At 50.9% G+C, this 46,999-nt stretch carries 31 protein-coding genes and 1 pseudogene (1 of these 32 only partly in view); 5 read left to right on the forward strand and 27 right to left on the reverse strand.

Features of this window, described 5'->3' with window-relative positions; translation table 11 throughout:
• The 23 genes from AC3WT9_RS13175 to AC3WT9_RS13285 form a co-directional block, all read right to left on the reverse strand.
• On the reverse strand, nt 1–864 hold the 5' portion of the coding sequence (locus AC3WT9_RS13175) for a YfcC family protein (RefSeq protein ID WP_492407705.1). The gene continues 534 nt to the left of window position 1, outside the view; the window shows 864 of its 1,398 coding nt (coding positions 1–864); the start codon lies at nt 862–864; the stop codon falls past the left edge of the window.
• A 34-nt stretch (nt 865–898) separates the two neighbouring features.
• The gene (locus tag AC3WT9_RS13180) at nt 899–2,482 is read right to left on the reverse strand and encodes an amidohydrolase (protein ID WP_341379320.1); all 1,584 of its coding nucleotides are present in this window, start codon (nt 2,480–2,482) and stop codon (nt 899–901) included.
• A 124-nt stretch (nt 2,483–2,606) separates the two neighbouring features.
• Entirely contained in the window at nt 2,607–3,320 is a 714-nt protein-coding gene (locus AC3WT9_RS13185) for a GntR family transcriptional regulator (RefSeq protein WP_341095098.1), read from the reverse strand.
• 92 nt (nt 3,321–3,412) lie between these two features.
• Entirely contained in the window at nt 3,413–4,225 is an 813-nt protein-coding gene (locus AC3WT9_RS13190) for a fructoselysine 6-kinase (RefSeq protein WP_341379321.1), read from the reverse strand.
• A 15-nt stretch (nt 4,226–4,240) separates the two neighbouring features.
• On the reverse strand, nt 4,241–5,209 hold the full coding sequence (locus AC3WT9_RS13195; protein ID WP_341379322.1) for an SIS domain-containing protein: 969 nt from the start codon (nt 5,207–5,209) through the stop codon (nt 4,241–4,243).
• A 157-nt stretch (nt 5,210–5,366) separates the two neighbouring features.
• The gene (locus AC3WT9_RS13200; RefSeq protein WP_341095103.1) at nt 5,367–5,861 is read right to left on the reverse strand and encodes a DedA family protein; all 495 of its coding nucleotides are present in this window, start codon (nt 5,859–5,861) and stop codon (nt 5,367–5,369) included.
• A gap of 7 nt (nt 5,862–5,868) precedes the next feature.
• On the reverse strand, nt 5,869–6,393 hold the full coding sequence (pssA, locus tag AC3WT9_RS13205) for a CDP-diacylglycerol--serine O-phosphatidyltransferase (protein WP_341095104.1): 525 nt from the start codon (nt 6,391–6,393) through the stop codon (nt 5,869–5,871).
• Nucleotides 6,394–6,434: 41 nt separating this feature from the next.
• The gene (locus AC3WT9_RS13210; protein ID WP_341095106.1) at nt 6,435–8,192 is read right to left on the reverse strand and encodes a sensor histidine kinase; all 1,758 of its coding nucleotides are present in this window, start codon (nt 8,190–8,192) and stop codon (nt 6,435–6,437) included.
• Nucleotides 8,189–8,869, reverse strand: a complete 681-nt coding sequence (locus tag AC3WT9_RS13215; RefSeq protein ID WP_076114419.1) for a response regulator transcription factor — start codon at nt 8,867–8,869, stop codon at nt 8,189–8,191. Before AC3WT9_RS13215 ends, AC3WT9_RS13210 begins: the two co-directional genes overlap by 4 nt.
• Before the next feature lie 534 nt (nt 8,870–9,403).
• Nucleotides 9,404–12,148, reverse strand: coding sequence for an alpha-mannosidase (locus tag AC3WT9_RS13220; RefSeq protein ID WP_492407632.1), 2,745 nt, complete (start codon nt 12,146–12,148; stop codon nt 9,404–9,406).
• A 5-nt stretch (nt 12,149–12,153) separates the two neighbouring features.
• Nucleotides 12,154–13,152, reverse strand: coding sequence for a glycoside hydrolase family 130 protein (locus tag AC3WT9_RS13225; protein WP_341095111.1), 999 nt, complete (start codon nt 13,150–13,152; stop codon nt 12,154–12,156).
• A 19-nt stretch (nt 13,153–13,171) separates the two neighbouring features.
• Nucleotides 13,172–14,491, reverse strand: a complete 1,320-nt coding sequence (locus AC3WT9_RS13230) for a glycoside hydrolase family 125 protein (protein WP_341095113.1) — start codon at nt 14,489–14,491, stop codon at nt 13,172–13,174.
• Nucleotides 14,492–14,515: 24 nt separating this feature from the next.
• Nucleotides 14,516–17,626, reverse strand: coding sequence for an alpha-mannosidase (locus tag AC3WT9_RS13235; protein WP_492407633.1), 3,111 nt, complete (start codon nt 17,624–17,626; stop codon nt 14,516–14,518).
• 2 nt (nt 17,627–17,628) lie between these two features.
• Nucleotides 17,629–19,923 (reverse strand): glycoside hydrolase family 3 N-terminal domain-containing protein, encoded by a 2,295-nt coding sequence (locus tag AC3WT9_RS13240; RefSeq protein ID WP_492407634.1) that lies wholly within the window; start codon nt 19,921–19,923, stop codon nt 17,629–17,631.
• 31 nt (nt 19,924–19,954) lie between these two features.
• Nucleotides 19,955–20,872 (reverse strand): carbohydrate ABC transporter permease, encoded by a 918-nt coding sequence (locus AC3WT9_RS13245; protein ID WP_341095118.1) that lies wholly within the window; start codon nt 20,870–20,872, stop codon nt 19,955–19,957.
• 38 nt (nt 20,873–20,910) lie between these two features.
• Nucleotides 20,911–21,837: an ABC transporter permease gene (locus AC3WT9_RS13250; RefSeq protein ID WP_341095121.1), complete on the reverse strand. Its 927-nt coding sequence runs from the start codon at nt 21,835–21,837 to the stop codon at nt 20,911–20,913.
• 92 nt (nt 21,838–21,929) lie between these two features.
• Nucleotides 21,930–23,447, reverse strand: coding sequence for an ABC transporter substrate-binding protein (locus AC3WT9_RS13255; protein WP_492407635.1), 1,518 nt, complete (start codon nt 23,445–23,447; stop codon nt 21,930–21,932).
• A 165-nt stretch (nt 23,448–23,612) separates the two neighbouring features.
• On the reverse strand, nt 23,613–25,130 hold the full coding sequence (locus AC3WT9_RS13260) for a response regulator (RefSeq protein ID WP_492407636.1): 1,518 nt from the start codon (nt 25,128–25,130) through the stop codon (nt 23,613–23,615).
• Entirely contained in the window at nt 25,123–26,952 is a 1,830-nt protein-coding gene (locus AC3WT9_RS13265) for a sensor histidine kinase (protein ID WP_492407637.1), read from the reverse strand. Before AC3WT9_RS13265 ends, AC3WT9_RS13260 begins: the two co-directional genes overlap by 8 nt.
• A gap of 182 nt (nt 26,953–27,134) precedes the next feature.
• Nucleotides 27,135–29,927, reverse strand: coding sequence for an endo-beta-N-acetylglucosaminidase (locus tag AC3WT9_RS13270; protein ID WP_492407638.1), 2,793 nt, complete (start codon nt 29,925–29,927; stop codon nt 27,135–27,137).
• Between the two features lie 375 nt (nt 29,928–30,302).
• Nucleotides 30,303–31,430 (reverse strand): glycoside hydrolase family 88/105 protein, encoded by a 1,128-nt coding sequence (locus tag AC3WT9_RS13275; RefSeq protein ID WP_341095130.1) that lies wholly within the window; start codon nt 31,428–31,430, stop codon nt 30,303–30,305.
• A 285-nt stretch (nt 31,431–31,715) separates the two neighbouring features.
• A complete protein-coding gene (locus AC3WT9_RS13280; RefSeq protein WP_341095132.1) occupies nt 31,716–32,756 on the reverse strand; it encodes an alpha/beta hydrolase family protein in 1,041 nt (346 codons plus the stop codon).
• A gap of 42 nt (nt 32,757–32,798) precedes the next feature.
• Nucleotides 32,799–33,689, reverse strand: a complete 891-nt coding sequence (locus AC3WT9_RS13285; protein ID WP_341095134.1) for a pectinesterase family protein — start codon at nt 33,687–33,689, stop codon at nt 32,799–32,801.
• 73 nt (nt 33,690–33,762) lie between these two features.
• Here AC3WT9_RS13285 and AC3WT9_RS13290 point away from each other — a divergent pair, with 73 nt between their 5' ends.
• The gene (locus tag AC3WT9_RS13290) at nt 33,763–34,632 is read left to right on the forward strand and encodes a helix-turn-helix domain-containing protein (RefSeq protein WP_341095135.1); all 870 of its coding nucleotides are present in this window, start codon (nt 33,763–33,765) and stop codon (nt 34,630–34,632) included.
• A gap of 3 nt (nt 34,633–34,635) precedes the next feature.
• Here the strand turns inward: AC3WT9_RS13290 and AC3WT9_RS13295 are convergent, their stop codons facing one another.
• Nucleotides 34,636–36,087: a glycoside hydrolase family 28 protein gene (locus tag AC3WT9_RS13295; RefSeq protein WP_341095136.1), complete on the reverse strand. Its 1,452-nt coding sequence runs from the start codon at nt 36,085–36,087 to the stop codon at nt 34,636–34,638.
• 18 nt (nt 36,088–36,105) lie between these two features.
• Entirely contained in the window at nt 36,106–37,671 is a 1,566-nt protein-coding gene (locus AC3WT9_RS13300) for a glycoside hydrolase family 43 protein (RefSeq protein ID WP_341097743.1), read from the reverse strand.
• Between the two features lie 201 nt (nt 37,672–37,872).
• Between AC3WT9_RS13300 and AC3WT9_RS13305 the strand changes: the two genes are divergently transcribed.
• From AC3WT9_RS13305 to AC3WT9_RS13320, 4 genes are all read left to right on the forward strand, one after another.
• Entirely contained in the window at nt 37,873–40,098 is a 2,226-nt protein-coding gene (locus AC3WT9_RS13305) for a helix-turn-helix domain-containing protein (RefSeq protein ID WP_341095137.1), read from the forward strand.
• A 306-nt stretch (nt 40,099–40,404) separates the two neighbouring features.
• Nucleotides 40,405–41,385, forward strand: a complete 981-nt coding sequence (locus tag AC3WT9_RS13310) for an ABC transporter permease (RefSeq protein WP_341095138.1) — start codon at nt 40,405–40,407, stop codon at nt 41,383–41,385.
• A gap of 11 nt (nt 41,386–41,396) precedes the next feature.
• Entirely contained in the window at nt 41,397–42,281 is an 885-nt protein-coding gene (locus AC3WT9_RS13315; RefSeq protein ID WP_076114482.1) for a carbohydrate ABC transporter permease, read from the forward strand.
• 142 nt (nt 42,282–42,423) lie between these two features.
• On the forward strand, nt 42,424–43,956 hold the full coding sequence (locus tag AC3WT9_RS13320) for a DUF3502 domain-containing protein (RefSeq protein ID WP_341095140.1): 1,533 nt from the start codon (nt 42,424–42,426) through the stop codon (nt 43,954–43,956).
• Nucleotides 43,957–44,119: 163 nt separating this feature from the next.
• Here the strand turns inward: AC3WT9_RS13320 and AC3WT9_RS13325 are convergent, their stop codons facing one another.
• The gene (locus tag AC3WT9_RS13325) at nt 44,120–45,688 is read right to left on the reverse strand and encodes a fibronectin type III domain-containing protein (RefSeq protein WP_492407706.1); all 1,569 of its coding nucleotides are present in this window, start codon (nt 45,686–45,688) and stop codon (nt 44,120–44,122) included.
• A 3-nt stretch (nt 45,689–45,691) separates the two neighbouring features.
• A pseudogene (locus AC3WT9_RS13330) lies at nt 45,692–46,999 on the reverse strand (glycoside hydrolase family 5 protein); the annotation flags it as partial.

Below are 46,999 nucleotides of genomic sequence, written 5' to 3' on the forward strand. Positions count from 1 at the left end.
AAGGGCGCCGATCTCGGTCATATACCAGCCCTTGGTCATAATTCCCCACACAATCAACCCCAAGGTAGCGATAAAGCCGCCAATGATGAGTTTATCCCGATGGGTGAAGCTCATCTTTATGTCTGAGTTCTCTTTAATAAAGTGCTGACGATTTAAAATGTCATTCTGGAATACAGGAGATTTCTCCGGATTTTTCTTCACCCGCTGCGCATACCACATGGTAAAACCGATTGATATCGCAGTGAAAACAATCCATTCAATAAATCTCAGCCATAGCTGTGGATTGCCCTGCACTCCCGCTACGCCTTGCGCAATCAATACTGAAAACGGATTAACGGTGGAGCCGATATAACCGATCTGTGTTCCAAGATAAAGGATGAGGATGGCCGTAATGGAGTCAAAACCGAGTGCAAACATCAAAGGAATAAAAATGGCGTAAAGAGGTATTATTTCTTCACTCATTCCGAACGTGGAACCTCCAAGGCTGAAAATAACCATCGCTATCGGAATCAGCAATATCCCTTTTTGTTTGAGCCGTCCGGCCAAGGCCATCAGCGCCCGGTCAATCGCACCGGTCTGCAAAATAATCCCAAAGGCTCCGCCTACAATAAGTACGAAGGCAACCACATCAACAGCATTGATAATGCCTTCCATTGGTGCACTGGCGATTTGCGCAAGTCCCTGCCGCAAATCGCCCTCTTCACTGACTTTCGGTACGGAATGATAGGTTCCCGGGATAATCGTTGTCTTGGCTGAACCATCTACAATGATTTCCTGCCGGTCAAATTGACCGCTCGGGACAACCCAAGTCAAACCGGCAATCGCTATTATAATCAAGAAAATCAATGTATAACTATGAGGCAGAGACTATTTTATTTTACGTTTAGAGGTTTCCATTTTATCCCTCATTCCTAGTAGCGTCGTAGGTGATTTTCCCGGCAGCAATAGTTAATACGACTTGTGCGTCTCTGATATCGGCAGCTGTTGTATCCAGAAGATTGCGGTCAAATACAGCAATGTCGGCATATTTCCCCGCTTCTAAGGTTCCCGTGCTCTCTTCCATACCACAGTGCCTGGCCCCGTTAAGGGTCCATGCCTTTAAGACTTCAGATGCTGGCATTCCCTGCTCAACATTCCAGCCTTCAGGTGGTGACCCGTCAGGAAACAACCGGAAAGTGGCCGCGTAGATCGAATCAGGAACACTAGTGAGGAACAACGGTAAATCAGTGCCAATGGTAATGGGGATGTTCGCATCCAGCATGGACCGGTAATCATAGAACCGGCTTTCATTCGCTTTTCCAGCCACAGCCGCCATATACGCATCTTCATAGGAGGGATTTAACAGCAGGATCTGGGCATATACCTCGGCGAAAATCCCGTTTTCCCCCATCCGTTTTAAATCATCGGGGTGAGGGTATTCCAAATCACTGATAGAATGTTTAATTGGATGATCCCCCTGCTGTTGACGGCAGGTTTCGAGCATATCTACAGCTCTGCGAATTGCTGCATCCCCTTCAGCCGTAAGACAGCACTTGATTCCATGCCTGTCTGCTTCAAATACTGCAGCTTCAATTACGTCATAGTCAACCGGCTGCAAAGTAGTTACTCCCGGCAGATCTGCGTAAGGCTCCAGCATATCCCCTGTATGATCAGCCACAACACCGTCTATCATCAGCTTGAATCCCTGAAAGCGGAGAACCTCCCCTTGATAGCGTTCTTTATATTGAATTCCGGCGGGAATATCAATCGGCTGCAGCACAGGTTCCAGCGCAAAATGAAACCGCAGCGGCAGTTCCCCGGCAGCTTCCAGTTCTTCAAGAACCGGCAATAAACCGCTGTGCTGGTCAAAGCCTATATCTTTGATGGAGGTTACACCCCGCTTGGCAAGCATCCGGGTGAAATCCAAAAACTCTTTTTTGACTAATTCCCGATCCTGCATCATTTCATACAGTAAGCTGGCACGCGCCTCGGCACTGCAATGATCAGGGGTGAACCGATATTTATCCTGGGCGATTTGGTTCATCCAGCAATAATTTTTCGTCCGATTCATGGCAATGACGGCCCTTTGAGGAAAAGCTATATCTAATATACTTTGCTCTGGGAGCTTTCCCCATAACTCCCGGCTCCAGCCGTAAGCGTATACATTTTGATCTTCAGGTTGTTGTTCCGCTTCTTCTATAAGCAATTGCAAGGCATCTTCTATAGAGGCTGCATTTGTCAGATCCACGCCACGGTGCAAGGACATATATCCGGTAAAAAACACATGATTATCATGCACACCAGGCATAATCAACGCATCCCTCAGATGATGGACAATCGTCTTCGGTCCGATCCAGGCTTCTGCCTCTGCCGGATCGCCGACCGCGGCAATCCGTTCCCCTTGCAGGGCGATGAATCCAGGCGAGGCATCCTCCTCTTTTCCTGTAAACACGGCACTAGACATTAGTACTCTTTCTGCAAAACCATGTTTAACTGCTCCCATGATCTCTCCGCCTTAGTTCAAATTTATAATACGACTTATAACGTTATACTATAGCTACTGCTTCTCCATCATCGGAAGAAACAGTAGCTTTTACGTATTTAAAATTCCAGCTGACTCTAATGAATTACAAAGTAAATTGGTAACGGTCACCAATAATGAACTGCTTCCCTACATGAACCGGCTTACTATACTGGTCGTAAATAATGGTGTTCATGTAAAACAAAGGCTGGCCGATCGGAACTTCAAGTAATTTCGACTGAGGTTCGTCAGCCAAGACAATTTGTAATATCGTCTCTCCCGGCTGGTTCGGATCAATATTGTATTCGCTGCGCAGCAGCTCATATATCGAGCCTTCAAGATTGGCCTCCATTAAGAAAGCGAAACGGTCAAACGGGTAATAGTTATTTTCCAGCATCAGCGGTTGTTCGCCGGCATATCTCTGGCGCTGAATATACAGCACAGACTCACCTGGCTGGATTTGCAGCCGCTCTGCGGTATCTGAATCGGCTTTCACCTTTTTTCTTTCCGTGACTACGCTATGCGATGAAACTCCATTCGCTTTGCAGGCAGCCGTAAAACTGATGATATGCTCAATCTTCCGGCCGATCTTGGGCCTATTCACAAACGTGCCCTTGCCCTGCCGCTTCGTCAAATACCCTTCTCTCACCAATTCCTCTATCGCTTTGCGAACAGTAATCCGGCTCACATTATAGGTCTCGGCCAGCTCAATTTCAGTTGGTATTTTATCCCCTTGATTAAAGCTGCCGTTGGCGATTGCGGATTGAACCGCATTTTTCAATTGAATGTATAATGGCTCAGCGTTTTCTGCATTTAACATGGTTTACCCTCACTTGTTATATAACGTTATATTACTCTTTCTTTAGAGTAACAAACGATTCTCTTTTTCACAAGCAAAGATAAGTGTTCCCATTAATATTGGGCTCCGAATCCAAATGAACCCTCTACCAGACAGCTCTTGGCAGCTAATCTCGAACCTTCCTTCATTGCGGCTTGAATATCCCCGTCCTTAATCATGCTTAGTAAAAAGGCTGTAATATAGGAATCCCCTGCTCCCATCGTATCCACAGCATGGATGAACTCCGGCGATTGATAATAAAAGGCTGTTCCATCATAGGCGATAGACCGGTCTCCGCCTCGTGTTGCAACTAATACCTGACCCTCTCTCTTGCGTTTGGAACGAATATAACTTTGCGTCGCTTCATCCGTCATATGGCTGCAGGAAAAGAAGGCAAAATCGGCATTTCCTATATAACGTTCTACTTGCTCTTCCTCAAAGTCATCGGAAAAATCAAATGAAAGTGGAATCTTCAGATCATTCAGCTCAGTAAGCAGGTGCCCGGTGTGGCTGTAAAGACCCGTATGGACAATATCGAATCCGCGGATGTATTCCTTATCGTCTTCACTAAGTTCTATGGGATGAAGTCGGGTAACCCCGCCTTCGTTGCTGCCGAGAAAGACTCTTTCCCCGTTCTCCAGCGTTACGCGTGCACATCCATTTTCACCGCTGTGATGTCTGCAGTGCGAGGTATCTATCCCCAGCTGTTGCAATGTATTCTCTACCAGCCTTGCCTCATCATCATCACCGAACACGCCGAGGAAGGCCGCATCCGCACCCTCTCCTTTGGCGAAAACACTGAAATTGAGTGCGTTGCCACCGGGGTACATCATACGCAGATGAACATACTTGTCGACCACATTATCGCCAATCCCTAATACTCTCATGGTTTACACTCCCGTTCAGTAGGCTACTTTCCCCATATAACGGCGGGTTTCCAGCGGATGACTTCTTACTTCGGCCAATGCCTCGCGGTAGACGCAGATAATACTGTAGAACAATACCGGATTAAAGAATTCCACGACTTCGTCGGCAATAACACCTAAGCCAAGCTCCTTAGCATCAATCACTTCGACTTTTTCAGCATATTGATTCAGGAAGGTGCGTGCGCGTTCATCCAGCTCACGGGTGCGGCCTTCATTAATCATTAAGATGAATGGAGTTTCTTTATCGGTTACTTCGAACGGACCATGGAAAAATTCGCCGGAGTGGATAGCCGCTGCATGAAGCCACTGCATTTCCATCAGAGAGCAGATCGCAAATCCATAAGCATGACCATAAGAAGCTCCGCTTGTCAGGATATAATATAACTCCTCGTTGCGGTACTTTTCGGCAAATACACGGGCTCGTGGAGCGACCTGCTTTTTGCCCTGATTAATAATACCGTTAATGGTTTGCAAGCCTTTTTGAAAAGCGTCAATATGTGCATAACCTTCAGCCACATGCAACAGTTCTGCAGCGAGCTCCAGAATGATAGCCATCGGATTATTTTTGACGTCACTGTCATCTCCCCATTCATACAGGAAAGAATAATCAGAAAATTTAAGCAACGCGGCCTCCTGATTATGGGTTAAGCCAATGGTGTGTGCGCCCTTCTCTTTGGCAGCTTGTGCAGCAGCCACCGATTCCGGCGTATTTCCGCCATGAGAACAAACAATGACTACCGATTGTTTGCCCAGACGTTTAGGCAAAGCATGAACAAACTCGTTAGCCGTATATAGACCCGTTACCAGCTTTTTCGCTTCGCTTTCCAGAAAATACTTTGAGGGATACATATCAACCAGCGAACCTCCGCAGGCTACAAAATAAACCTCTGAAATCCCCTTGGCCACTTTTCCATGAATAGCTTCAACAACCTGATGTACATTCATTTGATTCTCTCCTTTGTATAACGTTATATAACGTATTGTTTACGAGATAAATATAACCGCTTTCAAAACAGCTGTCAAGCCCCCCTTCGGCTGAATTCCAAAAAAACTCCTCTCCAGAACTTGTGATTAGGCAAGCCCTGAAAAGGAGTATTATGGTTTAGGAGAAAGAAGCCTTGGCACCTATAAAGTAGCCAATTGAAACAAAAAGGAGTGACCAGGTCAGCGCACATGCAACGGATATCCATACATATTTTTTGAAGGGCATGGCACTGATGCCGGAAATATAACTGGCAACATGCCTGACCCCCGGAATAAAATAGGCAAAAGCAACCGTCCAAATTCCAAAGCGTATATACCATCCCTTGACTCTGATAAACCGCTTCGGGGTAAGCCCAATCCACTTACCGTATTTATTCACAACCGGTTGTCCCAGCCGCAGACCAATGGTGTAGCTGATCATCATTCCTGTTATGGACCCTATGCAGCCGATCAGTACCGAAAGTGTGAAATTCAGAACCATAATGGACGACAAATACCCTACAAACAACATCAACACTTCGTCAGGTACGGGAAGTCCAAGAATTCCAAGCGCCAAAAGAGCAAAAATTGCTAAATAACCGTAATGTGAAATTAACTCCATCATCCAAGGCATCAATATTTCACTTCCTGTTGAAGTTTTTTTTGAAAGAAGGGAAGGGAAGCCGGCTGATCATCATTATAGACAGCATCAACATTAATACGACTATGTATTCCGGTTTCATCCGTCCATCCAGCAAAGAGATCATCGAAAGGATCACCCCTGCAGCAGTAATCGGCATCCCAACGAAACCCTTCGAAGAAGCTGATATATTAAATCTGGCCAACCGCAGTGCGCCGCAAATCAGGAAAGCAACTGCAGCCAGGGTCCCCAGCCACTGAACATTTTCCAGCTTGTACAACAAAATCAGAAACGCAGGAGCCAATCCAAAGGATATGATATCTGCCAGTGAGTCCAATTGCTTGCCGAAATCGCTGGTACAATGCAGCCACCGGGCCAGCAAACCATCCATTACATCACACAAAGCCGCTAACAATATCATGGTTAATGCCAAACTATATCGTTCTTGAATTGTGAAGAGCAAAGAGAATGCTCCAATTCCCAAATTTGCCAAAGTAAACATTGAAGGCAGCCAATTCCATTTCATGCTGTCTTACTCCTTTCGCTACAGTACATGTATTGGTGGGATTAGCCTTCAAATCTAATCATAGATTTGACGCCTTCCTCGATATTTTCCACTGCATAACTACAGCCATGCATATCCAGTATCCGCTTTGCAATGGAAAGCCCCAGTCCCGTTCCACCTGTCAGTCGGCTCCGGGAAGGCTCAACCCTGTAGAACCGCTCCCAGATTTGCCCCAGCTGATCTTCGGGTATCGACTCACCTTTATTATGAATAGAGAATACAGTAGACTTCTCATCGCTCTGAACATTCACGGTTATGGTACTTCCATCTTCAGCATGCCTGATTGCATTGGTTAGAAAATTAAGAATAACCTGTTCGATCCAGCCCGCATCCGCGTATACCGGCAATTCATTAGCAGGAATTATCATCACTTGCAGCTGCTTTTCCTGCAGAAAGTGAATCAGCCTGTCCGCTACCTTTTCCGTCAGTTCCGTCAGCATGAAGGAGGTCTTCCGGAGTTTAGTTGTCCCCGACTCCAATCTGAACAAATCTAGCATATCATTCACAAGAAATCCCATTTTTTCAGATTCCTCAATAATGACCTTAATGTAGTAATCCTGTTTAGCCGCACTTACTCCGTCTTCTAATCCTTCGGCAAATCCTTTAATAATACTTAGAGGCGTCTTCAGTTCATGAGAGGCATTGGCAAAAAAGTCCTGCTGCATGGTCTCCATTTTTTGTTTGCGCTCCATATCTTCGACCAGCTGCTGATTGGCCTCCCTCAACTCACTCAAGGCAGAATCCAAACTTTGTGATAAGGTGAACATGCTATTGGACAAGCTCCCCAGTTCATCCTTCTGCCGGATGGAGGGATGTCCTGTAAAGTCCAGGGAAACCATACGTTTGGCAATTTTGTTCAGCTTGATCAGTGGACGGGCTACCATTTTAGAATAGAAGTAGGACAGTATTAGAATAAATACAAAGCCTCCGATTCCGAGATATAAAAAGAACCAGCGCAGCGCATCATTCGAATCCTTAACCTCCTGTAAGGAGGTGACAGTGAATAACAGATCAATATCTCCGTTGCGTTGCTGCACAGGCAGAATCATCACAGAGTTGCGGATCCCACCCCAAGGAGCTGTCCAATCCGCTTTCTGCATTTGTAGCCCTTTGAATTGTTCCACCCGGGCCTCAGACAACGGAAACCACTCGTCCAAGGCCTCAAACAGGATGCCCTGACGCGGGTTCCATATTTTCAGATTCGGTAAAACGATCTCCGTGACAATACCGGAAAATTGAGTGTCTCCTCCCTCTGATTCATCCCCAATGGCTGCGGACCCTTGCTTTTTTATGCTAGTGGGGAATATGAGCTCCGGTGAGTAGACATCTCCTTCAATCAGCTGGTCTCCCTGAATGGTCAACGGATCATCCAGCTTAATATTTGCTGCGCTAAACTCATCTCCATACTGATTCATGAACAGGGATAAAGAAACAGCTATGATCTGGCCGTCTTCATTCATAACCTTCATATGAAACGGGTCTTCCGATTTCATTTTGCCGTCCAGCTTCATAATAACCAGCTGCGTTTTATTGCGCAGCATGAAGCGGGCAAGCTCCTGAGAAGTCCTGCTCGTATCCCACGACTCACTTGTGTAGCTTGAACCAAAGCTCTTGAGATGCTTCTCCACGCGGTTTTCTTTCTGCTGCTGATAGAAGCCGTCAAAGAAAAACAGCTGGCTCAAAATCACCATCCCGTAAAAGCAGACAAAAAACACTACTGTCATTACGAACAGCTTAAAGGTAATTCCCCATCTTTTCATGCCTCGTCCTCAAATATGTACCCGGTGCCAATCACCGTGCGAATATAGCGTGACTCATACCCCAGCTTACTTCGCAGTTTTTTGATGTGGCTGTCCACTACACGGGAATCGCCTTCGAATTCAATCCCCCATATCCGGGTAAGGATCGTGTCCCTTGAGATTACAATGCCCTTATTTCGGATCAACAGCCATAACAAATCATATTCCTTAGGGGTAAGCTCTATTTCTGCACCAGCAACCTCAAGCCGATGAGCCAGCGTATTAAACATTGCGGAACCAAACTTTACGATGCTGGATTCCGGCAAATGGCCTCCTTCGACCCGTTTCATTAGCGCATTCGCCCGGGCTATCAGTACTTTTGGGCTAAACGGCTTCGTCACATAATCATCCGCACCCAGTTCAAAACCGTGAATTTTATCTTCATCTCCGGATTTGGCCGTCAACAATATGATGGGTATCGCTGCCTTTTTGCGGATTTCCCGGCACACTTCAAAGCCGTCCATCTTGGGGATCATAATATCCAGAATCAGCAGATCCGGTTGCAGCGAATCAAACCAGCTCAATGCATCTTTTCCATTATCCGCCTCTTGTACTTCCCAGTCGTTCTTTATGAAATAATCGGAAACAAGCTCACGAATGCGGCTTTCATCCTCAACGAGAAGAACTTTCTTTTTCAATATAGTCCCCGCCCTCAAACCATTTTTATATTTTTCAGCTTAATCGAGTGATATGTCCTTCATGTGTCCTTAGACAGAACAACCCCCCACTTGATTCTACAGATACAAGTCCAGATATAAAAGTGTTGATTGTGGACGCTGGTGAAACCGGGAAAGGTGGATTGAAAGTAGGCCCTAAAAGCCCGCAGCGGGTTCGTTTACTCGTACCGGACCCAGGGGGCGCTATGGAGAGTAAAATCCCTGTTTATTCTCTTTTGCGGACCCAGGCGACCTTATCTGCTCTGCATTCTCTCTAAAAACGGCCAGCAGGGAGAAATAACTGCGCTGGAGTCCGTTGTCCTCCTGTAACAGGCTAAAAGCCCCAAATAAGTGCAACTCGGTCCGTTCGTGCTCAGAGCCAGGGCAAGTAAGACCCGGACGCAACCTTCATGCGGAGCGGCCAATGACAAAACAAAAGCAGCGATCCTCCAGTAACAAGAGGATCGCTGCTTTTTTAACTTTTTTGGGTTTCTATAGTGAGAAGGATCATTGGGTTCAGCCGAGGCCGATTCCCACGGTCACAATTTCATGTCCGCCAACCGGCAGCTCCAGCACAACGGCGCTGCCGCAGTCCAGGAGTGCCGATTTGTCCTCTAGAATATTGGATTTGTAAAATCCGGTATTCGGTATATCCGTCTCCAAGTGCAATTCACACGGCTTGCCCTCCATATTGAACCAGCGGACCAGCAAGTCCCCGCTGTCCTCATTCACTTTAAGAGAGGACAAGGCAGCAGTCTTACCGCTCCAGCGAAGTGGTGAATAAACGGCAGGAAGGGTACCCGGATGAAGCTCCGCCTGGGCGGTGATCCAAGGAATCTGGAACTGATAAGCCCCGGCGGCAGCGCCGGAGGACACAACGTCTCCGTCATGCGGAATGAGCAGCATTTCCGCTGTCTGTTCGCCCTGGCACTGGGCTTCCGGCGTAGGAAACCAGCCCCAGTCTCCCATCTCACCGACACAGCGGAGCAGGGTTACGGCTATCGTATTACGGCCGTCGCGCAGAATTTCATATTCATTCAGCCCAAGATTGGCTACCGCAAGTCCTGCGCCTGCTTCCGCCACATCCACGAAAGACTGCTGATGTTGTGTATTGCTGGGATTCAGCCACTCTGGCGCCGGCTCGTTCGGGCGTTCGGCCAGCTCGAACATGGAATCGGCACGGTGGGTGGACGCGGCCAGATCGGTCGGGAACAGCATCCGCAACCGATGGTCCTTCGCCGTATTGCTGATAAAGCTTTCGATCTTCAGACCTTTGCCGCCCTGCTCCAGCCTCAGCACCGTGTGCAGCTTAAGCAGCACGGTTGCCGTGGAGCGCTGCGCCTGCCGCTCGGGATAGTAGACCAGCGAACGCTGTTCGTCTTCCAGAAGGGAGTCGGCTGCAGCCGGAATTGCCCACTCATGGGTAATTTCTACGGAAGCCCGGTACGGCGTGTCTTCAATCACGCGGATGCCGGCCGCTAAGCCCTGGGTAGTGAGCGGCGTTTCACCTGCCGGCTGTCTGAACATATATTCGTTGCCGATATCGCCGGTATTCTCATAAATGCCAAGATCACGGTACACCTTGCCGCTCGGCTTATGCGTCAGCGCAAAGGAACCGTCCGCCATGATTTCTACACGCAGGTTTGCGTTTTCCAGCACCTGCTCTCCTTGGAGCAGGGAGACCTTTCCGGTAAGCGGGGAACCTTTGCCCTCTTGAAGACGTACCCATGCGTAGCTGCGCCAACCCAGCGCCGGAACGTCCGCAGCCTCAAAGGTCAGCTTTACCTTGCGGCACATATACGGCTGCCGGAACCTGTCGTCCGGCAGATCGTAGCCAAACGACAGGCCCAGATCCTCGACGGTGCAGGGAACTTCTGTCCCCCGTTCGTTGATCAGCACCCGGCCGTCCAGGTCTACCGCTTTCATCCGGCTGGCCGTTACTTCCAGCGGCAGACCTTCGCGCAAATACAGGCGGGTTACGTCCAGCTCCACGCTCACCGTGCCCGTGCGGCTCCAGCCGCTTGTATTGACCGCTACAAGCGGCAGGGCGTCTTCGCCAAATCCGGAGAACAGGGAAGTATCAACCGCTTGGGTGATGGTTTGCATGCTGCCTTCCACAATGCCTTCGGCGATGTGGCGGCTTTTATCAAAGCGGGTCACCATCTCGCGGTGCACTTCATCCACGCTGCAGCCGCAGATCGAATCATGCGGATGGTTCTGCAGCAGTGTCTTCCAGGCGTAAGTAAACAGATGATGCGGATACTCCCCGCCGTGCAGCCTGGCGATGGAAGCTAGCGGCTCCGCCACCTTCTCAAGCAGCGCCTGGCCGCGCTGGTTCATCTGCTTCAGGTACACCCGGGCCGAAGCGGTATTGACCAGCGTCCCCCAGCCATCGGTGCGCTGGCTCCGCAGCTCGCCCTTGACCGTGGAGAGGCCGCGGTCCAGGGCAGCGGCTGCCACAGCTCCTACATAGTCCGCAAAGTTGGAATGGACAAAAGCCGTCTGCGGATACAGCCTCTGCGCTGTACGGATTGCCTCCGGCAAATCGGTTTGCAGCGGCTGATGATCGCAGCCGTTCATGAACAGCAGCTGATCCGTAGCCGCGAATCGTTCGGCGTCGGACAGCTTCCGGTCCCAGAATACCTTCGCCTCCGCCGGATCGACCGGAATCTCATTCCCGTTCGAATACCAGTTGGCGAACAGGATTCCCAGCACCTTCGAGCCGTCCGGACCTTCCCAGAGCAACTCGGAGAAGGAGGATTCATAACCGTCGTCGGAAACGGTGTTATTGAATCCCGTCGGCTTGACCCCGCGCCCGAAGAATGCGTTAGTAATTCCGGCCTGCGCCATGAGCTGGGGAATTTGTCCCGTCAGGCCAAAGGTGTCGGGAAAATAACCAATCCGCGAAACCTCCCCATACACGCGGGCGTCCTTATGGCCGATCTGCAGATTGCGCACATTGGCTTCCGGGCTGGTCAGAAAGGCATCCTGGAGAATATACCAGGGCCCGATAAAGATTCTCCCCTCGCGGATATGCCGTTCCAGCCGCTCCCGGTTGCCCGGGCGGACCTGAAGATAATCCTCGATAATGATCGTCTGACCGTCAAAGAAAAAACTTTTGAAGTCCGGGTCCTGCTCCAGTTTGTCCAGCAGGCTGTCCACAAGCTGGACGAGACGGATATGATGCCGCTCATAGGGCAAATACCATTCCCGGTCCCAGTGGGTATGTGAAATGATATGCGCCGTTTGTTGTTTGTTCAAGTGTGCTACACCTCAGCCTTCAATGGGAATTCCTCCATATACTCAAGCAGCTCATCCACGGTGGTAAAGGCGAGTCCGGTCACGGTGTCGGCGCAGCCGTAATAGATGGCGATCCGGCCCGTGGCCGAATCCGTCAACGCCGCGCATGGAAAGGTTACATTCGGCACATCGCCCACACATTCATACAAGGTTTCCGGGCCGAGAATATAGTTGCGCGAACGTGCCTTTACCTTCCAAGGTTCGTCCAGATCGAGAAGCGCGCAGCCCATTCGGTAGACAAACCCGTTGCAGGTATTGATTACGCCGTGGTAGATCAGCAGCCAGCCCTTGTCGGTCTCAATCGGAATGGGGCCCGGGCCGATTTTTTTGGACTGCCAGGCGGATGCATCCCCATTAACAGTGCCCATTACATAGCGGTGCTTGCCCCAGAAGGTAAGATCAGGGCTTTCACTGTAGAAAATATCTCCGAAAGGCGTGTGCCCCGTATCGCTCGGACGGCTGAGCATGGCATAATGGCTGCCGATCTTTCGCGGAAACAATACACCATTGCGGTTATAGGGCAAGAAGGCATTTTCCAGCTGGTGAAAGGTTTGAAAATCAAAGGTATAGGCAAGCCCGATGGTTGGCCCGTGATAGCCGTTGCACCAGGAGATGTAATAACGGTCATCAATCTTGCAAACCCGGGGATCGTAACGGTACTCCCGCGTAATTATTTCGGGGTCTCCTTGGAACACGATGGGTTCATGATTGATCTTCCAGTTCACGCCATCTTCGCTGAAGCCGGCGAAAATATCCATGCTGACGGATTTGGAATCGCAGCGGAATACGCCGGCAAACCCGTCCTTAAAGGGAATGACGGCCGAATTAAATACACTGTTGGAACTCGGTATGGCATTGCGCTCAATGATCGGATTGGCGTTATACCGCCATACGGGTGCATTTATGCCGTCCGGCTTATCCTGCCAAGGGATATTTGACAATTTGTCTCCAATAATTGTAGTCATGATCATGTCTCCTTTTCAGTTACAAGATTTCTTCTCTTAACGCCTGCCAGACCAGCTGCGAGAACAGGCTGTTTGACCAGGCGAACCACTTGCGGGTAAAGATATGCGGGTCATCTGCCAGGAATCCTTCATGCATGTATCCGGTATCGGCGTCGGTTGCTTCCAGCATCTCGATCATCGCCAGCTTCTCTTCCTTGTTGTCTGCCGTTAATCCCTGCATCGACAGCGCCATGTGCCAGATATAGCCCGGCGGTGTATGCGGACTGCCGATGCCTTTGGCAACCTTGCCTTCGAAATAGAAAGGGTTCTCCTTGCTGAGCGCAAAACGTCTCGTATTCTGGTATACCGGGTCGTCGTTCTTCACGTAGCCAAGGTAAGGAATGGAGATCAGGCCCGGCGTTCCGGCATCGTCCATCAGGCTGTAGTTGCCGTATCCGTCTGTTTCGTATGCATAAATCGGTCCAAATTCCGGATGGCGGTAGATGCCGTACAGCTTAATACCATGGTCGACCTCCTGCTCCAGCGCCTTAAGCTCCGCCAGGAAATCCAGATCGCGGAAGACCCATTCGGCGAAATCCTGCATCTGCCGCAAGGCCACAACCGCGAACATATTGCCCGGAATGTTGTAATGGAAATCACAGGCATCGTCGCTGGAGCGGAAGCCGGACCAGATCATCCCGGTATAATTGACCGGCATGCCCAGTCCGCCGTTGCGGATCGAATCCTCGGGAATCCCGTTATTGCGGGTGAAGCGGTACGGGGATTGCTCGAAGTGATGCTGTTCCCGCTTGAACAGATCGGTAATGACCCGCAGCGCTTTTTTGAAATCCGCCGTGAAGAAGCCGGTCTGTTTCGTCTCTTCCCAATACGCATGGGCCAGCCGGATCACGAAGCACAGCGAGTCGATTTCGAATTTGCGCTCCCAGACCCATGGCGACATCTCCGTCACATCTCCGGCATTCCAATGCCAGTCATTCGCCGTTTCATTAAACGCATTGGCGTAAGGGTCGATCAGAACGTATTGAATATGGCGCTTGATCAGCCCGCCGATGATACGCTGGAGCTCGGGATCATTGCCCGCAAATGGCACATAATGAATGACCTGCTCGACCGAGTCACGCAGCCAGCTTGCCGGAATATCACCCGTAATGACGAAGGTGGTCCCGTCCTCCAGCAGCTTGGTTGTCGTTTCCAGAGTGTTAGGAAAACAGTTGCGGAACAGCTGCCGCAGCTTCGGCCGGTGTGCCAGCTTCTGATCGGCTTCCGCCAGTACCGCCGCAATCGACGGAGGCAGCGGCAGCTCCGGCATCAAAATATGAGGAAGTCTGAATTGTTCCAATATGAATCTCTCCTTCTGCCTAGTCTAGGAATGAATGATTTTAATCGTCTTGATTTCGAAAGGAGCAAATTCCAGTTGGAGACCCCCTGCTTGTTCATGAAGTACCTCTGTTTCTTCCTCCAGTGCATTGGACAGGCATACCTTCGCATGCGGCAGCGGCCAGCTGATCTCAACCGTTTCACGGCCACCCGCTGATTCATACAGCCGCAGAATGCTGCCGCTCCCGTCTTCCGACAATTTGACCGTGTCCAGCACTACATGATTCCCGCTATAGCCGATCAAAGAGCCCAAAGCCGGCAGCTTGCCTTCTTCTGGTGCACATGCAGCCGCATGTGCCGGAAGATTTAGCTCGGCAGCCTTGCGCAGGGTATGGGCTTCACGCCAATCTCCCGCATGCGGATAGAGTGAATAGGTGAACTCGTGGGTGCCGAGATCCGCCGTGTTGTCCGGCCATTTCGGCGCGCGCAGCAGCGACAGCCGAATCGTGCTGCCCTGTACGTCATACCCGTATTTGCAGTCGTTCAGCAGACTGACGCCGTAGCCATGCTCCGCCACATCCACAAAACGATGCCCGCACACCTCATATTGTGCCTGTTCCCAGCTTGTATTGCGGTGTGTTACCCGTTCCAGCGCACCGAATGGGATTTCATAGGTCGCCTTGGTGGCCATTACATCTATCGGGAAACCTACCTTCAGCAACTTATGGGCTTCGTTCCAGACCACTTTGGTCTTGAAATCAATCCGCGGGTCTTGATGGTAGAGAACCAGTTCCTGCTCGATTTCGGATTGGCCGATACTCCAGCGGAAGCCCAGCACATCACAGATCTCCCCTGAGGAGATCAGCTTCTTCTCCAGCAGAACGGCCTCTCCGGCCGGCTGCTGTTCGTAGCGGCTGTCAATGTCCCAGGCGTCCCATAGAATAGGACGGTCATGGAAGAAGTGAAAGCGGTTGGCCTGCTCTCCCGGTTTGACAATCTCACGCCCGCCTTGTTTATCGTATAGACTGGCGATCTCCCCCCGTTCATTGAACTTCAGGCGGTAAAATGCGGTTTCCCAGCTATCTTCAAAGGAAGCCGCACAGTTCCGGTCGATTTCCGCTGACTGTTCTACTTCTCTCAACCAGACTGTCTTGTACCCAAACGGGGGAACTTCAGGCACACGGATGCGAAGGATGTTTTTAGCATCAATGACAAGGGTCTCCGATTCCAGCCTGGTTCCATCCTCCTGATAGGCCGACAGGAAGCTGTCTTCCTTGATCCCAGTCTGTATGTCAACAATCATGTCCCGCTGCCAGCACAGACTGTTCAGCACCACATACGGGGCGCCCTCCCCGCGTGTATCGATTCCGCCAATCACCGCTTCCATAGCCAACTCCAGGCTGCCTTCGCCTAGGCTGAAAATACTGCGGTACTCCTTCACCGAGGTCTGATAGACCTCTGGAATGGATGAGCCCGGGATAATATCGTGAAACTGGTTCAGCAATATCAGCTTCCAGCCCTTATGCAGCGCACGTCCCACTTCTCCGGACCGGTCCGGCTCAAGGAGGCTGCCTGCAAGGGTCTGCCATAATTCCGCTTCCCGGTACAGAATTTCAGCTTTGCGGTTATTGCGCTTATTCCGGGAGTGTGTCGTGTACGTTCCACGGTGCAGCTCCAGATACAGGTCTCCCTGCCAAGACGGCAGCTCCGGCCGGGCTTGCTCAATTCCCGCGAAGAATCCGGCTGCGGTGCTGTAAGCTGAAGCTGGCTGACCTACCATCAGCTCAGAACGGTCAATATATTCCAGCATCTCTCTAGTAACCCCGCCGCCTCCGTCGCCATGCCCGTACAGCAGCATTTGCTCGCTGTGGGCTGACTTTTCACGGTAAGACTGCCAGTGGTCATGGATATCCTTAGGCAGGGTATTCTCATTCACACCATGGTTCATATAAGAGAGCATTGAGGTGCCGTCAATACCGACCCAATGGAACAAATCGTAAGGGAACAGGTTCGTATCATTCCAGCCGAGCTTGGTCGTCATGAAATAACGCACTCTGCCGTGTTTCAATATTTGCGGCAGCGAAGCGCAATAACCGAAGGTGTCCGGCAGCCATTCAATCTCGGAGTGTTGTCCGAACTCCTCCTGATAGAAACTCTGGCCGTAGAGCATTTGACGCATCAGGGATTCGCCGCTGGGAATGTTCAAATCCGGCTCCACCCACATGCCCCCTACCAGTTCCCAGCGTCCTTCCCGAATCCGCTCCTTCACTTTGCTGTACAGTTCAGGATCATTCTCTTTCAGATAAGCAAAAAGCTGGGGCTGGCTCTGGGCATAGCGGTAATGCGGATATTCCTCCATCAGCGAATGTACGGTCGAGAAGGTCCGGCTGGCCTTGCGGACGGTTTCCCGCTTTGGCCACAGCCAGGCGATATCAATGTGCGACTGCCCTACCATATGAATCAAGCCTTCACTGTTGCCGCCGACTTTCCGGACACTTTCGATCAGCGCTTGTTCGATGCCGCAGATCAGGCTGCCGTCCTTTACCTCTTCAAGGTGCAACAGGACAAATGAATCCATGGCCCGGTTCAGCGCCTCCATTAAGCGGGCACGCCGGAAATCCTGCTCCGGCAGCAGCAGCGCCGAATCACGGATTACGGTCGCAGTATACATTAAGGACTGCACAGGCCGGTTAATCCTCACCAGCGCGGTGGTGAGGGAACGGATCGGCGGCTGAATCACCGCCTGCTTGTTCAGCGGATCGTCCGGCTCCGGAATGGGATCATACAATTCGATCTCCAGCTTTGGACTTCTTCCAGCCACCTCCGGGTTCAATGTTGCGAAGGTATGGTTGCGGTCCAGTCCCTGCCAGGACCTTCCGTTAAGGCGCAGCAGGCCTTCTCCACCGGATTTGAAGATGAGTCCGATGCCCATCCCGGGCCATTCCGCGGGAATTTCCAAGGTGGTGCGGAGAATATAAGTCGTCCCCTGCACACTGGGAAACAATCCAAAGGATTCACTCCCCGGGAACACCTGCAGCGTGTCATAATCTCCCGGCTGCCGATATTCCGTGGAATACACCTGCCAATCCTCAATAGCCTTGTATTCAAGCCATTGCCGCTCGGCCAATTCGCGGATAAACCGATTGATTCGTTCCATGTCTATTCCTCCACCACCGCAAGTTCAATATTGAGCGTATCGTTGACATTTCTGCCAACTCCAATTCTGAATATTCCCGATTCAACCACTGGTGTGTACTCCGGTCCGATATAGCTCAAGTGCTCGGCGTTGACCGTAAAAGCAACCACTTGCTTTTCACCCGGCTCCAGCCGGATTTTGCGGAAGCCTTTCAATTGCTTGGCCGGCCGGGTTACCTTGCTGACAAGATCGGAAATATACAGCTGAACCACTTCCGCTCCGCTGCACCGGCCGGTATTTTCCACTTCCACCGTCACTTCGGCAGTCCCGTCCGCATGAATAACAGCGGGCTCTGCCCGCAAATTCGTATAACTGAATTCGGTGTAGCTTAGCCCGAAGCCGAAGGGATATTGCGGCTGCGAATCTGTCTCCAGATAACGTTTGCCGCGGGACCGTTTGCCCAGATAGTGAACGGGAAGCTGCCCTGCATCCTTGGGGACGGATACAGTCAGCCGCCCCGAAGGGTTCACATCGCCGAATAGAATATCCGCGATGGCATGGCCGCCTTCCTGTCCCGGATACCAGGCTTCAAGAATCGCATCCGCCTGCTCATCTATCCACGGCTCGGCGATGGGCCGGCCATTGATATAGACGACCACTATAGGTTTGCCGAGAGATTTCAGCCGCTTCACAAGTTCCCGTTGAACACCGGACAGTTGAAGCGACATCCGGTCAATGCCTTCCCCGCAGTCCATGTCGCTGAGAACATTCTGCGTAACCTTAGAGGCTCCGGTTCTTAAATCAATACTTCCTTCGCCAAAGTCCCGTGCGCTGGACCCGCCCAGTGCGAGGATGATCGTATCTGCCCCGGCCGCCGCCTCCACTGCAAAGTCAAAGCCTTCGGGGGAAGGGTCTTTGATGCGGCAGCCCGGCGCGTATCTTACCCGCTCCGGCTCTGCGGAGAGCTTATGCCGGATGCCATCCAGAACAGTAGCCACTTTGGATGGAGGCTGCGGCGAGGTGTAATCGCCGAGCTGATTATAGCCGGCATCGGCGTTGGGCCCGATGACAGTGACCGTGCCTCCGCGTCTGGACAGCGGAAGGACACCGTTATTTTTCAGCAGTACAATACCTTCTGCGGCGATAGTACGCGCCAGACCGGCATTCTCTGGACTGCCAATGACCCGCTCCGCCCGATCAGGATCGGCGAACGGCTGTTCAAACAGGCCCAGCCGGAATTTCAGGTCCAGCACACGGGCTGCGGCTTCATCCAGCAGCGACTCTTCCAGACGGCCGGAAGTGACGGCCTGCAGCAGATGACGGCCAAACATCTCGCCAGACATCTCCATATCAATACCGGCCCGAATGGCCTGAACAGCAGCCTCTTCACCGTCCGCTGCCGTATCATGGCCGGAAGCCAGCATGTCAATGGCACCGCAATCGGTGATGATCATGCCGTCGAATTCCCATTCTCCACGCAGCACGTCCCGCAGCAGCTCAGTATTGCTGGTGCAAGGCACTCCATCAATTTCGTTGTAGGCAGGCATGATTGACACGGCACCGGCTACGACTGCCTTGCGGAAGGGATACATATCCACTTCCAGAAGCTCTCTCTTCCCCATATGCACGGGACCTGCATTCCTGCCGCCCTCCGAGCTGCCATAGGCAACAAAATGCTTCAGCGTAGCGCCAACACTGGATTCGCTATCCAGTGCATTGCCCTGAAGCCCTTCAACGGAAGCGGCGGCGAACTCGCCGATAAGATAAGGGTCCTCTCCAAAACATTCCTCGGTACGGCCCCAGCGGGGATCACGCACCACATCCAGCACCGGCGAATACGTAATCGTTCCGCCTTGGGCACGGGTCTCCAGCGCGGTTGCCCGGCACATCTCCCTGTAAATATCCACATTCCAAGTGCTGCCGAGAAGCAGCGGAACGGGAAAGACGGTTGCGCCAATGGCCATGTGTCCATGGGAACACTCTTCCCCGATCAGCATGGGAATTCCGAGCCGGGAATGCTCCAGCACATAGCTCTGAATGGCATTAACCGCCTCGGCCCCGGCACGCGGGCTCAGTCCTGTCTCCAGCGTAACGCCGGTCCAGGGGTCGGCCCGCAGGGTTCCGTACAGGGAGCCAATGCCGCCTTCCCGGACTTGACGTTTAAAGCTTTCGTCCAGCTCCACTCTGCCTTCTGTATATTCATAGGTTTGCCAGCCGAAAAGCTGAATCAGCTGGCCCACCTTCTCCTCCAGCGTCATCAGCCCCAGCAGGTGCGCTGTCCGCTCCTTAACCGGCTTCGTACGGTCTTTGTAAATCATTTTGTCCCCACACCCGCTCTCCTGTTCTGTCTTATTCTTTAACTGCACCTACGGTAAGTCCTTGGATGAAATAACGCTGGAAGAATGGATATGCAAAAATGATCGGACCTGTGGCAAGCACCACCATGGCCATACGCGATGTATCCTGAGGCATCGACCGCAGCGCCTCCAGACTAAGCGAACTGTTTTGCGAGTTTTGCAGGATAAATTGCATGCTGGTCTCAATCCGCATCAGCATCGACTGCAGCGGCACCAGATCGGGATTATCAATATAAAGCAAGGCGTTGAACCAGTCGTTCCAGTACCCGAGCGTGCTGAACAGTGCAATCGTAGCCAGGCCGGGCAGAGACAGCGGCAGAACAAGGGTAAGAAACACCCGGAATTCGCCGGCCCCGTCGATTTTCCCGGACTCAATAATGGCATCCGGCACGCTGGTGCTGTAGAAGGTACGCAGAATCATAATATAAAAGGCATTGACAGCCAACGGCAGAATCAAAGCCCAAATGCTGTCCTTCAATCCAAGAAACTGGGTCACGACAATATAGGTCGGCACCAGCCCCCCGTTAAACAGCATTGTGAAGAAGGCGAAGAAGGCGAAGAAATTGCGGTATTTAAAGCTTTTACGTGATATGGCATAGGCGTACAGCGCAATAAACAGCAGGCTGACAATGGTGCCGATCACCGTTACAAAGATAGTCACCCCGTATGAGCGGAGTAAAGTGTCACCTGAATCAAAGATATATTGATAGGCCCCAACGCTCCATTTAGAGGGGATTAGCTTGTAGCCCTCCCGGGCGAGCGCTCCTTCATCGGTGAACGAGATGATCACCACAAACAGAAACGGAAAAATACAAAGAAAAGCAAAAGCGCCGGCAATACAATTAAAAATGATGTTCCATCCTTTAGACAGCTGATGGAAGTTGCGCGCTTTAGCAGGATTTGCAGACATAGGATTCCCTCACTTTCCTTCATTGACCTTTCATTGACCTAGAATAAGGCACTGTCCTTATCGAATCTCCGCACGATGTAATTGGAGGTAATGACCAGAACAAAACCAACCACTGATTGATACAAGCCCGCAGCTGTGCTCATGCCGATCTCACCGGTCGTCTTGAGTCCGCGGTACACATACGTATCGATAACATTGGTCACGCTATAGAGCGTCCCCGAATCTCTTGGCACTTGATAGAACAGTCCGAAATCCGCATAAAAAATCTTCCCGATCGCAAGCAAGGTCATAATGGTGATAATCGGGCTGAGCAAGGGGAGCGTAATGTTGCGGATCTGCTGGAATTTGCTTGCTCCGTCGATCATCGCCGCTTCGTACAGCGACTTGTCAATGCCCATGATCGCAGCCAGATAGACTACGCTGTTATATCCTACTGCCTTCCACAAGTACACGAAGATAAGAATGAAAGGCCAGTATTTCGATTCTGAATACCATGAAATGTGGCTTCCGAATATTTCGTTCAGCAATCCCCGCTCCGAGCTGAGGAAGCTGAAAGCAAAATAGCCCACGACCACCCAGGACAGAAAATACGGCAGGAACATTCCCGTCTGATACAGCTTGGCCAGCTTTTTATTGGCAATCTCAGACAGCACTACCGCCAGCAGCACCGATAAGATCAGTCCCACCACGATAAAAGCCATGTTATACAACAGTGTATTGCGTGTAATCAGATACGCATCGTTCGTGGTGAATAAGAACTTGAAATTATCCCAGCCAACCCACTTGCTGTTTACGATGCTGGCCAAAAACCCGTCCTTGCTGAACCGGTATTCTTTAAAGGCAATGACCGTCCCGATCATTGGCAGATAGGAGAAAAATAAAAACCATAACGTGCCCGGAAGAACCATGAACAGCAGTACTTTATTTCTCACAACATCTCGGGTTGTATTTCGAATTTTACCCATATTACTAATTCCTCCTATCCCGCAAAGATCAATGTCTTCATAATCAAAAGACCGGGCTAAGTCTAATCACCCGCCCGATCTTGAATAAGTTTCTACTTATTGTTCGCTGCTTTCCAGGCATCGAGCTGTGATTGAGCTTCAGTGATAATTTTATCCAGTCCGGCAGCCTTGAACTTTTCATTGGCTTTGGCCAGATATTCTTCCGGATCTACCGCTCCCGTCATAAGCGGGGCCCAGAATTCCTCTTTAACATTTTGTACCGCCGCGATTTCATTGGTTATTTTCGACGTATCGAAGTTGAACCCGAGCAGCGGCGCATTAATGCCGGCATCATTAAATTTCTTGAACTCTTCCCATTTATTCTCAGGGTCGCCTTCATTCAAATAGTTGATCATGATGTTGCCGAGTGAAAAAGTAGGCATATCGTAGTTCTTCGCATCCGGCAGATTCTTGACCATGTTGTCGCCGACCTTCTCGTAATGCACGCCTTCAATACCGGAATCAATCATATTGCGCAGTACAGGGTCTGTGTTCAACAGATTAAGGAATTCCATCGCTTTCTCAGGATGCTCGGAGTTGGCGGAGATGGCCTGCATCGAGCCCATGACGGACCAGTTATAGATGTAAGGCTGACCGGCTGGAGTGGAGACCACCGGATAACCGTAGCTTGCGGACCACAGATTGTCGGCCAACGGCTGGGTAGCCGCCCGGTCCGTGAACCATTTGCCTGATTTGTACAAGTCATCAACCGATGAGGTGGTTGCTACTTCTGGAGAGATATAACCAGCCTTATAGAATTTGCGAACCGTTTTAAGGGCTTCTTTAATCTCAGGAGATTCCAGGATATTTACAACCTTGTAGTCCTTAGTGTCCATATATACAGCCATAGGCATTTTCTCAATAATGTAATCGAAAGGCATGACCGGCATAAAGTCCTTGACCATTGCGTATGGAGTCACTTCCGGTTCATTTTCTTTGATCGTTTTCAGCAGCGGTTCCAGATCTTCCATCGATTTCACGTTTGTGATATCCAGTTTGTATTTGTCCAGCAATTCTTTATTGAAGCGGTATACTTCCTGTGCGGGAAGCTCTTTATTCGCGGGAACAGCATAATTATGGCCGTCGACTTTGGAGCCCTCAAGGAAGGCGGGATCAATCGTATCTTTAATGCCCTTTCCTTGTTTATCCAGCAGCTCATCCAGCTGCATAAACGCACCTTTACGTGCATTCTGCACGTAATCAAAAGCCCAGGAACAAGTAAACAGAATATCCATAGGCTCGCCTGATGCGACCATGACTTGCATTTTTTGCGTGTAGTCCCCGAAATCAATCATTTTCATATCAATGGTTGCATTGATTTTTTCGAGCGTGTATTTGTTAACTTCCTCAAGCACTTTGTCCAAATCCTTCTGCGGTGCTCCAATGGTATACCAGGTCAACTCTACGGGTTTCTCAGAACTTCCCGTTTCTGCCGCGGTGTTGTTGCCCGCCTTGCTCTCCCCATTGGTGTCAGTTGTTTTGTTGTTATTGCCTCCGCAAGCGCTTAACGTTAGAGAAAGCGCTAACAACGATGTCAGCAATAAGGAGAAGCTTTTCTTTTTCTTGCTCATCTGCTGTACCTCCCTTTTTATTAGCTTGGGAATCCAGTCTTGCCTGTTATCAGCGGCAACCTGTTTCCTTAAGCTCTGTCTTCATTTTATTGAATGAAAGCATTTTCAAATAGAAGATAAACTATATAAACTGATGTATAAAATAAAGAAAATAAAGGGCAACTGTTAGAGCAGCCCTTTGAATTCAGTCGGAGAAATGCCTACATACTTTTTAAATTGCTTGTAAAAATAGCCCATCTCCCAATAACCTACATTTTTCGCGATTTCATGAACCTTGCAGTTCGTCGAGCGCAGCTGTTCCTTGGCTTTCTCAATCCGGTAACGATTCAGATATTCCGCAAAAGATTCACCGACCGCTTTATTAAATAGCTGCCCTAAATACACCGGATGAATATTGAATGTATAACCCAGCTTTTTCAGGGACAGATCCTCGCCATAGGATTTCTCGATGTAGTTCAGCACCTGATTGACCACCGGGCTTTTCACCTCGCGCTCCAGCAGCTCAATGACTTTTTTGGCTGTATTCTTCAAAGCCACAGACAGCGCCGGAAGGGAATTCGCCGTTCTGATGGAGGTCAATACATCCGCAATAAGTTCCCGCTCCATCTCGCTTCGGATATCCTTGATCAGCATGCGGAAATACAGAATCCAGTCCAGTGCGACCTCCTGAAGCAGGTCAGGCGTGATCCCTTCCATCCGCTCCTCTGACAAATACGAGTCGATCCTCTCCATTAACGCTGGCATATCCTTGGAGATGATTAACTTCGTATATTCGTTCCAGTCCTCCGGCAGGCTGTCTTTTAAATCTTTCTTGCGCTCCTTCAATTGTTCATAATAGATCAGCTTGCGCTCCGGATGGATGGTCAAAAATTCCAGCGCCTGTTTTGCTGATTCATAGCTTAGGTGGGCAGCAGTCTCCGTTTCCTCTATCGCTCCAACAGCAGCGCGTATCCGCAGATCAGAAGGACAGGTGCCGATCATTCTCTTTAGAAGGGCATCCATTTCCGCAGGCCCGGTGTCTTTATCCTCAAAATTATGTACCAGCACAAAATCATTATCGGCGTCCCAGAAGGTGAAGAACCAAGGGTTGCTCTCAGCCAGCGCAGCGGTATTCACCTGAAATGATTCCGTTTCCATCTCTGTCTGAATTAAGGCTACTTGAATAAACCGCTTATTGATCGGCAAGCCAAGCAGCTGCAGCCGCTCCGACAGCTCGTTCCGGTCAATCTGATTCCGCATCCAGCGCAGCAGCATGTTGTCCTTGAGCACGGATGCCGTATACTGTGACCACTCCATATCTACTCTGGAGACATTCAGCTTCTCGACGACAGTTTCCAGGGTACTCTGGAATTCTGCCAGGTTGATCGGCTTGAGCAGATAGTTCTCAATTCCCAGCGACAAGCCCTCCTTGACGTACATGAATTCATCATATCCGCTGAGCACAATCACTTTTATTTCCGGGCGGAACTTCGTTACGGCACGAATACACTCCAGTCCTGACATGACAGGCATGGAGATATCGGTAATCAGAATATCAGCAGGCACTTCCCTAAGCATATCCAACGCTTCCTGCCCGTTCTCAGCTTGGCCGACAATCTCCAGCCCGAGCAGCTCCCAATCCAATATGTCGCGCAAGCCTGTAAGTATGAACGGCTCGTCATCCACAATAAACACCTTATACATGGTTCATTTCCTCCTCGCCGGGATAGGGATAAGTAATGATGACTGTGGTACCCGCTCCCGCTCCTTCTTCACTCATAAGCTCAATGCCATAAGGCTTTCCGTACATTAGCTTGAGGCGGTCATGAATGCTCCGCAGACCAAACGACTCCGATTCGGATAGCCCGTCGTCTTGCTCCAGATCCAGCCGAAGCCGGCTCAGCTTCTCCTCCGCGATGCCCCGGCCATTGTCACTAACGACGGCACGGATTACTCCTTCCTGTGGATAGACGCTGATGTTAATCCAGTTATCCTTCTGCCCGGTCCGCATTCCGTGCAAAATATAATTTTCGATGACCGGCTGAAGCGTCATCTTCAGCACCGGCAAATTCTCCAGCTCCTTCTCGCATTCGATGGTATACGCGAAGCGGTCTGTGTAGCGGATCCGGAACAACTCCAGGTACATCTTGCATGCCTCCAGTTCATCCTTGAACGTATACCTGGCTTTGGGCCGGACATAGGATTTGAACAATACGGACAGGCTGTAGATCATATCGCCCACGTCTTTGGCGCCGCTGGAAACGGCACGCATGCGGATGACTTCCAAGGTGTTATAGAGAAAATGCGGATTCACCCGCGCTTCAAGCGTAGCGATTTCGGTACGCTTTTGTTTGATTTCAGCTTTAAACACCTTATCAATATACTGGTTCAATTCGTCCAGCATGTCGTTAAAGCTTTTGGCGATCTGCCCCAGTTCATCTTCCCGGCTATCCGAGATTCGCGCATTGAGATCCCCGTTCTTCACCTTGCGGGTAAAGCGGATAATGCGATGTGTCCTTTTGGCGAAACTGGAAATGAACATAGCCGGCAATAATACCGCGAACAAAATGCATACGGCAGCTATGGTAATGATCGTATTGCGGGCACTGCTGTACGTTTCCTCTAGCTCTTGCTTGGAGATAAGGCTGACTACCGAATAACCGGCTTGGCTCTGGGTCAGGCGGGTAGCCACCATACCGTCAAGGGAAATATCCTCATCGGATGTCATTTCTTGCAGTTCCAGATATTTTTTACCGTATTTTTTGCCGGAGGTATCAAATAGCACATCGTTCTGAGCGGAAAGCACAAGAATGGTGCCCTTGAAATCCTGCTGATAATTCTTCATGCTCTGCCAAATGGAAGCGGAATCAAAATAGACTAGCATCTGGCCAATATTACGCAGCGATGCCTTATTGCTGATGGGAATGCGCACCGAGAACATCGGCGACCGCTGCATACCGAGGCTCTTAAGCACCCAAATATTCGGAATGGAAACATTGCTGGCCTCATCCAGATACATCGTATCCGGGATAAACGAATGGGCGGCATTGGTTGACACCATATCAAACTGCCTGCGGTTACTGTAAAAATACATTACCTGCTGGTTGGCGCTATACAGCATCAAGCTTCTGATATCCGGGTCATCGTCGATTTTATTCTGAAAATATTGCACAACGTCGGAATTCGACTGGTTCGAGATAAAAAAACGGTCCAGGCGGTGCTCGACATATTCGCCGAAAGGATTTTCCAGCAGAAAGGTGGTGTTGCTGGCCAGATCCCCATCCCGGTATACATCCCGTATGATGTCCTGGACGGATTGGTACTTGTGCTCCACATAGTTGCTGACGCTCTCCATCGTCTTTCGTTGAATATCCATCTGCCTCTGCACCGCAGATTGTGATATCAGCATCAACATGAGATAGGAAAAAACTATAATGCTGGCAACGAATATGCAGGACACAATCAGAGTAAAACGCAAAAACAAATTATCTTTAAAATATCTGCGATACAGGGTTTCTCTCCGCATAAGCAACCCTCCTGTATATATTGTCGAAGTCTAGTATATCATGTCGTTTTTTCTGTAACACAGGAGAAATATCCCTTTCTTCGATACTGAAGAGGCGCCCGCCTCCCCTTGTTGAAGCCAGGGGGCAAGCGCCTTGATGATTGCTTCATTTCAGAAAATCCATTCCCGTCAAAGGCAAGGTTCTATTTGCCCCGGAGATATAGCGGCTCTGAACGGTTGCCGTTGTAATCTTCCATAACCGCCGTTACCACACGCGCGGTCGAGGTAAAGGAAAGGCTTGCTTTGGTCGTTCTTCCCCGGATAATCATCGGCTTATCTCCTGAACTGTAGGTGGTGGGGAAGGATTTGGCTACACCGTCCTCATAAATATAAAGGTAGCGCCAATCCCTGCTGTTTGGCATCGGCAGGTTCAGTGTATTTCCTGTCCATGACCAGTTCGCGGCATAGGGTTCAGAAATTGTATCGGTAAACCTGCCGTTATAAGTAACCGTATTCGTTTGACCCGTCTTCAGAGTAACTGTAAACTCATCACCGTTAACCGGCATTTGCCCGAAAGATGCGGACGTGCTGCCCTCCGGCAATACCTTTTGCGCGGTTACAGGCTGCGGAGTCGTAATCTGGTTAATGGAATTCACAGTCACTGTAATACTGCCGGAAGACGGCTGCGGGTTCGTCCATTTGACAACGAATTTACCGTCAGCACCGACCTCTGTTCCGATGCCCGAGACTGCTGAATTCAGGTCAAAGGATACCGTTGCGGCTTCACCTTCCAGTCCGTCCGCTCCAACCGCTACCACCTTAATCACTCCGGATTTGGCAGGCAGCTTTTTAATATAAAAGGTCTCGTCGTACTTTCCGCCCACATAGACATCATTCACATACACATTGTACTGCTTAACCTTCGAATAATCAGAATTGAGACTCCATTTCACGTACATCTCATTCGTGTTGGGAAGCAGTTGGGTAATCTCCAGACCGGCCGGAGGGGCAGGCTTGACTGCCGAACCGTCATAAATCCGGATCTGGCCAAGGTTCACCTGATAGTTGGTTATGGCTTTCTGACCCGGTGTGAAGACCAGTCCGAAAGCGGCGATTTTTTTGCCGGCATATGCGCTTAAATCCAGCTCTTTGGTCACCCAGCCCGCAGTTTTCTTTCCGCTGTCCGGAAGGGGAACCTTCACCACAACCGCCGGCTGATCTTCGAAGATGATGCCTGCTTGTGTTACAGACTGATCATCGGCAGAAGGTTTATTGTACGTGACCGACATTTTGGAGCCGGAGTTCACGCTCAGGTCGCTTTTGTATAAACGCAAGAAGTTTTCTTTGGAGAGATTACCGTTCACAGCCAAGGAACTCCCCCCGTTATAGCCTCCCAGCTGTTGATAGTTCAGGCGGTTTGTTCCCGAAATATCATATTTGGTACCGTAGTCGTAATCAACCGTTAACCGGTTGCCTTTGGTGTCCTGCCACCACTGCCAGGTTACCGGCACATCCTGCAGACTCATGTTGGACCACTCATCAGGACTCGAGATCTTTCCGTCCACATAATAGGACAGCCCGTGCCCGGTGTTGAAATTGGTGTAGAAATTGGAATTCTTAAGCACAGAACGTTCCGAGATGACCGAAGCAATCCCCGGCCAGTATCTGTTATCCGCGTAAACATCTGCAACGGTGTTTGTTGCCGATTTCGCCGTATTTTTTGGGTCCACATTCGGACCGGACCACCAGAGCTGCTCCCGGAGGTTGGTCATCCATTGATAATTGTTCTCCGACCGGTGTGAAACCGGCCAGGATAGCCCCATATCCTCATCCAGACCGGCATGGACGAAATCTGCCCCCAGTGTGGCAAGGCTTAGGCGGGGAATTCCGTTGTTCAGCTTATTATTGAGCGCCGTCCCTTGAACACTTTTAAACCGGTCTCTGCCTGCTTCCAGACCGGCAAAACCGACATCGAACAAGTTGAAGTTAGTTCCGGCCGAACTATTCAGTTTATTTAAGTACGCAGCCGCACTGTTAATCTGTGTATTTCCCACGCCATAATCAAAGAAATAGGAATCTGCAACGTTCTCACCGGCTGCTTTGTCGTACAGAAAGGAGATGTTGTTGTCATTGATCGTTCGGGCAAATTCATTTTTACCTGTGGATGAATTGAGGGAATCGTACCATTGGATATACAGCCCGTTTTTTTGGAGCGTCTTCACAAAAGCGATGTAATCCGAAATGTCTGCTGGCGCTACATTGTTAGGGCTGATTTCCTCCTGATTGATGAAATAACCGTCATAGCCGAAGTAATGTGCCATTTCGATCAATTTCTCAGCCACCGGGAATTTTCCGGTAGGATCCTTTACAAGCATTTGCTTGTAAGTCTGCTGTCCCCGGTCATTGTCGGAGAAAAATATCCCGGCCAGGGACATCACCCCGTTTTTGTGCGCCGCATCGGTATAGGTCGGGTTGGGAATATTCAATATTCCGAACTCAAACCATTTCTGCTGCCAGTCTTTCTGCGCCAGTTCGTCGTAATATTCTGGCGGTGTATAGGCAGTCGCCGTGCCATGCCAGTAGGAATAATAGTCAATATACTGCCAGTAGTTGAAGTGATACTGGGCAAACTTGTTGGTGTAAGGGGCATTCTCGATAAAGGCGTTGCCATAATCCCCGGCGACTGTAATCATTTGCACCTTGGGATTAAGTTTGGGATTAGCCTGTGTAGCAGCAAATGGAGCAATACGCTGCTGCAGGGGTACCCGGGATCTGAGAAGCGCTGCATAAGGATCTGTTTCAGGACTCCAGTCCGCGATTTGATTGCTGGTATAGCCGTGAACACTCGGTTGATTCTTGCCATGAGCGCTTTCATTCTTGAACGGCCATGTATCTCCCGCCAAGGCAGTTTGCGGCAGCAATGTAACCAGAAGCGCTGCCCCTACAACCGCCGAGGTCAGTTTTTTAAGCTTTTTTGTCCGGGCATAAGATACCATTGTCCACTCTCCTCCTTTTGGTTTAATCCTTGGATCACCTAATTCAGCAATGGTGGAATTGCAAGCGCATTCACAATAACCTGAACCTTATCACCTCTTTTTTAGATTTGATGCACATCTAATATAACGAATATAATGTTGAATCCCATAGGAGATAAATTAAAGATGTACTAGACAAATTAAAGGAAAATAATCTCTTGGGGACACCTTGTAATATCCAAATCATAAAAAAACAGCCCAACCATTCATATTCATCACGAATGATTGGACCGCAGCTATAATTATGGTACCGGTATATCTAAAACAATACCCACATATAATGCAGGGATTTGACGGCTGTCCGCGCGTAACCGGCAGCTTCCCTCCAGATGGACTTTAATGGCTGTCGCGATACCCCTCCACTTCCAGGGAAGCCAGTAAAAACGGCGCCACTCCCATAGCGGCATCAGACACCATAGCCTCGGAAACGTAGTAATCATAGGAGCCGTTGCGGTCCTTACTCAAACCCGCTCCATGGCAGATCTTGTGCAAATGAACACCCTGTTCATCCTCTGAGGTCAGATGGGCCAGGATGCCTTCATAACCTTGGAGCATGACATCTTTAAAAGAGGGCTCCAGATAGCGCAGCCTCAGCCCTTTGGCCATCGCATACACAAACATGCAGGAGCCGGAGGCTTCGAGATAATTACCCTTCCGTCCAGCCTGATCCAGTACCTGGTACCAGAGGCCGGTCTTTGAGTCTTGAACCTCTGCTAGTGCGCCGCACATCCGCTGGAAGATCCCGATGATCGTTCCCCGCTGCGGATGGGTAACCGGGAAATGCTCCAGGCAGTCTACCACAGCCATCGCATACCAGCCCATCGCCCGGCTCCAGAAATGGGAGGACAAGCCGGTGGACGAGTCGGCCCATTCCTGCTCCCGGGATTCATCCCAGCCGTGATAGAGCAGACCGGTACGGGGATCGCGGGTTCTGCGCTCCACCAGCAGCAGCTGATGGGCCGCCTCATCAATCAATTCAGGGCGCTGAAAAACTTTGCCGTATTCCGCAAGAAAGGGCGATGCCATATAAAGCCCGTCCAGCCACATCTGGAATGGATATACCTTCTTATGCCAGAATCCGCCTTCGGAGGTACGGGGATGCCCGATAAGCTGCGCAGCCAGCAGGTGTGCTGCTTCGGCATAACGCGTCTCTCCGGTTTGCTGATACAGCCGGAACAGGTTTTTCCCCTGGTTGATCTGGTCCAAGTTGTATTCCTCCAGCGTATAGGAACGGATCGAGCCGTCCTCCCGGATGAAGCTGTCCATATGCCGCGTCATAAACGAGAGATATTCAGGCTCTGCGAGCTGGACTCCGGCACGTGCCATAGCCATCAGCAGCATGCCTGGGACATAGGCCCAGCGTTCCAGCACGTATTCGTTCTCCCCCTGCCCGTTGCAGGCTCCGAGAATTGTATCCGCGATTTTACGGGACCAACGTCCGGTTGTTGCTTCAGTTATACTCATCGCTATTCCTCCTGTCGCTTGTGTATCTATATAGATTGAACTTGTGGTTTTAGAGTACAGGAGCAGTCGCAACTACGGTGAATATTTGGACTTCCGGCCGCTCTTGTCGTAAGAATTTCTTGATTTTAACCGCTAGTAGCGGTAGAAATCCGAAGACTGCTTATGCTTTCGATGCTAGCTTTCCTTCGGAAAGCTTTCAGGCGGACGCTACCACTCCTCCAGTTCCAAAATCCCCCTCCGTTGCTCCTTTCCTTTATCTCAAGTTTTTAAGTTCAATCTATATAGTTAAGTTTGACTTTCAGCTCCGGCAAGCTGCTTCAGCAGCCAGGCAAATGCCGGTTCACCGTGAATCTCATGCCCTCCTGCAAAAAAGTCCGCCTCGACCTGACCGCCCCTGCCCGAGGCAGTGTAAATCTGCTGCAGTCTGGCCAAAGCCAGCTTTGCTCCGTCCGGGCCAAACAGATGATCAGCGTCTCCCGATTCCAGGAATAAGCCGCGCGGCGCAATCAGGCCCAGCAGATCCGGCATTTCCGCCTCCAGCAGAATAGCGGGAATATAATTATCCAGGCAGTGATTCCGCGTCAGAATGCTGTCCGCGAACGTATTGGCATACCCGCTTACAACCGCACAGGCAATCCGTTCGTCAAGCGCAGCGGTGAAACCTGCTACCAATCCGCCGCCGGAAATGCCCATAATTCCGATTCTATTGCTCCTAACCTCTTCCCTTGTCTGCAAATAATCCAGTGCCCTCATCGTTTCGTAGATACGGTAGCCAGCCATTGTCTGACCCGCCATCAGCAGTGCCGAGGACAGGCGGAAGCAGGAATTGCGCCCGGGCTCACCGCTGGTGAGGTCCTCCACAAGGCGCCTGTCGCCAAATCCCAGCAGCTCGGGTGCGGCGACTACGAACCCCCGTTTCACCAATGAAACGGCAAAATCCTTATGCAGCCCCGGATCCCCTTCACGATCCGAGCCATCCGGCTGCAGGGCGGTGATCTCCCGGCTGCCGTAGCCATGACCATGAATGGCAAGAACGGCGGGCGCAGGAGAAGACAGCGGCTGCTCCGGGATCAGAAGATAGAGCGGCATGCGCAGCCCTTCATAGGTAGTGATCTCAATCCGTTCCCTTGTATAGCCGTTACAGACCGTTCGCTCCATAAGAATGGGCTGAAGCTGGGCTGGTCTCTCCGGGAACCCGCCCAGCCTTCTGGCGAGGCCTGCGGCAAGCCCGGCCCGCCATTGCCCGTAGGGAATGTCCGTACGGAAAGCGGAGCTGCGCGGTGCGGAATCGGTCAGCTGTTTCATGTATTGTTCCAGTGGTTCCATCCGAAGTTATCCTCCTCATCCAATCCGCAGTGTGCGGATAGCTTAATAACCTTCGGGATGCCAGCCGTCCAGTACGGACAACACCCTATACTCCGCAGCTTCCTCTGCAGTCAGCTGCCGGGACCACGGCGCTCTTGCTGCCGGATTCGCCCCTGTTCCGCTGCTGCCGAATTCTTCATACCGGCTGCTCATCTCCCGGTCCGGCTGCCCCCAATTATGCCAGCCTTCCCCGATGACCGAACCATCCATGACCGTGCGGATGAAGGCAACATGCGCAAAAGGCCGCCAAGGGCGTCCAAGATACACTTCGCTTACCCCTTCGCCGCCGGTAATTTTACAGTCCAGGAACACATAACCATACGGGGCGCCCTCCGGTGTGGAAGCAGCAGTAATATAACCTCTGGAGCGCTTATTGTGCAGATGGCAGTGATCAAATAAAGCCGTAGCGGCACCAAAAATATAATCCACATCGCCTTCGATATAACATTCGTTATAATATTGTCTGCCCTGTCCGGTATAGAGCGTATCCTGATCGCCCAGCAGACGCACCCGCCGGAACACCGCCTGCCCGGCATCGACGAAAGCCGCCACCGCTTGACCGGTACCCGGGCCAGAAGCATTCCGGATAGTCAGATTCTCAGCCGTGAAGCCTTCGGCGAACACATTCAGGGTGCCGGACCGGAAGGTGCCCAGCGGCTCTCCGTCCGGGCCCAGCGTATGGGCATTGTCAGACCAGGTGATGACGGTGGAATGGGGATCTTCCCCCAGCAGCAGAATCGGCGGCGATTCCTTACCCACTGTTATTTTCCCCTCGTAAATGCCCGGTTTGATCCGGATTGTTACCTCCGAAGGATGTCCCTTCGGAATGGAATCCAGCGCTTCCTGCAGACTGCTGTACCCTTCATTGCCATTCTTCGATACTGTAATTAACATTTGCGGCTCCTTTCCTATCAGCCTGTGTTTATTCTATAATAACCGTAACGGTTCGAGAGAGATGAGGAAATTCATGAACAGCGTGAGCAGCCCCAATCCCAAATATCATATTGAAGAAGGCCGGTTCAGTATTCAGCACATGAAACGCAAGGGCATCACTGCTATGCCGCGCCCCCACAGCCATGAGCTGACCGAGCTGTACTACCTGACGGAGGGGGAACGGGTGTACTTTGTGGACGAACGGGTAGTTACGGTGCACAAGGGTGAGCTTATTCTCATTCAAGGCCGGGAGCTTCATGCCACCGCAAGCTCCGAAATCGCCGAGTTTGAGCGGGTGCTGATTAATTACGACCCGGAGCTGCTGCCGGAGCTGCTGCGGGAGGAATCCAAATGGTTCCATAACCGCAGATACCGCCTGTTCCGGCTGACCCTGCGCGAGCAGGATGAGGTGCAGAGCCTGCTGAACCGGATGCTGGATGAATGCCGGCTCCAGAGGGTGTATTACGAAATCTCGGTAGTCACACTATTCGCCGAGCTGATGATTCTGCTGCAGCGTTCAGAGAGTACCTCGCAGACCGGCGGGACGAAACATCCGCTTCATCATCTGGTGACGGATGTCGCCACTTACATCCGCGAGCACTACCGTGAAGCGCTGACTCTAGAAGAGACGGCGGGGCATTTTTTCATTAGCCCTTCTTACTTGAGCCGGGTGTTCCATCGGCTGACGGGGTTTCACTTTCGTGAATACATCGTCCATATACGCATCCGGGAAGCCGAACGCCTCCTTGCGGGATCTGCAGGTAAAATTCAGGAAATCGCTTCTGCCGTCGGATTCGAGCATCTCTCCCACTTCAATAAGACGTTCAAAAAATCGACCGGGCTGACCCCGCTGCAGTATCGGAAAGAAGTCAAATCGCAGCCTTCGTCCCCATTCAAGGGATAACTATCATTCCACCATTTCCAGATCTTCTGATCGGAGAAGCGATACATTGCTGCATTGATGCATTTGCAGCTTAGGCAGCTTAGCCGTCTGTAGCTGGATACGGTCCAGCGAAAGACTGTCAGCATGCCTAAGAACAATTCCCCGCTCACTCACCGCATGGAAATTCTCGACGCTCAGTCCGGCAAGCGGCATCTCCGGCAGTCCATTCACGAGCAGTGCGGTTGCCGCTCCATGGCAGACGATGTTCTTCAAGGCAATATTCCGGAACTGCGGGGTCGCCTCGGTAACCGGGAATTGCTGCTCATTGTATCCTTCCGACCCTTCAACACCCTCATAGAACATGTGGAAAGACACGGCCTCATGGAGTATGCCGCTCATGCGGATGTTCTCCATGACAATATCCTCCACTATGCCGCCTCTTCCCCGGGTACTTTTGAACCGCAGGCCGATGTCCGTGCCGATGAACACACAGTCGCTGACTCTGACTGCATGCACACCGCCGGACATCTCGCTGCCAATTACCACTCCGCCATGCCCGTGATAGACCGTACAGTGACGGATCGTAATATACCGGCAGGGCATCCCCAACCTGCGGCCTTCTTCGTCTTTTCCCGACTTCAGGCAAATCGCGTCATCGCCCACATCGAAGCTGCAGTGCTCGACAAGAGCGTGCGTGCATGATTCCAGATCGAGGCCGTCCCCGTTCTGCGAATACCACGGATTGCGCACCCGGATATTCCTCACGGTAATGTGCTCGCAGCCCAAGGGATGAAGACACCATGCCGGAGAATTCTGGAAGGTCGGCCCTTCCAGCAGCACCCGCCGGGAATTCCGCAGGCTGAGCAGCGCCGGACGGAGATACGCGCGGGCAGGCAGATACGCCTCCATACCCGTCTCCCCGCTCTTCCGCAGCATTTGGCAGACTGCCTCTCCCTCCATGGCTTCACGGGAAGGCCACCAGATTTCACTCTTGTAATCAAGCGCTCCCCCGGAGGCGGTCAGACTGTTCCACTGCAGCTCCGTCATCTTGAACCGCTTCACCGGACGCCAGCCTTCACCGCTGCCGTCGAAGATTCCTTCCCCTGTAACAGCCACATCACTCAGGCCCTCCCCGTCCAGCGGGGCCTGGCAGCGCCAGCCGGATGTTCCCTCGAAATGGGAAGAGAGCAGCGGGTATAGGGCAGGATCGGGATCAAACAGCACTAGCGCGCCCCGCTCGGCACAGAGATTAATCCGGCTGCGCAGCATAAGCGGCCCTGTACGCCAAAGGCCGGGAGGAATCACCACCTTGCCGCCTCCGGCAGACGCGCAAGCGTCCAGCGCGGCCTGAATAGCGGAGGTACACAGCGAAAGTCCGCCGTCTTCTGCCCCATAATCTGTAATCGTGAAGGTCCGTGCCGGAATCTGCGGAAGCTCGGGCAGGGCATAATCGACATTGTTGCGATTGCCGCTCATTGAACTGTACCTCCCAATCTATTCGAGTCCTTCATAGCTGAACCAGCCAAAATCGGCGTAATTGGCGCTTTCCGCGCCTTGGGAACTGGCATACATGCCGAGATAGGCTCCTGTAAAACCGCCCGCCAGATCTGTGCTGAGCACTGTTCCGTCCGCTTTCCCGCATAGTCCTGTCCACTTGTCGCTTTCGGAGCTTCTATAATAGAAGCTGTAGTCCTGCCCCTTGGCTTCCACCTTCAACTGCACCTTGTCTCCCGGATAAGACACCGAAGCAAGCAGCTGTTCACTGCCGCCGCGGCGTTCGATCAATTGCAGTGCCGGCTCCCCGGCCTCCAGCCCCAATTCACACCGGAAGTGGTAGTCCGCATTCTGGAGCAGCACAAGTCCGGCAACTTCACTTTCGGCGGCGGGTTGGAACGTCATATCCACCGCTGCCCTGAAGCTGAGATGCTGCTGGCGTCTTCCGACATAAGAGGGATTGCCTATTTCCGAGAGACGCTCCGGTTTCAGGCGCAGCCGCAGGAAGCCCGGATGATCACTCAGGCTCCAGAATTCACCGCGCGGCGTGCGCAGGAAGTTCCAGACCGGTGCCAGCTCTGCTCCTTCAAAATCATCGCACGCAGGCAGCTGCGGCCATGTCGTTTCCGGCAGGTCCGGAGCTGGCGATTCAAACTCCAGCACCCCTTTACCGGGGTTCACCACAGGCCATTCATTCTCCCAGGCCACCGGTGTCAGGAACGTTTCACGTCCGAGATTGCGGTAATAGCCGCCGCTGGTCCGGGAAGCCAGGCAGAACATCCACCAGTCTCCATGCTGCGTCTCGATCAGTTCCCCATGGCCGACATTGACGATCGGATAGGCTCTGCCGAGATGGCGGTGCGTCAGAATCGGGTTGGCTTTGTGGCCTTCATAGGGGCCGGTCACGCTCCGGCTTCTGGCAATCGTAATCGCATGGGTATGTCCGGTCCCGCCTTCGGCAATCAGGACATAATACCAGCCGCCGATTTTGTAGATATGGGGTCCCTCCTGCGCGTGGGCCACCTTGAGTGCACCTTGCCAAATGCTATGCTTCGGTCCGACCAGCTTGCCTTGGCCCAGGTCAATCTCCTGCAGCCAAATATCCATATGCTTCGGATAATCCTGCCCTTCGGGCGGAACACGGTTGCCGGTATAGTACACTTTGCCGTCTTCATCGAAGAACAGGGACGAGTCGATGCCGGGGGCATCCTCCAGCCAGACGGGGTCTGACCAGTCTCCGGCCGGATCCGTTGCCGTCACATAGAAATTATGCTGATTCTTATCATTGTCGACATACGTCGTGATCATATAGAAGATGCCCTCATGAAAACGGATTGTCGGTGCCCAGATTCCCATGGACGGAAGGGTTTGATCCAGATTAAGCTGGGACGGGCGGTCCAGCACATGACCCAGCTGGCGCCAATTGACCATATCCTTGCTGTGGAAGATCGGAACACCAGGGAAAAACTCAAAGCTGGACGTCACAAGGTAATAATCTTCTCCCACACGGATAGCCGAGGGGTCAGGGTAAAATCCCGGCAGCACCGGATTACGGAATGTTCTCAACACAGAAGTCCTCCTTCAAACAATCGAATTGTAAGCACCACCAATTATAGTTCGTACAAGTTCAACTTTCTTGCATTTTCTATGTTCTATTTCTTCATTTTTATACTTTCATGCTCAATTCGTAATCTTTTACCGCTTGTCAATGAAACGGTTGTCCCTCTAGAATGGGTATACTAGGATTTACGTAAAGGGGCGATCATCTTGGGAAAGAAAAAGAAGCTGTATACCCGCTTTTTTATGAGCCTGACTCTGATTTCGGTAGGCTGTATTCTTGTTCTGGCCGTCGTGATCTTCTACCTGTACCGGAATATATCTATAGATAATGTCAATAAGGCGAACCAAAATGTGCTGTTGAATACTGAAACTGTTTATATGAACTATAAAGAGATTGTCCAGAACTACACCATGGATTTCTATGCGAATCCCAACATCAACGCGCTGATGATGAACGGGGATACGAGCTGGAGCGACCAGCTCTACAGTGCCCTTAGCCAGATCCGTGGCGCACTGGTGGTCAACCAGTATTTGGAGAATGCTTACATCTTCGGCACGAATGAACCTGTCGCGATGTTCGAGAACTTGCCGCTGAGCCCCGAATCCAAGCTGGAGCTGTTTCAGCGGATACGGACCAGCCGGATCGTCGAATCTCCGTTTCTGTGGAAGGCCACTTTGAACAATGGAACCCCCGTAACCCTGCTGACCGTCTTCTATAATGACCGTGCATTTGCCAGCAGTGAGTATTACGGCGCAGTAGCACTGACCGTTAATCCGGGCAAGCTGCAGAACAATCTCTTCACGCAAAAAGAAGGCGAAGTCACACGTTACGCTGTACTTGACGGAAATGCCAATGTGCTGATGCACAGCGCACTCTCCGGCAGCCCCTTAAAGGCGGACATGCTGAAGCAGGTCATTGCCTCCACCTCTGAGAGAGGCTCCTTTGTCTACAGGGGTACCGGAGAAGCGCAGCTGATTACCTATATTTATTCCGCTAAGGACAAGCTATGGTTTATTTCGGAGACGTCCTATAAGGACAGCATCCGCGACATTTCAAATGCCCGCAATCTGATGATCAGCCTGTGCCTGGCTCTCATGTTGGCTGCGGCGGCAAGCGCTAACCTGATCTCCCGGCGGATGTACAAGCCCATCGGGCGGCTGTTCGGCAATATTGTTCACCTCTCCGGCAATGAAGAAGCGCTGAAGACAGGCGGTGATTTCGACACCGTAAGCCTGGAGCTGGAGCAAATCGGTGTCAAGCTGGTGCAGCTCAAAAAAGAAAGCGACGACAGCGCCTTGATGCGCTGGCTGCTCTCCCCCCGTGAAGCCTCTGACAATGGCGATACGCCAGTGATGAGCATCGGTGATCCCGGAGGAGCCTACTGTGTATGCGTGCTGGCCATAGAGGAACAAGGCCCGGCAGCAGACACCTTAGAGTCCGGCGGAGAGGGCATTGAGGTGATTCGCACTGCATTCAGCGGGCTGGCGGCGGTGCAAACCTTCCGGCCGCATGTGGGAACCGCCGTACTCGTTCTCAGTGAACTTCACAGCGGCAGCTTCGGAGATTATGCCTTGTACCGCGGCAAATGGGAAGAGATTGCGGCCTCTCTTCCTGAAACCGGTGTCCGCTGCTCCATCGGGATCAGCGGGTTCTCAAATGATATGGGCCTGCTGAGAAGCAAATATAATGAAGCAACAGAGGGTCTGCAATATATCAAATTTCATGAGCGGCAGAACATTATATTTGCCGATGATACTATCCATCTGAACAGCAGTCCGCTGCCTGACAGTACCCTTGAACCGGTGCTGCTGGCCGTCAGGCAGAGTGATCAGGCGGACCACATCCCGCAGGCAGTGGAACGGCTGCTGGCCGTGGCCTGCAGCTACCGTGCGGAATCTGCCAATATCGCTTTATCGAGGCTTGCCTTTGAGCTGAGCCGCACAGCCGAATTGAGTACTGACACCCGGCACTCCGGCTTTCTGGACGATTACCAGCGGATCCGGCACATCCAGAGCTATGACAAGCTGCGGAGCTGGATTGAGGAGTGCTGTTACACCGCCCTTGAGCGGATTGCCAGCATGAGTGCTGTACAGACCCGGAATATTGCCACTGAAGCCATTAGCTATATCAGGGGGCATTATACGGATCCCGGGCTGTCCCTGAATGTCCTTGCCGAGAAGCTGTCGCTCAGTCCTGCTTATCTCAGCAGGCTGATTGCCGAAGAGGTAGACAGCAGCTTCCCGGATTTCGTTAACCAGCTGCGTCTTGAACGGGCGCAATTGCTGCTGGTTACGGACCTGGAGATGGATATCCGGCAAATTGCGGAAAAGGTAGGGTATAACAGCAGCACCTATTTTACAACCCAATTCAAAAAACGATATGGAGTTACACCCTCCAAATGGAGAATGAATCATATTCTGCAATCCAAGTAATCCGAAGGGGATGCCTCCGGCTGCCATAGAGCAGCCGGGGGCATCCCCTTTTGGTGTATGACCGCCTGCATCACTCGGGCCTCCACAGTACGGATTCTACCCTCAAATGGGGCTATTCATAGCCTAAAAAGCAAAATAGTGCTGCTTTTTTGCTTTTTTTAAGCCTATACATTCCGTTTTTTTAATTTTTTTTCGTTTATTATGATAGCGTTTACATTGATTTCAGCTTTATGCTTTGCCTTGTAGAACATGCTCCTGGAACACGGGACAGAAATGATAATGCTACTTTAAAGGAGTGGACGATTAATGAGCCAAGAGGCTATACCGGAGACCACGGGGCGGCACAGTCTGAAGACCCGGACGGCCAGAAGCCGTAGTTTCCGCAAATCTCTGAGGAAGGACAGCTCGCTGTATCTGCTCGCACTGCCGGGCATCGCCGTGTTGATACTTTTTGCGTACCTGCCGATGAGCGGACTGATTCTTGTCTTCAAAAACTACAACTTTAACGACGGGATCTTCGGCAGCCCCTGGGCAGGCTTCTCCAACTTTGAGTTTTTCTTCTCCAGTATGGAGGATGCCCTCAGGGCGACACGCAACACGGTAATGTTGAATGCGCTTTATATGCTGACGGGCACGTTTTTTTCGGTGGCGATCGCCATCATCTTGAACGAGCTGCGCAGTAAATGGTTTATCAAGGTAACGCAGAGTGTGATGTTTTTCCCCTATTTTATTTCGTGGATTATTATCGGAGCGATTCTCTTCTCCCTGCTGGATTATGACAAGGGTATTCTCAACCAGATGTTCCATTCGCTTGGACTTGCCCAAGTCGACTGGTATTCCAGCCCCTGGCTGTTCGTTATCATCCTGGTACTGGCGAATATCTGGAAAAGCGCAGGCTACGGAGCGATTATCTATTATGCGGTGCTGCAGGGAATCGATCCCTCCTATTATGAAGCCGCGCGGATCGACGGTGCCTCAAGATGGCAGATCATTACCAAAATCACGCTGCCGATGCTGATTCCGTCCATTATTTTGATGACACTGCTCGGTATTGGCGGCATGCTGAAAGGCGATCTTAGCATGATTATGGGGGTAACCTTCTTGAATCCGCTGCTACTGCCCACCACCGATATTATTGATGTGTATGTATACCGTACAGCCATTCGTTCCGGCGAATTCGGCTTCGCTTCAGCCATAACTCTCTATCAATCCGTCTTTGGCTTCCTTCTGGTGCTAGTGGCCAACAAGCTGGCCGGCTGGTATGACAAAGACAGCAAACTATTTTAGGAGGCCGCAAGATGCCAACTACCGACAGCAAAGGGCTGCTCATTTTCTTTTATTTCTGTATTGCCATATTCTCGGTCATTTGTCTCGTGCCGTTTGTTCTGGCCGTATCCGGCTCATTATCCACCGAAGCGCGAATCGCTGCGGAAGGCTACTCCTTCTGGCCCCGGGGCTTCACTTTTGAAACCTATGAATTTCTGTTCGGCTCCAAAGCGCAGCAGATCCTGAAGGCGTATTCCATGTCGGTGATCGTTACGGTGCTGGGTACTCTTTCCGCAGTGCTGGTTACCACTGCCTATGCCTACGTTATTTCTGTCAAAAGCTTCCGGCTCAAAAATGTCTTCGCCTTCTTCGCTTACTTCACCATGCTCTTCAGCGGAGGCACCCTGCCGTGGTATTTACTGAGCACCAAATATTATCATCTCGGCGACACCCTGCTAGGCTTGTTCGTGCCTTATCTGCTGAGCGTCTTTCTGATGTTCCTGATGGCCAACTATTTCCGCAGCATTCCGCATGAAATTGTTGAATCGGCGGAAATTGACGGTGCCGGCCACCTGCGGATCTTCTTTAGTATTATGGTCCCGCTGGGCCGGGTCGGACTGGTTACCATCTCCCTGTTCTACGCGCTGCAGTTCTGGAACGATTTCTATCTGCCGCTGATGCTGGTGTCCAACCAGGATCTCTATACGATCCAATATTTGATGTACAACATGATGGCGAACATCCAGTTCCTGGCTTCCGGCAACGCCGCACAGGTCGGTGGCGCAATTATTGCTCCTCCGCTGGAGACGGCCAAAATGGCAATGACCTGCCTGACCGTCCTGCCGATTGCCATATTGTATCCTTTTCTCCAGCGCTTTTTCGTTAAAGGTATTGTCGTGGGTTCGGTCAAAGGCTGATTCCCCGCCAGGTTTTGCCCTAAATTGGATTGCACCAGGCTAATGCTCCCCTGCTTCAACTTGTTGTACAATGGGACGTAAGGGAGCACTGCCATTGCAATATAGCTTCAAGCATATCGATTCTATTTCAGGAGGGTTCATCATGAAAAAGAAAAAAGGTTGGTTAAGTTTGCTCCTGTCCGCTGTGTTCTTGTTAAGCGCCTGCTCCCAGGGCAACAATGAAAGCGCTAACTCTACTGCGGGAGCCGGAAGTGAAGGTACAAGCCCCTCTGCAGGCAGTGATAACCAAGCAGGCAGCGGCCTGGCTCCCGCCAAGCTAAAAATTGTGCTGTACGGGGATGAGTCGAACCGGATGAAAGCATTGGGCAAGTCGGAATTCCATGATGTGATCAAGAAAGAAATCAATGCCGAGGTGGAATTCCAGTTTCTGCCCTGGACCGAATACGGCGGAGGCAAAACTGACCTGATGTTGTCTACGGGAGAGGATTTTGCCACTTACACTGACAGCAATTATATGGTGAAATCAGTCGCCAAAGGGCTGTATACCGATCTTACTCCTTATGTGGATGCCGCACCTGACCTAAGTAAAAATGTTGACGCGGCTTCCTTCAGCGCCTTCCAGCTGGACGGCAAGCAATATGCAATTCCTGTCGGCAACAAGCCGAATTCCGCAGAATTCTACAGCGTGCTGGTCAGACAGGATCTGCTGGAGGAGGCCAACATGACCAAAGTCACCTCGCTGTCAGAGCTGGAGCAGTTCTATGACAAGGTCCATGCCATTCATCCGGAGCTGATTGGTTATGCCTCCACAGATGCCCGCAGAATGCTGCAATATGATTACACGGACAAGAATCTGTACTGGCAAAATGATTTCATTGCGCTTGATGAGTCTGCTAAGGACGATCAAATCATCAGCTGGTTTGAAAGCGAAGAATTCAAGAGTTATGCCAAGCTGATGCACGGCTGGTATGAGAAAGGAATCATCCCGAAATATGCCGCCACCAATGTTCCGCAGCTGCAGTCCGACTGGAACTCCGGCAAAGCAATGTTCTGGGCGGGTACGGCAGCGCGTCCTTTCGAGGGTGCGGCTACAATCTCGCAGGCGGTGCCTGAAGCCAAGCTGGTTAACTATTTCCTTGGCAGCGGCCGTCCGAAGATCAGCCGGGGCACCTACAGCAGCGCCTTTTTCGTCTCCGCCGCAGCTAAGGACCCGGAACGCTACGTGATGTTCTTCAACCTGCTGCAAAAAAATCAGGAGCTGTATGACCTGTTCGCCTACGGCATTGAGGGAACGGACTTCTCCCTGGATGACAAAGGGCGGCTCACGAAAATAACCACCGATCCGCTGATTCCCGACTGGCTGCTGATGAACAAAAATTTCATCCGCTTCGACAACACGGTGCCGGATGATTTTATCGCCGGATATAAAGCCTGGGATGACGGGGCAATCATCTCCAAAGGCGCAGGCTTCAACTTCGACAATACGCCGGTCAAGAATGAAGAAACGAAGCTGAATGGAGTATTTACTGAATACCTCGCGCCAATCGGCAGCGGCTTCAGCGATTATGAGTCCGCCTACCCCAAAGCGCTGGAAAGACTGAAGGCAGCGGGAATTGACAAATATATCGCCGAATATCAAAAGCAGTTCTCGGAATGGTACGCTAAGCAGCAGTAAATAGCCTAGCCTAGCTAGCGCTGGAAAATAGTGATGTCTTGCAAAGCAAAACCAGCGTGCCCCCTATTATACGGGAGGCACGCTGGTTTTCTGCATTGCGCTAGTTAGTTAAATTCACCTTCGCATTTTTGCACCGCTTCCGGAATCAGCTTACCAAAGCTGTTTAGAAATTCAACTCAAAGTCTTTAATGAGGAGTGTTCCCGCTGATGCGGTTTCACCTGATCCGGCATATACCTTAAATTGAACTCCCCTAACATCAATTGCATTTTCCAGCTTGGCTTGATTAGCCCAATTTGTTTTTGCTGATTTCCAAATGGGAGAATGAAATGAATATACGACATCGACAGATTCACCAGGTCCGATAATCCTCTCCACTGAAGGATCGGTTGATATCTGGCCTCCTGTTTCCTGCCATACCCATCCACCGTTCGTTCTGACTACCAAAGAAACATGAACGGCACTCGTTCCGGTATTGGTTAAATTACAGGAAACGCTGGCATATTTAGACCAATCATCGCCTATACCAAGACCAGGCTTGGTTTCAGTTGCTACACCTGCTGAAACTGTATCGCTGATCGTTGAATTATATTTCACAAAAAGAGTCTCCCCTTCCAACCCGCTGGAAACATTCCCGGTGTATGAAGGTTCAATGAGATTCCAAGGATAGAAGCTTGCTGTTTTGGGGCGGTTCATTTCTGCGATCGTCGCAGCATACGCTGTCTGCTCCAAATCAAAACTGATAGTATGCAATTGAAGACTGCCCGCTAAACCACTGCCTCCACCTTGTACACGTAAAATTATACGATTTACATCTTTGTTCGTGAGACTTGTCAAAGGTACTGTGGAGATAATGGTAGTTTTCGCAGGAATTTTAATGTACTGTCCTAATTCAACCCATGCCCATTCGCCGTCTTTTACAATCGGTTGGATCTGAACCTCAACTGCATTGGGATTGGAAATGATGAGGTTCATATTACTGTAGCTACTCCAATCTTCAGCAGGGCCCGGATCTACCTGGAAGCTTGGATAGTTCTCCGTCTGCAGATTAAAGGTCATACCAAGTCCGCCATTCTCAAGCGGAGACAGCTTGGCAACCGTCGGGGAAGCCGGCTTGTCGGCACCATTGATTCCAACATACCAAGTTGTGTATTTATCTATAATCCCCGGATCAATAACTTGAATGTTGCCAGGATCCCCCGTAATGATCCCGATAGAGTTGCTGGCGGCTGATTCATTTCCGGCATCGTCAAAAGCCTTAACAGAAAAGGTATATGAGGTTGCACCTGTCAAACCGGATGCTGTGTAGCTTGTCTTTGCACTGGTGCCTTGTAATTCTCCATCCGCATAGATGTTATAGCCAGCAACGCCAACGTTGTCAGTTGACGCGGTCCAAGTCAGACTTGCCGATGTGATAGCAGGGACCACAACAAGACTGGCTGGAGCAGTAGGCGCTGTTTTATCATTGCTGTCAGCTGTTTTTATACTTACGGCATTACTTGCAGCAGACAAGTTACCTGCGGCATCGATCGCTTTTACAGTAAATGCATAAGTGGTATTTGCTTTGAGGCCAGTAACCGTGTAGTTAGTCGCTGGGCTGATATTAACCAGAGTTCCGTCCCGATAAATATTGTATCCTGCCACCCCTACATTGTCAGTTGATCCTGTCCAAGTCAGCACAACTGTAGAATATGTTGGTGATGTACCGGACAAATTCGAAGGTGTTGTCGGCACCTGATTATCGGAGGTTCCTTCAAATACCGTACTTAGCTTCGAGGTTGCTTTAATTCCGTTTGGACCGTTGATAATGGCATTCCCTTGCTCGGTATAGCTGGTTCCGGCCCAATCGTTTGACATATCCAGATACTCCAGCCCGGTACCATTTCCTTTCCACGACCATCCAAGATAGCCGACACCCTTTTGCTGAGAATAACTCATAATCGTCGCTTCATCAACATCTCCGTTTGTATGTTTTATTCCGAATTCGCCGATTACAAGAGCCAAATTTTTATTCAATACATTGTCTATGTTACTCTTAACCGTTGCAGCATTTCCTCCGGCATATTCGTACATATGGATTGAGAACAGCGTATTTTTCAGCGGGTCCGCATTAAACACCTGTGTTCCATAATCAACTATGGATTGCGGATATTGTCCCCATCCCGCTCCGTCAACCATGATGGTATTTTTGATTCCGGCATTTCTAAGCTTCGGGATTACAGAAGCATACCCTTTTGCCCAGTTTGCCCCATCCCATGTGCCGTACCACTCATTAGCAATGTTGAGGATGACGGTTTTTTCTTTTCCGATGAGTGCACTTTTCATTTCAATCCAGTAATTCGCTATATTATTAAGTACTGCTTCACTATCCGAGCCAGTTCCATCATGGACTTCGACGACTACCACCAATTTATTCTGTTCGCACAAGGTGATGAGATTTTGTAGGGCTGCCAGACTGTCTTTCGACCATTGCTGCCCGTCTGAAAGGACAACTCTAATGGTATTTGCGCCTGTCTTGGCAATTGCAGGAATGGCAACAGACTCCTGACCTTTGTACCAAGTGTAAGCATGGTTAACCCCTCTCATAACAAAGGGAATTCCGTTAGCATCATATAAAGTTGTCCCGTTAATATAGAATCCCTGGTTGGTGGCAGATGCACTGGTTGTTACACTCAGAGCCGTACTTGCCGCCGATATATTATTTGCTGCGTCCTTTGCCTTTACCGTGAAGCTGTATGCTGTATTTGCAGTCAAGCCGGTTACGGTATAGCTTGTTGCTGTGCTGGATCCGGCCAGAGTCGTTCCATTATAGATGTCGTACCCTGTTACGCCTACGTTGTCTGTGGATGCTGCCCAAGCAAGGCTTACGCTTGTTGCCGTTTTTGAGGAACTTATAAGATTTGTTGGTATGGTTGGTGCTGTGGTATCTGCAGATGCACTGGTTGTTACACTCAGAGCCGTGCTTGCTGCCGATATATTATTTGCTGCGTCCTTTGCCTTTACCGTGAAGCTGTATGCTGTATTTGCAGTCAAGCCGGTTACGGT

It is taken from the genome of Paenibacillus sp. EB106-06-01-XG199, assembly GCF_058791575.1.

Coding starts and splice junctions, on each gene's coding strand:
- AC3WT9_RS13180 (WP_341379320.1), bottom strand. CDS start 2,482: ATGGGAGCAGTTAAACATGGTTTTGCAGAAAGAGTACTAATGTCTAGT.
- AC3WT9_RS13185 (WP_341095098.1), bottom strand. CDS start 3,320: ATGTTAAATGCAGAAAACGCTGAGCCATTATACATTCAATTGAAAAAT.
- AC3WT9_RS13190 (WP_341379321.1), bottom strand. CDS start 4,225: ATGAGAGTATTAGGGATTGGCGATAATGTGGTCGACAAGTATGTTCAT.
- AC3WT9_RS13195 (WP_341379322.1), bottom strand. CDS start 5,209: ATGAATGTACATCAGGTTGTTGAAGCTATTCATGGAAAAGTGGCCAAG.
- AC3WT9_RS13200 (WP_341095103.1), bottom strand. CDS start 5,861: ATGCCTTGGATGATGGAGTTAATTTCACATTACGGTTATTTAGCAATT.
- pssA (WP_341095104.1), bottom strand. CDS start 6,393: ATGAAATGGAATTGGCTGCCTTCAATGTTTACTTTGGCAAATTTGGGA.
- AC3WT9_RS13210 (WP_341095106.1), bottom strand. CDS start 8,192: ATGAAAAGATGGGGAATTACCTTTAAGCTGTTCGTAATGACAGTAGTG.
- AC3WT9_RS13225 (WP_341095111.1), bottom strand. CDS start 13,152: ATGACTACAATTATTGGAGACAAATTGTCAAATATCCCTTGGCAGGAT.
- AC3WT9_RS13235 (WP_492407633.1), bottom strand. CDS start 17,626: ATGGAACGAATCAATCGGTTTATCCGCGAATTGGCCGAGCGGCAATGG.
- AC3WT9_RS13240 (WP_492407634.1), bottom strand. CDS start 19,923: ATGATTTACAAAGACCGTACGAAGCCGGTTAAGGAGCGGACAGCGCAC.
- AC3WT9_RS13245 (WP_341095118.1), bottom strand. CDS start 20,872: ATGTCTGCAAATCCTGCTAAAGCGCGCAACTTCCATCAGCTGTCTAAA.
- AC3WT9_RS13250 (WP_341095121.1), bottom strand. CDS start 21,837: ATGGGTAAAATTCGAAATACAACCCGAGATGTTGTGAGAAATAAAGTA.
- AC3WT9_RS13255 (WP_492407635.1), bottom strand. CDS start 23,447: ATGAGCAAGAAAAAGAAAAGCTTCTCCTTATTGCTGACATCGTTGTTA.
- AC3WT9_RS13260 (WP_492407636.1), bottom strand. CDS start 25,130: ATGTATAAGGTGTTTATTGTGGATGACGAGCCGTTCATACTTACAGGC.
- AC3WT9_RS13265 (WP_492407637.1), bottom strand. CDS start 26,952: ATGCGGAGAGAAACCCTGTATCGCAGATATTTTAAAGATAATTTGTTT.
- AC3WT9_RS13270 (WP_492407638.1), bottom strand. CDS start 29,927: ATGGTATCTTATGCCCGGACAAAAAAGCTTAAAAAACTGACCTCGGCG.
- AC3WT9_RS13275 (WP_341095130.1), bottom strand. CDS start 31,430: ATGAGTATAACTGAAGCAACAACCGGACGTTGGTCCCGTAAAATCGCG.
- AC3WT9_RS13280 (WP_341095132.1), bottom strand. CDS start 32,756: ATGGAACCACTGGAACAATACATGAAACAGCTGACCGATTCCGCACCG.
- AC3WT9_RS13285 (WP_341095134.1), bottom strand. CDS start 33,689: ATGTTAATTACAGTATCGAAGAATGGCAATGAAGGGTACAGCAGTCTG.
- AC3WT9_RS13290 (WP_341095135.1), top strand. CDS start 33,763: ATGAACAGCGTGAGCAGCCCCAATCCCAAATATCATATTGAAGAAGGC.
- AC3WT9_RS13295 (WP_341095136.1), bottom strand. CDS start 36,087: ATGAGCGGCAATCGCAACAATGTCGATTATGCCCTGCCCGAGCTTCCG.
- AC3WT9_RS13310 (WP_341095138.1), top strand. CDS start 40,405: ATGAGCCAAGAGGCTATACCGGAGACCACGGGGCGGCACAGTCTGAAG.
- AC3WT9_RS13315 (WP_076114482.1), top strand. CDS start 41,397: ATGCCAACTACCGACAGCAAAGGGCTGCTCATTTTCTTTTATTTCTGT.
- AC3WT9_RS13320 (WP_341095140.1), top strand. CDS start 42,424: ATGAAAAAGAAAAAAGGTTGGTTAAGTTTGCTCCTGTCCGCTGTGTTC.